63 protein-coding genes and 2 tRNA genes (1 of these 65 cut by a window edge) are annotated in these 53,625 nt (G+C 65.0%); 31 read left to right on the top strand and 34 right to left on the bottom strand.

All coding sequences use genetic code 11. The features are described from left to right. The first annotated feature begins 55 nt into the window (after positions 1–55). Positions 56–1,357: a YihY/virulence factor BrkB family protein gene (locus tag EGY25_RS03985; RefSeq protein WP_209307967.1), complete on the top strand. Its 1,302-nt coding sequence runs from the start codon at positions 56–58 to the stop codon at positions 1,355–1,357. On the opposite strand, the gene hslU is transcribed toward EGY25_RS03985, so the two are convergent. After that, positions 1,347–2,648, bottom strand: a complete 1,302-nt coding sequence (hslU, locus tag EGY25_RS03980) for an ATP-dependent protease ATPase subunit HslU (protein WP_135193750.1) — start codon at positions 2,646–2,648, stop codon at positions 1,347–1,349. The genes EGY25_RS03985 and hslU overlap by 11 nt on opposite strands. 277 nt (positions 2,649–2,925) lie before the next feature. Between hslU and EGY25_RS03975 the strand changes: the two genes are divergently transcribed. After that, on the top strand, positions 2,926–3,840 hold the full coding sequence (locus tag EGY25_RS03975) for an Abi family protein (protein WP_209307966.1): 915 nt from the start codon (positions 2,926–2,928) through the stop codon (positions 3,838–3,840). A 157-nt stretch (positions 3,841–3,997) separates the two neighbouring features. On the opposite strand, the gene ppa is transcribed toward EGY25_RS03975, so the two are convergent. Continuing rightward, positions 3,998–4,558, bottom strand: a complete 561-nt coding sequence (ppa, locus tag EGY25_RS03970) for an inorganic diphosphatase (protein WP_135193748.1) — start codon at positions 4,556–4,558, stop codon at positions 3,998–4,000. 128 nt (positions 4,559–4,686) lie between these two features. Between ppa and EGY25_RS03965 the strand changes: the two genes are divergently transcribed. Continuing rightward, on the top strand, positions 4,687–5,370 hold the full coding sequence (locus EGY25_RS03965) for a DUF599 domain-containing protein (protein ID WP_135193747.1): 684 nt from the start codon (positions 4,687–4,689) through the stop codon (positions 5,368–5,370). A 260-nt stretch (positions 5,371–5,630) separates the two neighbouring features. Here the strand turns inward: EGY25_RS03965 and EGY25_RS03960 are convergent, their stop codons facing one another. Further along, a complete protein-coding gene (locus tag EGY25_RS03960) occupies positions 5,631–6,455 on the bottom strand; it encodes an N-formylglutamate amidohydrolase (protein ID WP_135193746.1) in 825 nt (274 codons plus the stop codon). A gap of 112 nt (positions 6,456–6,567) precedes the next feature. Here EGY25_RS03960 and cpdR point away from each other — a divergent pair, with 112 nt between their 5' ends. The 4 genes from cpdR to EGY25_RS03940 all read left to right on the top strand — a co-directional run bounded on the left by cpdR (position 6,568) and on the right by EGY25_RS03940 (position 7,670). Continuing rightward, positions 6,568–6,924, top strand: coding sequence for a cell cycle two-component system response regulator CpdR (gene cpdR / locus EGY25_RS03955; RefSeq protein WP_017506825.1), 357 nt, complete (start codon positions 6,568–6,570; stop codon positions 6,922–6,924). A 126-nt stretch (positions 6,925–7,050) separates the two neighbouring features. Next, positions 7,051–7,125 (top strand) — tRNA-Val (locus tag EGY25_RS03950). Positions 7,126–7,281: 156 nt separating this feature from the next. After that, a complete protein-coding gene (locus EGY25_RS03945; protein WP_135193745.1) occupies positions 7,282–7,461 on the top strand; it encodes a DUF3606 domain-containing protein in 180 nt (59 codons plus the stop codon). Further along, positions 7,458–7,670 (top strand): hypothetical protein, encoded by a 213-nt coding sequence (locus EGY25_RS03940; protein ID WP_135193744.1) that lies wholly within the window; start codon positions 7,458–7,460, stop codon positions 7,668–7,670. Before EGY25_RS03945 ends, EGY25_RS03940 begins: the two co-directional genes overlap by 4 nt. Before the next feature lie 42 nt (positions 7,671–7,712). On the opposite strand, the gene EGY25_RS03935 is transcribed toward EGY25_RS03940, so the two are convergent. Then, positions 7,713–7,961: a DUF6894 family protein gene (locus tag EGY25_RS03935; protein ID WP_135193743.1), complete on the bottom strand. Its 249-nt coding sequence runs from the start codon at positions 7,959–7,961 to the stop codon at positions 7,713–7,715. A 167-nt stretch (positions 7,962–8,128) separates the two neighbouring features. Here EGY25_RS03935 and EGY25_RS03930 point away from each other — a divergent pair, with 167 nt between their 5' ends. After that, entirely contained in the window at positions 8,129–8,368 is a 240-nt protein-coding gene (locus EGY25_RS03930) for a hypothetical protein (protein WP_135193742.1), read from the top strand. 11 nt (positions 8,369–8,379) lie between these two features. Here EGY25_RS03930 and EGY25_RS03925 read toward each other — a convergent pair whose 3' ends face one another. Genes EGY25_RS03925 through EGY25_RS16455 form a run of 3 tightly spaced genes read right to left on the bottom strand, consistent with a single transcriptional unit; the run spans position 8,380 to position 11,601 of the window. After that, the gene (locus tag EGY25_RS03925) at positions 8,380–9,717 is read right to left on the bottom strand and encodes an HlyD family type I secretion periplasmic adaptor subunit (RefSeq protein ID WP_135193741.1); all 1,338 of its coding nucleotides are present in this window, start codon (positions 9,715–9,717) and stop codon (positions 8,380–8,382) included. Continuing rightward, positions 9,714–11,456 (bottom strand): type I secretion system permease/ATPase, encoded by a 1,743-nt coding sequence (locus tag EGY25_RS03920; RefSeq protein ID WP_135193740.1) that lies wholly within the window; start codon positions 11,454–11,456, stop codon positions 9,714–9,716. The genes EGY25_RS03925 and EGY25_RS03920 overlap by 4 nt, the downstream gene beginning before the upstream one ends. Then, positions 11,434–11,601, bottom strand: a complete 168-nt coding sequence (locus EGY25_RS16455; protein ID WP_167762472.1) for a hypothetical protein — start codon at positions 11,599–11,601, stop codon at positions 11,434–11,436. Before EGY25_RS16455 ends, EGY25_RS03920 begins: the two co-directional genes overlap by 23 nt. Before the next feature lie 360 nt (positions 11,602–11,961). Between EGY25_RS16455 and EGY25_RS16840 the strand changes: the two genes are divergently transcribed. Next, positions 11,962–13,752, top strand: coding sequence for a calcium-binding protein (locus EGY25_RS16840; RefSeq protein ID WP_135193739.1), 1,791 nt, complete (start codon positions 11,962–11,964; stop codon positions 13,750–13,752). Between the two features lie 557 nt (positions 13,753–14,309). Here EGY25_RS16840 and EGY25_RS16450 read toward each other — a convergent pair. The 5 genes from EGY25_RS16450 to EGY25_RS03900 form a co-directional block, all read right to left on the bottom strand. Beyond that, positions 14,310–14,486, bottom strand: a complete 177-nt coding sequence (locus EGY25_RS16450) for a hypothetical protein (protein WP_167762471.1) — start codon at positions 14,484–14,486, stop codon at positions 14,310–14,312. 83 nt (positions 14,487–14,569) lie between these two features. Then, positions 14,570–14,731: a hypothetical protein gene (locus EGY25_RS16445; protein ID WP_167762470.1), complete on the bottom strand. Its 162-nt coding sequence runs from the start codon at positions 14,729–14,731 to the stop codon at positions 14,570–14,572. Positions 14,732–14,789: 58 nt separating this feature from the next. Then, a complete protein-coding gene (locus EGY25_RS03910) occupies positions 14,790–15,020 on the bottom strand; it encodes a hypothetical protein (RefSeq protein ID WP_135193738.1) in 231 nt (76 codons plus the stop codon). Then, positions 14,980–15,351, bottom strand: a complete 372-nt coding sequence (locus EGY25_RS03905; RefSeq protein ID WP_135193737.1) for a hypothetical protein — start codon at positions 15,349–15,351, stop codon at positions 14,980–14,982. The genes EGY25_RS03910 and EGY25_RS03905 overlap by 41 nt, the downstream gene beginning before the upstream one ends. Continuing rightward, complete coding sequence (locus EGY25_RS03900) at positions 15,348–15,857, bottom strand: glycoside hydrolase family 19 protein (RefSeq protein ID WP_135193736.1); 510 nt, start codon at positions 15,855–15,857, stop codon at positions 15,348–15,350. The genes EGY25_RS03905 and EGY25_RS03900 overlap by 4 nt, the downstream gene beginning before the upstream one ends. Before the next feature lie 269 nt (positions 15,858–16,126). Here EGY25_RS03900 and EGY25_RS03895 point away from each other — a divergent pair, with 269 nt between their 5' ends. From EGY25_RS03895 to EGY25_RS16435, 4 genes are all read left to right on the top strand, one after another. Continuing rightward, a complete protein-coding gene (locus EGY25_RS03895) occupies positions 16,127–16,309 on the top strand; it encodes a hypothetical protein (RefSeq protein ID WP_135193735.1) in 183 nt (60 codons plus the stop codon). Beyond that, a complete protein-coding gene (locus EGY25_RS16440; RefSeq protein ID WP_167762469.1) occupies positions 16,309–16,467 on the top strand; it encodes a hypothetical protein in 159 nt (52 codons plus the stop codon). Before EGY25_RS03895 ends, EGY25_RS16440 begins: the two co-directional genes overlap by 1 nt. 28 nt (positions 16,468–16,495) lie before the next feature. Continuing rightward, complete coding sequence (locus EGY25_RS03890) at positions 16,496–16,747, top strand: hypothetical protein (RefSeq protein WP_245159333.1); 252 nt, start codon at positions 16,496–16,498, stop codon at positions 16,745–16,747. A 222-nt stretch (positions 16,748–16,969) separates the two neighbouring features. After that, on the top strand, positions 16,970–17,107 hold the full coding sequence (locus EGY25_RS16435; RefSeq protein WP_167762450.1) for a hypothetical protein: 138 nt from the start codon (positions 16,970–16,972) through the stop codon (positions 17,105–17,107). An 18-nt stretch (positions 17,108–17,125) separates the two neighbouring features. Here EGY25_RS16435 and EGY25_RS03885 read toward each other — a convergent pair whose 3' ends face one another. The 3 genes from EGY25_RS03885 to EGY25_RS03875 all read right to left on the bottom strand — a co-directional run bounded on the left by EGY25_RS03885 (position 17,126) and on the right by EGY25_RS03875 (position 18,358). Next, complete coding sequence (locus EGY25_RS03885) at positions 17,126–17,389, bottom strand: hypothetical protein (protein ID WP_135193734.1); 264 nt, start codon at positions 17,387–17,389, stop codon at positions 17,126–17,128. A 118-nt stretch (positions 17,390–17,507) separates the two neighbouring features. Next, positions 17,508–18,032 carry a hypothetical protein gene (locus tag EGY25_RS03880; protein ID WP_135193733.1) on the bottom strand — a complete coding sequence of 175 codons (525 nt, stop codon included), beginning with the start codon at positions 18,030–18,032 and terminating at the stop codon, positions 17,508–17,510. After that, complete coding sequence (locus tag EGY25_RS03875; protein WP_135193732.1) at positions 18,029–18,358, bottom strand: hypothetical protein; 330 nt, start codon at positions 18,356–18,358, stop codon at positions 18,029–18,031. Before EGY25_RS03875 ends, EGY25_RS03880 begins: the two co-directional genes overlap by 4 nt. 217 nt (positions 18,359–18,575) lie before the next feature. Between EGY25_RS03875 and EGY25_RS03870 the strand changes: the two genes are divergently transcribed. The 4 genes from EGY25_RS03870 to EGY25_RS03855 all read left to right on the top strand — a co-directional run bounded on the left by EGY25_RS03870 (position 18,576) and on the right by EGY25_RS03855 (position 21,033). Continuing rightward, positions 18,576–18,911 (top strand): hypothetical protein, encoded by a 336-nt coding sequence (locus EGY25_RS03870; RefSeq protein ID WP_135193731.1) that lies wholly within the window; start codon positions 18,576–18,578, stop codon positions 18,909–18,911. Between the two features lie 122 nt (positions 18,912–19,033). After that, a complete protein-coding gene (locus EGY25_RS03865) occupies positions 19,034–19,264 on the top strand; it encodes a hypothetical protein (RefSeq protein ID WP_135193730.1) in 231 nt (76 codons plus the stop codon). Positions 19,265–19,786: 522 nt separating this feature from the next. After that, positions 19,787–20,422: a hypothetical protein gene (locus EGY25_RS03860; protein ID WP_135193729.1), complete on the top strand. Its 636-nt coding sequence runs from the start codon at positions 19,787–19,789 to the stop codon at positions 20,420–20,422. Positions 20,423–20,478: 56 nt separating this feature from the next. Continuing rightward, on the top strand, positions 20,479–21,033 hold the full coding sequence (locus tag EGY25_RS03855; protein WP_135193728.1) for a hypothetical protein: 555 nt from the start codon (positions 20,479–20,481) through the stop codon (positions 21,031–21,033). A gap of 111 nt (positions 21,034–21,144) precedes the next feature. On the opposite strand, the gene EGY25_RS03850 is transcribed toward EGY25_RS03855, so the two are convergent. The 5 genes from EGY25_RS03850 to EGY25_RS16430 form a co-directional block, all read right to left on the bottom strand. Further along, positions 21,145–21,861, bottom strand: coding sequence for a hypothetical protein (locus EGY25_RS03850; RefSeq protein ID WP_135193727.1), 717 nt, complete (start codon positions 21,859–21,861; stop codon positions 21,145–21,147). A gap of 14 nt (positions 21,862–21,875) precedes the next feature. Next, on the bottom strand, positions 21,876–22,736 hold the full coding sequence (locus tag EGY25_RS03845; protein ID WP_348521837.1) for an SGNH/GDSL hydrolase family protein: 861 nt from the start codon (positions 22,734–22,736) through the stop codon (positions 21,876–21,878). 88 nt (positions 22,737–22,824) lie between these two features. Next, positions 22,825–23,679 (bottom strand): hypothetical protein, encoded by an 855-nt coding sequence (locus EGY25_RS16890; protein ID WP_348521827.1) that lies wholly within the window; start codon positions 23,677–23,679, stop codon positions 22,825–22,827. Further along, positions 23,664–24,104 (bottom strand): DUF6950 family protein, encoded by a 441-nt coding sequence (locus EGY25_RS03840; protein ID WP_135193725.1) that lies wholly within the window; start codon positions 24,102–24,104, stop codon positions 23,664–23,666. Before EGY25_RS03840 ends, EGY25_RS16890 begins: the two co-directional genes overlap by 16 nt. Further along, complete coding sequence (locus EGY25_RS16430; RefSeq protein ID WP_167762468.1) at positions 24,101–24,535, bottom strand: hypothetical protein; 435 nt, start codon at positions 24,533–24,535, stop codon at positions 24,101–24,103. The genes EGY25_RS03840 and EGY25_RS16430 overlap by 4 nt, the downstream gene beginning before the upstream one ends. A 200-nt stretch (positions 24,536–24,735) precedes the next feature. Here EGY25_RS16430 and EGY25_RS03830 point away from each other — a divergent pair, with 200 nt between their 5' ends. Together EGY25_RS03830 and EGY25_RS03825 are read left to right on the top strand one after the other, a co-directional pair. Beyond that, on the top strand, positions 24,736–25,431 hold the full coding sequence (locus EGY25_RS03830; protein WP_135193723.1) for a tyrosine-type recombinase/integrase: 696 nt from the start codon (positions 24,736–24,738) through the stop codon (positions 25,429–25,431). Further along, on the top strand, positions 25,431–25,718 hold the full coding sequence (locus EGY25_RS03825; protein WP_135193722.1) for a hypothetical protein: 288 nt from the start codon (positions 25,431–25,433) through the stop codon (positions 25,716–25,718). The genes EGY25_RS03830 and EGY25_RS03825 overlap by 1 nt, the downstream gene beginning before the upstream one ends. Positions 25,719–26,077: 359 nt before the next feature. Here the strand turns inward: EGY25_RS03825 and EGY25_RS03820 are convergent, their stop codons facing one another. The 4 genes from EGY25_RS03820 to EGY25_RS03805 form a co-directional block, all read right to left on the bottom strand. Then, the gene (locus EGY25_RS03820) at positions 26,078–29,242 is read right to left on the bottom strand and encodes an efflux RND transporter permease subunit (protein ID WP_135193721.1); all 3,165 of its coding nucleotides are present in this window, start codon (positions 29,240–29,242) and stop codon (positions 26,078–26,080) included. 2 nt (positions 29,243–29,244) lie between these two features. Further along, positions 29,245–30,408 carry an efflux RND transporter periplasmic adaptor subunit gene (locus tag EGY25_RS03815; protein WP_135193720.1) on the bottom strand — a complete coding sequence of 388 codons (1,164 nt, stop codon included), beginning with the start codon at positions 30,406–30,408 and terminating at the stop codon, positions 29,245–29,247. Positions 30,409–30,513: 105 nt separating this feature from the next. Next, a complete protein-coding gene (locus EGY25_RS03810; protein ID WP_135193719.1) occupies positions 30,514–30,855 on the bottom strand; it encodes a hypothetical protein in 342 nt (113 codons plus the stop codon). Positions 30,856–31,237: 382 nt separating this feature from the next. After that, the gene (locus tag EGY25_RS03805; protein ID WP_245159332.1) at positions 31,238–31,927 is read right to left on the bottom strand and encodes a DNA polymerase III subunit epsilon; all 690 of its coding nucleotides are present in this window, start codon (positions 31,925–31,927) and stop codon (positions 31,238–31,240) included. A 255-nt stretch (positions 31,928–32,182) separates the two neighbouring features. Here EGY25_RS03805 and EGY25_RS03800 point away from each other — a divergent pair, with 255 nt between their 5' ends. Then, complete coding sequence (locus tag EGY25_RS03800; RefSeq protein WP_245159331.1) at positions 32,183–32,854, top strand: DUF1345 domain-containing protein; 672 nt, start codon at positions 32,183–32,185, stop codon at positions 32,852–32,854. Between the two features lie 19 nt (positions 32,855–32,873). On the opposite strand, the gene EGY25_RS03795 is transcribed toward EGY25_RS03800, so the two are convergent. After that, the gene (locus EGY25_RS03795) at positions 32,874–33,125 is read right to left on the bottom strand and encodes a DUF2171 domain-containing protein (RefSeq protein WP_167762467.1); all 252 of its coding nucleotides are present in this window, start codon (positions 33,123–33,125) and stop codon (positions 32,874–32,876) included. 190 nt (positions 33,126–33,315) lie between these two features. On the opposite strand from EGY25_RS03795, the gene rsgA reads away from it, so the two are divergent. Both rsgA and EGY25_RS03785 read left to right on the top strand, forming a co-directional pair. Then, positions 33,316–34,389, top strand: a complete 1,074-nt coding sequence (gene rsgA / locus EGY25_RS03790) for a ribosome small subunit-dependent GTPase A (RefSeq protein ID WP_135193717.1) — start codon at positions 33,316–33,318, stop codon at positions 34,387–34,389. 107 nt (positions 34,390–34,496) lie between these two features. Next, positions 34,497–34,820 (top strand): hypothetical protein, encoded by a 324-nt coding sequence (locus EGY25_RS03785; RefSeq protein WP_135193716.1) that lies wholly within the window; start codon positions 34,497–34,499, stop codon positions 34,818–34,820. A gap of 166 nt (positions 34,821–34,986) precedes the next feature. On the opposite strand, the gene EGY25_RS03780 is transcribed toward EGY25_RS03785, so the two are convergent. Then, a tRNA-Ala gene (locus tag EGY25_RS03780) sits at positions 34,987–35,062 on the bottom strand. A 332-nt stretch (positions 35,063–35,394) separates the two neighbouring features. Then, positions 35,395–35,850 (bottom strand): TIGR02300 family protein, encoded by a 456-nt coding sequence (locus EGY25_RS03775; protein ID WP_135193715.1) that lies wholly within the window; start codon positions 35,848–35,850, stop codon positions 35,395–35,397. Between the two features lie 125 nt (positions 35,851–35,975). Here EGY25_RS03775 and aroA point away from each other — a divergent pair, with 125 nt between their 5' ends. From aroA to mscL, 6 genes are all read left to right on the top strand, one after another. After that, on the top strand, positions 35,976–37,283 hold the full coding sequence (gene aroA / locus EGY25_RS03770) for a 3-phosphoshikimate 1-carboxyvinyltransferase (RefSeq protein ID WP_135193714.1): 1,308 nt from the start codon (positions 35,976–35,978) through the stop codon (positions 37,281–37,283). Beyond that, complete coding sequence (locus EGY25_RS03765; RefSeq protein WP_135193713.1) at positions 37,283–37,549, top strand: hypothetical protein; 267 nt, start codon at positions 37,283–37,285, stop codon at positions 37,547–37,549. The genes aroA and EGY25_RS03765 overlap by 1 nt, the downstream gene beginning before the upstream one ends. A gap of 124 nt (positions 37,550–37,673) precedes the next feature. Next, positions 37,674–38,318 carry a (d)CMP kinase gene (gene cmk, locus EGY25_RS03760; protein ID WP_135193712.1) on the top strand — a complete coding sequence of 215 codons (645 nt, stop codon included), beginning with the start codon at positions 37,674–37,676 and terminating at the stop codon, positions 38,316–38,318. Between the two features lie 195 nt (positions 38,319–38,513). Further along, positions 38,514–40,217 (top strand): 30S ribosomal protein S1, encoded by a 1,704-nt coding sequence (gene rpsA, locus EGY25_RS03755; protein WP_135193711.1) that lies wholly within the window; start codon positions 38,514–38,516, stop codon positions 40,215–40,217. A gap of 297 nt (positions 40,218–40,514) precedes the next feature. Beyond that, on the top strand, positions 40,515–40,805 hold the full coding sequence (locus EGY25_RS03750) for an integration host factor subunit beta (protein ID WP_135193710.1): 291 nt from the start codon (positions 40,515–40,517) through the stop codon (positions 40,803–40,805). 41 nt (positions 40,806–40,846) lie between these two features. After that, entirely contained in the window at positions 40,847–41,269 is a 423-nt protein-coding gene (gene mscL / locus EGY25_RS03745) for a large-conductance mechanosensitive channel protein MscL (RefSeq protein ID WP_135193709.1), read from the top strand. Here mscL and EGY25_RS03740 read toward each other — a convergent pair whose 3' ends face one another. After that, a complete protein-coding gene (locus tag EGY25_RS03740; RefSeq protein ID WP_135193708.1) occupies positions 41,270–42,421 on the bottom strand; it encodes an N-acetyltransferase in 1,152 nt (383 codons plus the stop codon). 280 nt (positions 42,422–42,701) lie between these two features. On the opposite strand from EGY25_RS03740, the gene EGY25_RS03735 reads away from it, so the two are divergent. Continuing rightward, on the top strand, positions 42,702–44,465 hold the full coding sequence (locus tag EGY25_RS03735; protein WP_135193707.1) for a peptide MFS transporter: 1,764 nt from the start codon (positions 42,702–42,704) through the stop codon (positions 44,463–44,465). Positions 44,466–44,537: 72 nt separating this feature from the next. Here the strand turns inward: EGY25_RS03735 and EGY25_RS03730 are convergent, their stop codons facing one another. Further along, positions 44,538–46,610, bottom strand: a complete 2,073-nt coding sequence (locus EGY25_RS03730; protein ID WP_135193706.1) for a TonB-dependent receptor plug domain-containing protein — start codon at positions 46,608–46,610, stop codon at positions 44,538–44,540. A gap of 145 nt (positions 46,611–46,755) precedes the next feature. On the opposite strand from EGY25_RS03730, the gene EGY25_RS03725 reads away from it, so the two are divergent. Then, a complete protein-coding gene (locus EGY25_RS03725) occupies positions 46,756–47,694 on the top strand; it encodes a TraB/GumN family protein (RefSeq protein ID WP_135193705.1) in 939 nt (312 codons plus the stop codon). A gap of 21 nt (positions 47,695–47,715) precedes the next feature. Here the strand turns inward: EGY25_RS03725 and EGY25_RS03720 are convergent, their stop codons facing one another. Genes EGY25_RS03720 through EGY25_RS03700 form a run of 5 tightly spaced genes read right to left on the bottom strand, consistent with a single transcriptional unit; the run spans position 47,716 to position 52,402 of the window. After that, a complete protein-coding gene (locus tag EGY25_RS03720; RefSeq protein ID WP_135193704.1) occupies positions 47,716–48,018 on the bottom strand; it encodes a hypothetical protein in 303 nt (100 codons plus the stop codon). Between the two features lie 60 nt (positions 48,019–48,078). Next, positions 48,079–49,509 (bottom strand): metalloprotease TldD, encoded by a 1,431-nt coding sequence (gene tldD / locus EGY25_RS03715; RefSeq protein ID WP_135193703.1) that lies wholly within the window; start codon positions 49,507–49,509, stop codon positions 48,079–48,081. A gap of 60 nt (positions 49,510–49,569) precedes the next feature. Continuing rightward, positions 49,570–50,664 carry a hypothetical protein gene (locus EGY25_RS03710; RefSeq protein ID WP_135193702.1) on the bottom strand — a complete coding sequence of 365 codons (1,095 nt, stop codon included), beginning with the start codon at positions 50,662–50,664 and terminating at the stop codon, positions 49,570–49,572. Positions 50,665–50,705: 41 nt separating this feature from the next. Beyond that, on the bottom strand, positions 50,706–51,473 hold the full coding sequence (locus EGY25_RS03705) for an ABC transporter permease (RefSeq protein WP_135193701.1): 768 nt from the start codon (positions 51,471–51,473) through the stop codon (positions 50,706–50,708). After that, positions 51,470–52,402, bottom strand: coding sequence for an ABC transporter ATP-binding protein (locus EGY25_RS03700; RefSeq protein WP_135193700.1), 933 nt, complete (start codon positions 52,400–52,402; stop codon positions 51,470–51,472). The genes EGY25_RS03705 and EGY25_RS03700 overlap by 4 nt, the downstream gene beginning before the upstream one ends. A 166-nt stretch (positions 52,403–52,568) precedes the next feature. Here EGY25_RS03700 and EGY25_RS03695 point away from each other — a divergent pair, with 166 nt between their 5' ends. Further along, positions 52,569–53,625 carry the 5' portion of a hypothetical protein gene (locus tag EGY25_RS03695; protein ID WP_135193699.1) on the top strand. 296 nt of this gene lie beyond the right edge of the window, so the window shows 1,057 of its 1,353 coding nt (coding positions 1–1,057); the start codon lies at positions 52,569–52,571; its stop codon lies off the right edge, out of view.

Below are 53,625 nucleotides of genomic sequence, written 5' to 3'. Positions count from 1 at the left end.
GCGCCGATTTCAAGCATTTGCGGAACGGCCGGACAGCTATACCGTTCGCCAGACCATGTCCGACCGCAAGTCCTCCCGCCGCCCGCCCGTCCTGTCACGCCTGTTGTCCTCCCCCCGTCCTGCGCGAGGCGGCGGCAAGGGCGGCGGCGGGATCTGGCGCTATGTGGCGGCGGCCGTCGGGGGGCTGACGGCCGGAGCGGGCGCCGCCCACCTACTGTACAGCCAGGGCCACAAGGTCGGGGTCGAGCTGCGTCCCGAACGCCCCGAGCCCCTGCCGCCCAAGCCGCCCACGCCCGAGGACTATGAGGCCAAGGAGCCGGGCCGGGGCCGCATGGCCAGGCGACCCGAGCACATCCCGCACAGGGGGTGGTCCGACATCGTCTGGCGCACCGGCGGCTCCTATTTCGGGGACCGGGTCGGGTTCCTGGCGGGGGGCGTGACCTTCTTCACCCTTCTGTCGCTGTTCCCCCTGCTGGGTACGTTCGTGACCCTGTACGGCCTGTTCGCCGATCCGTCCGACGCCTGGGGACGGCTGAACGTCCTCTACGCCCTCTTGCCGTCCAGCATCGCCGAGTTTCTGGGCGGCGAGATGCAGCGCCTGGCCCAGAACTCCAACAGCCAGCTGACCTTCACCCTGATCTGGACCCTGGCCCTGTCGCTGTGGACCGCCAACGGGGCGGTCAAGGTGCTGTTCTACGGCCTGAACGTCGCCTACCACGAGATCGAGATGCGCAACCTCGTGCGCTACAACCTGATCTGCATGGGGTTTACCATCGGGGCCATCTTCGCCGTGCTGCTGACCTCGGTGCTGGTCGTCGGCGTGCCGGTGGTGGTGCGCCTGTTCGGGCTGGAGGAGGAGTGGGGCTATCTGGCGCTGTTGCGCTGGCCGCTGCTGCTGGCGGGCTATATCGCCGCCCTGACCGTCATCTACCGCTTCGGTCCCTGTCGTCAGAGGGCGCGCTGGCGGTGGGTCACGCCGGGAGCGATCTTCGCGGCGCTGCTCAGCCTGACGGTGTCCTTCCTGTTCAGCTGGTATCTGAACAACTTCGTACGGACCGACAGCTATGGCCCGCTGGCGGCCATGATGGGCTTTCTGCTGTGGACCTGGCTGTCGGTGCAGGTGATCCTGATGGGCGCCGAGCTGAACGCCGAGATCGAGCACCAGACCGCCGTGGACACCACAACCGGCAAGCCGCTGCCGATCGGCGAGCGGGGCGCCAAGGTCGCCGACAGCATCGGCGCCCGACGCGGCAACCCCGCCGCCCTGGCCTTCACCCAGCGTCAGGCCGAGCGGGTGGCGGACCGGTTTCGAAACCGCCAGAACCGCAAGGCCGTGGAGGCCGCCTCTAAAGAATGAAGCGGCTCAGATCGACGTCCTTGGTCAGGGCGTCCATCTTCTCGCGCACCGCATCGCCGTCGAAGGCCACCGTCTGGCCCGACAGGTCCGAGGCCTTGAAGCTGGTCTCCTCCAGCACCCGTTCCATCACGGTCTGAAGCCGGCGCGCGCCGATGTTCTCGATGGCGCTGTTGGCCGCCACCGCCGCATCGGCCATGGCCTCGACCGCGTCGTCGGTGAAGGTCAGGGTCACGTCCTCGGTCGCCAGCAGGGCCTGGTTTTGACGGATCAGATTGGCCTCGGGCTCGGTCAGGATGCGTTTGAAATCGTCGCGCGTCAGGGCCTTCAGCTCGACCCGGATCGGCAGCCGGCCCTGAAGCTCGGGCAACAGGTCTGACGGCTTGGCGACGTGGAAGGCGCCCGAGGCGATGAACAGCACATGGTCGGTCTTCACCGGCCCGTATTTGGTCGAGACGGTGGTGCCCTCGATCAGGGGCAGCAGGTCGCGCTGGACCCCTTCGCGCGACACGTCGGCGCCGGAGGCACCCTGGCGCGCGGCGACCTTGTCGATCTCGTCCAGGAAGACGATGCCCTCGTTCTCGGCCAGCATCAGCGCTTCCTGGGTCAGGCTGTCCTGATCCAGCAGCTTGTCGCCCTCCTCGGCGATCAGGGGCGTGACCGCGTCGCGGACCATCAGCTTGACGGTCTTGGTGCGCCCGCCGCCCATCTTGCCCAGCATCTCCGACAGGTTCAGCAGGCCGACATTGCCGCCGCCCGGAATGTCCAGGCCCTGGATCGGCGAGGCGGTGTCGGCCAGCGAGATCTCGATCTCCTTGTCGTCCAGCTCTCCGGCCCGGAGCTTCTTCCTGAAACTGTCGCGCGTCGCCGGCCCCGCGCCCGGTCCGACCAGGGCGTCCAGGATCCGGTCCTCGGCGGCGGCTTCCGCCTTGGCCCGCACGTCGCCGCGCCTGCGTTCGCGCACCATGATCAGGGCGCTCTCGACCAGGTCGCGCACGATCTGGTCCACGTCACGGCCGACATAGCCGACCTCGGTGAACTTGGTCGCCTCGACCTTGAGGAAGGGCGACCCGGCCAGCTTGGCCAGGCGCCGCGCGATCTCGGTCTTGCCGACGCCGGTGGGGCCGATCATCAGGATGTTCTTGGGCGTCACCTCGTCACGCAGATCCGCCGGCACGCGCTTCCTGCGCCAGCGGTTCCTCAACGCCACGGCCACGGCGCGCTTGGCGTCGTTCTGGCCGACGATATAGCGATCCAGTTCGGAGACGATCTCGCGGGGGGTCAGTTCAGTCATGCGGTGCAGATAGGAGGTCGCGAAGCGGAGCGGGAGAGGGGCAGGGCCTCACTGATATGGAAACTATTCCGCTCTTTAGAGCGCGACCCTTTCGTGGCGTAAAATTTCTGGATAGGGTTGAATAAATTTCAATCGAAAGCTTCGTGGGTTTCACTTTCCAGGTGACAAAAATCGAATCAGCCTTATATTGTCTTGCAATACGACCGGCCCGCTCGCGAAAGCACGGGTCGGTTTTCTTTTGGGCGCTGCCCTAATGGTGCATTACACCAAGCCCCATTTGACCGTAATCGATCAGGTCGCATTGCTTCAACGCCGCGGTCTTGGCGTGACGGATGCAGCAGCAGCGGAGCGAGCCCTATCTCGCATCGGCTACTACAGGCTTAGCGGCTACTGGTATCCTATGCGGCGGCCTAATCCGCGTGGCGGCCGACAAGATGATTTTCTGGCGCAAGCTGCATTTGTAGATGCAGTCGATCTTTATGTCTTCGACAAGAAACTGCGCCTCCTCTTTCTAGATGCCATTGAAAGACTGGAGGTCGCCCTCCGCGTCGCTGTAGCGCTCCAACTTGGAGCTTACGATCCTTGGTTTCACCGCGATCCGTCAAAGCTGGACGCCAAGTTCACGACTGCAGATGGTCGTACAGGACGATCAAAGCATGATGAATGGTTGAGCCGACTCGATGCGTCTGTCGGACGGAGCAAAGAGGAATTTGTCAGGCATTTTCAAAGTAGATATACGTCAGAACTGCCTATCTGGATTGCGATCGAGCTTTGGGATTTCGGGCTGCTGTCTCACTTTGTATCAGGAATGGCTTTGAGAGATCGCGACAGGATCGCTGGACAGATGGGCCTTCCTAGATCGTCGTTGCTCACATCATGGGTTCGAGCGATCAATGACCTGAGAAATATCTGCGCGCATCATGGGAGACTTTGGAATCGGGTCTTCATCAGCACACCTTCGCTGCCACGGGTTGGCGAAATACCCAGTCTCGACCATCTGCGAAACATTCAAGTGACAAAGCTTTACGCCGTCGCCGCAGTGCTTAGGCAAATGCTGCTTGCCATCAATCCAGGCTCGCAGTGGCACGACAGGCTAAAAATTCACCTACAGACTTTTCCACAATCCCCGCTGCTCCACATGAGTTCGACCGGCTTTCCACTAGATTGGGAGCGGTTGGATCTTTGGAATTAAGAATTTGCGTTGCGCATATTTTACGGCTTCACTTTGCTAGAACAATGAGGCAGCCCCTATAGGCTTTAGAATATTCAAACGTAGGCGCGCGATCGCCCAACAAAAAGGCGCCCTCCAGTCGGAGGGCGCCTTTGATGTCTCTGCCGATGTCGCCTGATCAGGCGGCGTTGGCGGCCTTGGTCTTGGCCAGCTTGTCCTGGTGGGCCTTCATGCCTGCGGCGATCAGGTCGGCGGCTTCGCCGGCGTCGCCCCAGCCCTGGACCGTGACCGACTTGCCCTTTTCCAGGTCCTTGTAGCGGGTGAAGAAGTGCTCGATCTGCTCGATCAGGATGGCGGGCAGCTGACGATAGCTGGCGATCTCGGTGTAGTAGGGGTTCAGCTTGTCGACCGGCACGGCCAGGATTTTCTCGTCGCCGCCGGCCTCGTCGGTCATCTTCAGCACGCCGATGGGGCGCGAGCGGATGACGCAGCCCGGAACGACCGGCGTCGGGTTCAGCACGATCACGTCGCAGGGGTCGCCGTCGTCCGACAGGGTGTGCGGGATGAAGCCGTAGTTGCCCGGATAGTACATGGCGGTGTGCAGGAAGCGGTCGACGAACAGGGCGCCCGAGGCCTTATCCATCTCGTATTTCACCGGCAGGCCGCCCTGCGGGATCTCGATGATGACGTTGATGTCCCAGGGAGCGTTGGGGCCGACCGGAATGGCGTCAAGGTTCATGGCGGATCTTTGCTGCGACTGCGAAATTCGAAAAGGCGAGGCGTGATAAGCCTACCAGCCCGCAACGGCAAGCGCGACATGTGGCGGACAGGCTTGCGTCGCGGCGCATCATCGCGGACATCTGGGTCATGACCTTGACCGACTGGGCCGCCCTGGCGCTCTTTTTCATCTGCTGGCTGGGATACAGCCCCATCCTGGCCTTCATCAGCAGGAAGGGCGGCTCGTTGAACAAGGACATGGAGCATGTCCGCGCGGTATGGATGCAGTCCATGACCCACCGCGAGATGAAGCTGATCGACAGCCAGCTGATGGGCCATTCGATCAACTCGGCCTCCTTCTTCGCCTCGACCAATCTGCTGCTGATCGCGGCGGTGGGCGGCATATTGTTCGGCGGCGAGAGCGCGCTTCAAGGGTTCGCCGCGGTCGGCGCCGAGAACGTGCCGCTCAAGATTTTGGAGGCCAAACTGGCCCTGGTGCTGATCTGCCTGGCGCGGGGCTTCCTGGATTTCATCTGGGCGCTGCGCCAGATGAACTACACCCTGGCCCTGATCGGCTCGGCCCCCGAGTTGCATTCCAACACCGACCGCAAGGCGTTCAGCGAGGCGGCGGGGCAACTGCTGAACCCCGCCCTGAGCGCGTTCAGCCAAGGCGTGCGAGGCTATTATTTCGCCCTGGCGGCGGCGGCCTGGCTGTTCGGACCGCTGTGGCTGGCGCTGGGGGTGGCTTCGTCGTTCGGCCTGTTGATCTATCGCCAGGAAGCCTCGCCGGCCGCGCGAGCCATTCGCAATGCGCGGCGGTTGCTGGAGCACTGAGGTCGGCTATTTCGCAAGTGCGAGATTAGGGACGGCGCCCGACTTTGGTCCAATACGCGCCATGTTACCGGTTACATGGCCGTATTTGCGTAACACGGCGTGACCACGAAGGCGCATATCGACCTTGACCCATTGTGCATCGCAACCTAAGTTGACCTCTGACGCCTCCGGGCGTCTTGCCCTTCCTGGGCGTTTCCTCCCTATAGACTTTAATGCCGCACCTTCGGGTGCGGCTTTTTTTTGATCTGATCAGCGATCAGTCAGGTGGTCCAAGGGTCTGCACAAAGGGCGGCGATCACGCGCGACAGGGCCTTTTGCGTCGTGGCGTAGGTCGCGGCGGGTTGAAGCGTCGCCTCGTCCAGATACAGCCGCCGACTCAACTCGATCTGGATCGCCTCATAGCCGTCGTCCGGTCGACCCCAGCGCTGGGTGGACCAGCCGCCGGCGTAAGGGTGGTTCTGCGCCACCCGCCAGCCCAGCCCCTCGAACAGGTCACGCAGCCGCCGGCTGAGCCGTGCGCTGCAGGCCGAGCCGTAACGGTCGCCCAGCACCACTTCGGCCCCCACCGCCCGCGTCGGCATGGAATGCCAGTCGATCAGCACGGCTCGCCCGTGCGTCGCGCGCGTCGTCTCCATCAGTTCGCCCAGGGCCTGGTGATAGGGGCGATGAACCCTGTCGATGCGGCCCTGCGCCTCGGCCAGGCTCAACCGGCGCGCATAGAGAGGCGTCCCGTCGCCCGCCAGGCGCGGCACGACGCCGTAACCGGCCGCCGTCTTGGCCCCCACCGGTCCGTCCAGCCCGTCGATCAGCGCCGGGTCCAGTTCGCCAGGGTCGCGGTTCAGATCGACATAGGCCCGGCCGACGCGGCCTTCGATCAGGGTCGCGCCCTGACGCGGTCCCTCCGCGATCAGCCGCCCGACCAGGGCGTCCTCGGCGCTTTTCAGGCTGGAGAGCGACAGGTCGGGAGCGGCGCCCATGTCGTCGGGATAGCGGTCGCCCGAATGGGGCGAGGCGAACACCAGCGCGGTCGCCTTGACGCCCGCGACCGGCGCGGTGATCGAAAAGCTGTCGCCGCCGTCGGTCATGCCCCCGCATAGCGGGTTTCGCTGTGGAAGGAAGTCGGCTGATCGGTGAATTTCATCGGCGGTTTACCGTTGCGCCTCTAGTCTGGTCGTCTGTTTCAAGGATGTTTTTCGAATGGCGCGTATTCTCCTGGCCGAAGACGACGGTTCGTTGCGCGGGTTTCTGACGCGCGCGCTGGAGCGGGCGGGCCATCAGGTCATCGACTGCGAGAACGGCGACGACGCCATCGACGCCCTGGAGCACGGCCCCTACGACCTGCTGCTGACCGACATCGTCATGCCGGGCGCGGACGGGATCGAGGTGGCGCGCGTCGCCGCCGCCCGTCAGCCGGGCCTGCGCATCATGTTCATCACCGGCTTCGCCGCCGTGGCCCTGACCGCCGCCCAGGCCACGCCCGACGCCAAGGTCCTGTCCAAGCCCGTCCACCTGCGCGACCTGGTAAACGAGGTCGAGCGTATGGTCGCCGCCTGAGCGGCTGATCTGACGGCGGTTTTCGAGAAATCTCTTTCTGGCCGTGAAATCGGCTTGATGAAGCCCGGCCTCGCCGCTATACGACCGCTCTTCCCGCTCCGAACAGCTTTTTCGGAGCCCTACGGCGGATGCGTAGCTCAGCGGGAGAGCACCTCGTTGACATCGAGGGGGTCACAGGTTCAATCCCTGTCGCGTCCACCATTCCTTTTCCCCGCCATCATTGACTTTCAGCCGCCCGGCCACTTTGCGTCGCCGCGTTGGTTGCCAGAATGGTTTCCGGAATGGTCGCTGCTGTGGCGCTTTCGGCAGCATTATTCCGCTGTCGTGCGTTCTCCGCTCTACCCACGGAGGATGATCATGAGCGACGACAAAACGAAGACCGGCCAAGCCGACCGCGCCCGCATCAACCTGTCAGAGGACTATGAAGTCCGAGACTGGGCAGAGAAGTTCGGCGTCACCCAGGAGGCCCTGCGGCGTGCGGCCGAACGTGTCGGTCCTATGGCCGAAGACGTCCGGCGTGAGCTAGACGGCAAGTGACGCTCACTGAGATCGACGGGCTGATTGATGTTGCGATCGACGCCGGCGCTCTGTTCGTCACCGGGGCCGACTGGCACGTCGTGGCGGCCGGGCCAGGGGTCCTCATCCGCGACAACGGCGGCTTGAACTACCGCGGCCTGGACGTCTGGATCACCGGAGACACCCGAGTGGCTGATCGCAATGAGGCAGCTCGGCTGACGGGGGCCTAAACGCAAAAAGGCCCCACCCTCCCGAAGGAGGGCGGAGCTGATCTAGATGGCCGGGTGTGAAAGCGCTGGTGCCTTCACTGCGCCAAGGTCTAGCCGGAACAGGGTAAGCCCGTTGGTGTCAGAGACGGTCATCGAGACTTCCTCCTCTTTCCAGAACTGCGACCCGTCTTCGCTCAACAGCTCACCGAGCGTTCGGATCGCCTGGATCTGCGCATCTCGGACGGTCGCAAGCTCTGCGGACCAGCTCTGGTGACCGTGGACGCCAGCGTCACTTTCAAAGCGAAAAATCATCTGGCGATTATGATCTGTCGAGCCGTTCGGTTCCGATCAGAATGAAGCTGCTGCCCCCGGGAGGAGACAGCGGCTCCGGTTTGCGCAACCGAACCACCCACCTAGGATGGCTCAGACTCCACAATCGCAGACGGTCGTGTCAGGTTCCCCTCCAGGAGGACCGAACCATGGGAACACGGAAGACCCTCATTAAATCGCAAGCTGGTGTGAAGCTGCAGCGCATCGAACACCTAGCCGGCCAGCAGAAGGTCGTGCAGTCATCGTGGCGGCTATCGACCTTGCGGGCGAACCAGCCGCGCTCCTTCGCCGACGAGATCCAAGCTGCAGACGCCTTCGACATGGAGGTCATCGCAGCGCTCAGCGATCCAATCATCATCGACATGCAGCGGCGCGGGCTGCTCGACTGATGCGCCACTAATTATTGCTCCCGACCAGCACGCCAAAAGGCGTGAGCCAGTGGCTCTACAAGATAGGCGAGGGCCGTTCGCTTGCGGAGGGGCACGATGACCTCAACGGGCAACCCGGGGCCGACCGTCCGGCTTGAGGCGCCGAGACGGGCCAGCTCTTCGGGTGGGACGCGGACCTCGGCGGTGAAATAGCCACGACCGGATTGTTCCTCGATGAAGCTGTCGGCCGAGATGCGAGTTACGCGGCCGTAAATAGTTGGGAGGACACGTCCCTGGATCGCGCTGAATCTGACTTCGGTTTCCTGACCTACGTGGATATTGTCCGCGTCCACAGGCGAGACCCGGGCCGAAATCACCAGCGCGGCGTGTTCGGGAACGATCTCCATTAAGCTCTGAGCTGCAGGAGCTACGCCACCTACGGTGTGCAGCGTCAGTCCGACAACTTTGCCGCTTGCAGGAGCGCGTATCTCGCTGCGGCTAATCTGGTCCGTGACGGCAGCGAGGCGGGGACGCAGATCGTTCAACTGCACTTCGACTTGCCGCAACTGATCGGCGATCTCCTCGTCACGCTCGGTTTGGACAGCCGCCATCTGCAAGCGAGATTCGCCGATGGCTTCATTGGCCTGAGCGATTTGCGCGAGCAGGACGCCGTTATCTCCATCGAGAGCTGCAGCCGACCGTTGCAAGGCCCGGACGCGATTCTCAGGGGCATATCCCCGAGCCGCCAGCGACTTGATGCCCTCCAGCTCCTCCTCAATTAGGCGGCGCTGTTCGACGATGGACTTAGACTGACGATTGAGGCCCTCAATTTGCTGGAGCACCTGATCTATGCGTTGACCAAAAATGCCGATGCGGGAAGACCGGCCGCTACTGCGCGCATCAAGTTGCAATTGTTGCAGCCGCATCGCTTCCTTTGCGACCTCGGCGTCGGCGGAGTTCAGGCTAATGAACTCGGGCGGCATGGGAACTACCCGACGATCATTCCGCTCCGCCGTCATACGCGCGCGCTGAGCGAGAAGGGCGAAAACTTGGCCGGTCAAGCTGCGCTGGACCGCCTGCATTTCGCTGGTGTCTAGGACGATTAGGACCTCCCCCCGCCGGACGTCCGCTCCTTCGGTGACGTGCAAGGCGCGCACTGTGCCGCCCTCGCGGTGTTGCACTGCCTGACGGCTTCCGGAGACGGTGATCTGGCCAGGCGCGTAGGCGGCAGCATCCAGAGGCGCGAGGGCGGCCCAACCCAGAAAGACGATGAAGAACAGCAAGGCGATCACACCGCCGACCAAGACGTCTGCCCACGGGGCATCAGCAGGCGAGTTGCTGGGCATGGCGTGGCGGAAAAGGCGTTTCATTGTGCGCTCGTCACGTCGAGTGCTGACCGATTCTGGCGCAGCTGGCCCAATACCTCTTCGCGCGGACCTATCAGGGCGTTGGCACCGTCACGCATCACCATCAGCCGATCTACCCGCGCCAGTACACCTGCACGGTGAGCGAACACTACGATGGTGGCACCCCAGCCGGCCGCGTTGGTCATCGCCGTCATCAACGCGGACTCGCCGTCCTGATCAAGTGCGGAGTTAGGCTCATCGAGGACGATCAGCTTAGGAGCGCCGTATAGCGCACGCGCAAGTCCGATGCGCTGGGCTTGGCCCGCCGATAAGCCCGCGCCGTTCGGACCCAGCAATGCATCATATCCGCCTGGCAGTTTCTGGATTACGTCGTGCGCTCCCGCCGCCTTGGCAGCGGTTACAGCGGCGAAGTCAACGGCAACCGGATCTTCGCCTCCCGCGACAGCGAAGCGAGAGATGTTGTCCTTGATTGTGCCAGCAAACAGAACCGTCCCTTGGGGCAGGTAGCCGATATAACGCGCTAGTTGGTCGCCATCCCAGGATTCATAGTCAGCGCCGTCCAGCCGCACCTTACCGAGGCCGCACTTTTGCGCGCCGGCTATAACCCTTGCGAGCGTAGTTTTACCCGAACCGCTGGAGCCGACCACGCCTAGCACTTGGCCGGGATCGAGCTTGAAGGAGATGTTTTTGAGTTGGGGAGAGTCACCGTCATTATAGCGCACGCTGACCCCTTCCAGGACGAGGTCCCCGCTTGGGGGCGGTAGCATCGTGCGCTCGACGTCGACGCCGCTGGTGCGTTCGAAGAGGTTGACAAGGTTCGCCCAGCTGGCACGTCCTTGAACCAGACTTGGCCAAGCTCCAACGATCTGTTCGATGGGCGCGACGGCTCGGCTAAGAAGGATCGACGCGGCAATAATCGAGCCGGCCGAGATGTGCCCCTCTATGGTGAGCAAGGCACCGAGGCCAAGCGCGCAAGACTGCAGAGCTAACCTGACGAATTTTATGGCGCCGTTGTATCGACCGCCGGTGAACTGCGCATGCGCATTGGCCGAGGTCGCCGTCTCCCGCTCGTCGAGTTGGCGAGACGTCATCGAACGGCGCATGCCAAGGGCACGTACGACGTCGAAATGGGCGGCGATACTTTCCTGCGCGGCATAAGCTCTATTCTGCGCGGAGATCGCCTCCCTTAGTTGGGGGCGGCTGTCGCGCTCGTTTAAAGCCGCGAGGCCACACAGCAGAAGTGCCCCAACCAACGTCAGGAAGCCTAATGCCGGGTGAAGAAAGAACGCGAATAGCAGGTAGATCAGCGTCCAAGGGGTATCAAACAACGCCATGACCCCGGGGCCCGCCAACGCCCCGCGGGTGTTGTCGAATTCCCTCAGAGCTTGGATCGAACGACCGCTGTTGTCCTGAAGTGAAATCGCGCGGGTAAGTACCGTGCTGGCTAAAACCCTGTCTAACCTCAACCCGGCACGAACCATCAGACGCGTCCTCAGGCCGTCCAGGAGTGCAAGGCAGCCCAAGGCGAAAACCACGACGATGGTGATCATGATCAGGGTCATGAGGCCGCCAGTAGGCACGACGCGATCATAGATCTGCATCATGTAGATGGTTGGCGTGAGGTAGAGTAAGTTCACCATAGCACTGAATGCCGCGGCCATCGCGAAATGCCATCTACACGCGCGCACGGCATCCGCGAGCGGTTTTGTACCCTTCCCCTCAGGCAACAGTTTTTTGAACAACGTCAGCTCCAGGAGGTTCGCTGCCTTCACGCAGACCAAATACGGCAGGCCTCGGGAAATCAGAACGGTTGAATGTTGAATAGCCCTGTCTTCCAAGCGACTGATTGAAAGGCAGATGCTGCAAGCGATCGATTCCGCCGATCACACTGCCGTCCATGCCTACTGGACTAAAGAAGGTGTGAGTTTTGGACGTGGTAGGGCACTGCATCGAACCAACGAGATCAACCTGACGCTTCTTGCAACTTTTAGAAGCCAGCTCTTGCGCTCGTGATGGGGGTCCGCCGGCCGCCGGATAGCATGAGATACTGCGATCGCAAGCTAGCTGTGCGTGCGGGGAACAAAACGACAGAAATCGAACCAGCGCGCTACCACTTCACCCACAGGTAGCGATCCAGGTGACCGGCCAAAATTAGTGTCAGGCAGAACGATGTTGCCTAGACAGCTAGTGCTGCGAAATGCGAGGCTTTTTTGACTCACACCGGTGCCAATTCCAAAGGAACTTCTAATGGCCGCGATTAACGGAACCTCTGGCGACGACAACTTGAACGGCACATCCTCCGGTGACGTCATCAATAGTTTTGAGGGCAATGACGTCATTCATGCGGGCGGCGGCGCTGACATCATTAATGCAGGAAGCGGGACCGATCAGGTATATGGAGAGGCAGGCGACGATACACTTCTAGCATCGAGTGTCGTGATTGGCTTTCCTGAGCCGCCGAAGTCTCTGTTTGATGGCGGATCTGGTTTCGACACGTTCGACTTTGGAGCGTTTTCTATCTTCCCCCATGCGTTTTGGTCTTACGATTCCAATAGTGGCTCCATTTCAGTAGCGAATTATAAGCTGATCAACGTTGAGCGACTATTGGGAAGCGCAGGCCGCGATATTTTCAACTTGTTCTCGTTAAGTGATGCTGTCGAGATCCACGGCAACGCAGGGGACGATTACATTGCTGGCGGCTCGTCGTCCGATCTACTTTATGGCGACGGAGGAAATGACGAAATATCCATGGCGGGCGCCGATAAAGCCTACGGCGGATCCGGCAATGACCTTTTTATATTAGGAAGCTCAGGTGCCGGTGCCCTGATCGAAGGGGGGGCGGGGATCGACACCTTTGAGTTCAGCAACATTTTCGGCGTGGTCGATCTCGCCGCTGGCACCTTTTCGGGCTACAACAGTGGAGGCCTAATCTCCGGCGTCGAGAACGTCACGGTCGGCTCAACCAATAACTTTGAACTCACAGTGACCGGTGACGGCGAATCTAACACGATTCGCTTCAATACAATTTTTGATAACTACAGTGGGTTTGTTCGTTTCAATGGGGGCGGTGGAGCCGATACTCTCTTCGGCAGCAACAACAACGATACGCTGTTTGGCGGGTCAGACAATGACGCCCTTTACGGTCGCGGGGGTGACGATCGCCTTTACGGTGGGTCTGGCGCAGATGAGCTTGACGGCGGCCTCGGCGCGGATCGTATGGAAGGGGGGAGTGGAAACGATCGCTACTTCATCGATAACCTAGGTGATGTGGTAATCGAGGTTGCGGGAGGCGGGACAGATACCGTCGATAGCGTGCTGACTTTCAATGGCTCCCTCGCTGCCAACGCGAATATCGAAAACATCAATCTGACGGGCGACGCAGCAATCAATGCTGCTGGCAACGCATTAAATAATACAATCATCGGCAACTCGGCCAACAACGGACTAAACGGAGGGAAGGGTGCCGATACGCTTATCGGCGGCTTGGGAAATGATACCTACACCATCGACAGTACTCTTGACATGATCGTCGAGAATGCGGGGGAGGGTTCGAAGGATACAGTCAAGTCGGCCATTAGCTTCACGCTATCCGACAATCTCGAAAACCTCACGCTGGTTAGTACCAAGTCCGTGAATGCTATAGGAAATGCGGGTTCCAATGTGATCATTGGCGGGGTGGGTGACAATATCATTGCTGGCAAGGGTGGAGCCGACATTCTGACCGGCGGCGAAGGATCTGACACATTCGATTACAACTCGATCACGGAGAGCACTTATTCGGGTTATGATCGGATCATCGACCTGACTGATGCCGACAAAATCGACATGTCCGGGATCGACGCGAACACCACCATCGGCGGTAATCAGGCATTCAGCCTAGTCGATGCGTTCTCAAAGACCGCGGGCGAGATCACGCTAGTCTACGACGCGGCTAAGGACTTCACTGTTCTGTCGGCAGACGTAAACGGAGACGGAGTGGCTGACATGCGCATTGTGATCAACGGCGATCACGACGGATTTACCAACTTCGTATTCTAGCTTTTTGGAGACACGTCCATCGCAGCCCGAACAGGCCGGAGCGCCTTTCTCGAAGACGCCTTGATGAAGAGAGCGCTCTGGTCGTCCATCTGTTGGTTTTCATACGCGCGCTTTTTTGAGCGGGCTGGGTGCGGCGGTGATGGTATACGTTTCAGACTCGACCTTGCTGCTGAGCGTCGACGGGTTCGGCTAATGCGGCGTTCCCCCCCTAGCTGATTTCGGATCGAAGGCCGACGGCAGATGCCTTCCGACACTGGATGATGGCTAACGCATAATCCCTGGCGCCGAGCTTGCTCATCCCCGACCAGGGATGATCCAAAAGGGGACGGGGAATGCTCACGATCACGCTTAAGAAACTGACCGCGCTGGCGGTGCTGGCGATCATCCCCGCCACAGGGCTGGTCACTGCGGCTCTTACGCGCATGCCAGTGTAGGTATCGAACGGCGATCGTCCCAGCGCATTGCTCTCGACATGACCCGTTTAATCGCCGCGACCCTAATCTTCTTTCACGGAACCTTACGCAGGCTTCTGCGCCGGAGGCGCTTCCTGTGAAAGGCTAGTGGAGCGTCGCGCCTCTATTGCGTAGCACGACAGTCCAGTGGTCTGCCATGATGAGCAGGGCCTTTCGGCGATGGTCGTCCTCTTCAACCACGGCCTCAGCGATGAGCTTCAGCAGTTCGCTGCGGGCTTCGGTGTTGCTGGCCGAGTGATCCATGGCTTTGAAAAGCGCCATCGATGATCCCGTTTCAGCGTGGCCGCAAAAAGCGAAAGGCCGCCACCCCGAAGGATGACGGCCTTGATAGCGGAGCTTGTCGCCTAGATGCCGCCGGATCTGACGACGACGAGGGCAATCAGGGCCAGGCAGATGACGGCAGCAGCCGCGATCGCCAGCCCCGAGATTTTGAACGCGCCTTTGCTCACCTCGTCGGGCGCGTCTTCATAACCGATGGGGGTATCGCGTGGGGGCTTGTCATCCATTCCCCATCAACGCGCCCACAGCCGAAGCGGTTCGCTGTGCGGCTGATATATTGATGCACTAGCCTGGTCTGGGCGGCACTGTAGGCGGCGGACATCGGAACGGCAGGTCCGCCCCGCTGGTCACGGCCCAGCGGCAGATGCGGCCGACCGCCGCCCAGCCTCGATCGCCCCAGGCCTCGACCGCATCGTCGTGCGCCGTCAGGGCCGCGTCGCTTTCTAGATCCGCCGGCGAGAGCTGGGGCTTGGCCTCAACGCGCAGATCGGCATGCAACGGGAAGATCGGCTTCACGTGCTCCCTGCTGGCGCAGGATGACGCAGCCACGGCGAACGCGGCGATCAGAAGGGCGGGTGTTAGGCAGTGTAGCGGTCGCATTGGCGCGTTCCTTTTCGCGGTAGTTGATGGTGGTGGTGTCAGTCAGCCGCTCTTCGGCCGCCGCTTCCTTGGCGGTCCCGTCGTTGACCAGGATGCGGGTGTTCGCCTCGACCCGCCTGACATCCGAGCGTGGGGCGCAGGTGTTCAGCAGCACGACGACGGCGACGATCAGGACGCCCAGGACGAAGGCGGCAGCGAACAGCGGAGAGATGCCCCAGGCCGCGAGGCGACGGATAATTCCGCTCACAGTCCGAAGACCTTCTTGGCGGCCGTCGTCGCAGCGATCCGATCAGTCAGGCCGTTCGTCCCACCGTTGACCTTCAGCGTCACGCCGCGCACGTCGTCTCGCTCCGCAGGCGCGATGCAGCCGTGCTTGACGAAGAAGTCGGCCGACGCTGTGGCGCTGGCGACGGGGTCGGTGCGTAGTTGCTCGGGCGAGAACCCCGAGGCCTCGATGTTCTCGCGCCCGGTGATCTGCTTATCGCCCGATCCCCGGAACTTCCAGCCGTCGCCGGGCTGGGTGTTGCCCAGGTTCTCGCGGCCCCAATCGCCGCCATAAACGATGTTGGCGATGGCATTCTGATGAGCGGCGCGGACAACCGTCTTCCTGCCCTTCACCACCTTGTCGATGCGCCCAAACTTCTCAGCATCAGCCATGCTGATCCGGTGGCGCCCGAAGGTGTCCAGCAAGCCTTGAACCGAATAGTTCAGGCTCTCCTCGCGTGTCGTGAAGCCTTTGCTCTCCACGAACATCTGACCAAGCCAGTGCGCCAGGACAAGGCCAGAGAAGCCGCGCGCTGTGGCCGCCGCCTCCAGCGCCTCGCGTCCCCGGCGTGGCCCGAGGCGCGAACGTGCGAAACCTGTCAGCCGGAATGAGGACCATGGTCAGTCTCCAGGTTGTGAGGAATGAATTTCGAAGCTAAGCCGCAGCCGTCGCGGTTCGTGCTGGATCCGCGTCAGGCGGCCTGGTCGATGGCGACATCGGCCGGGCCGTGTCACCGCAACGAGGGTTGCGATGGAAGATGGGACGCTTGAACGGCGCCATGGGGGCGGAGCAGTTGGTCGCCGCCAAAATCACGGAGTTCGGGGCGCACTTGACGGCCGGCGATCGGGCCGCAGCGGAGCGAGCGCGGACGGAAGCTCTCGCCGCTCTGGAAGTCCATCTGGACCTGACCGACCAGTTGATCAGTCAAACCTTCGCCTGATGCCGATGCATCCTGACGACAGAGGCCCTCTATGGGACGCGCCCAAACCGAAGTCGTCCGGCAAGGTGCGTGTGGTCGCCCTTGTCTTCGCCAGTCTCGCCGCCTGGGGGGTGGTCGCGGGCATCACCTATCTGATCACCCGCTGGGCGGGAGACTGAGACAAACCGGGTTTGTCAGGCGGGCTTAATGTGCGAACGCGTACCGCTGGACGAGATAGCGGCAATCTGCAATTTCTTCAGAATGGAACAGCGACCGCCCAACTACAGCGCGGCTCTGAGCCCGGAAGACCGCGCTCTTGATCATCTTTGGCGGCAACGCTTCGACCAGCCCTTGCCCATTATCGGCGCCAGCGACGTCGTTCAGACGATCCTAACGAAAGACGGCGTCACCGACGACGAGATCAAGCGAGCCGTCGCTCGGTACACGTCGTCCGACTGAGGCAGCGAGCGGCACCCCGTAGAGCGTTCAAGACGACGACAGCGGCGCGTATGGTTGTGAAGAGTTTCTTCAGAAGTTGCGCGCAACTTTCGATCAGCGGCGATCTTAGTGCCGTGCCCCACGACTGACCCGTTCCGAACCGCGCAGGCTCCGGGGCGGGTCGATCTTTGTCAGGTGATGGCGGCCTAGCGCGCCACTGGCGCGGAGACTGGGAGAGCCTATATGGCCGCCATGATCGGTGAAATCCTCTACTTCGCGCATCGCCACGCCCGTGTCCTGATCGTGGCGGTGGCTATCGGCTTTGCCTTCAGCCTTGTATCGGGCGGCGAGGCCGTGGCGCACCACATCCATTGGCGCTGACTTGTAAATCGATCCTGGTCAGCCCGGCATTCGAGGCACATCCATCGGCTGACCACGCGTCATGTTCTGATGCTGTTCACGGCTATCATCTTCAACCTGCCGCCATTGCCGTTCTGTCATGCATATGCGCTTCGGACGGTTCGACCCGACCACATGCTCTCTGCGGCAAATCCTGCGCTCGCTGGGTTGTTCCACCGGGGAGCGCTCGCCGGCCTGAACATCTTGAGGGGGAGCGTCTTGCATCGAGAACAGGGTCAAGGCAGCAGCGAGCGCAGACATCATGGCGTGTGATCTTCCGAATTTTGGTCGGCGATCTTTGATCGTTTTCTAGGCGCCTGCAATAGCCGTCGATGAAGCCAGGGAAGACGGAAGCCTTCAAGGGATGGCGCCAAGCCAGCCGTCAAACCGCGCCAGCGCTGTTGGTCAGGATGAAGCCGGCGACACTGGCGATGACGGCGATGGCGCCGGTCAACACCAGCAAGCGAAGCCCACGTTTCCCGTCGTCCTCGGGCGGCGGCCCATCGTCGACAGCAGCGGGCGGCAGCATGAAGGCGGCGCGACGGGACAGCCCGTCCATGCCCAGCAGCATCAGAAGCTGGATGAACTGATGGCTCCAGGGCGGCGGCTCGCGCTCGCCCATGACATGGTCGAGATAGGCCAGGGCCGAGACGATGATCACTGTCCCGACCAGCGGCAGACCGATGCTCATGTGCTGGACCTGAAGCGCCTTGCCGGGAAACAGGACCATGCAGCCGTAGCCGAACAGGATCACGGCCGCGACGAAGTGCAGGCCCCGCCAGAGCATCGAGGCCGACGCCTTTGTCTCATAGCTCTTGCCGAGCAGTCGGCAGATTTCCAGCAGGCATGCGCCGGCCGAGACGAAGATGATGCCCGTATAGAGCACCATCAGCACGTGAGCGTTCATCGCTGAGGCTCCTGGTTGAAGACGGCCCGCACCACGCGGGTCAGGGTGTCGAAGAGGGCGCGCGGGTCGTTGGCGACCATCCAGCCTAGCGCCAGGGCGACGCCGCGCATGTCGAGGACAGGCACAACGGCGAGGATCACGCCCTGGGTCAGGGCCTCGGCGACGATGGGGCCGGCGACGATGCCCAGGCCCAGATGCAGCCATGCGCGCCGTTGGGCGACCGGGTTGCCCGCCTTGGCGGAATAGGCCGTCACCAGCCCGACAGCCCCCGACAGCACGCCGCCGCACAGGCCCCAGAACGCGGGCACATCACGCGGGTCAATCATATCCGCCCCTCCAAATACTCAGGCCGTGGTGGAACAGCCGTCGGGCGGCTTAATGGGGGTTTCGGTAGGCGCTTGGCTCGACGGTCATCGCAGGAGACGCGCAGCGGCGAAGTTGAGCCCGTCGCGATAAGCGACCCTTGTTCGCCCGGCCCGTCCTGCGTACAGCAGCAACGCCACTTTTGGCTGGTGCCGACGCGGTCGGCCGGGGAACCCTCAAATGATCAATCGCTTCGTCGGGGCTGCATGCCTCGCGGTCAGCCTGCTCGCCTCTGGCGCGTCGGCGCAGACTGAGTCCGTGTCGTTCGAACTGACCAACAACACCGGCTTCACCCTGACCCATATCTACATCTCGCTGCCATCGTCAGACGAGTGGGAGGAAGACATCCTGGGCGACCAAGTCGTGGGCGAAGGCGAAACCGTCGTCATCAGCGTCGATGACGGCCTGGCCGAGTGCGAGTACGACATCCGCTACGACTTCGAAGACGGAGACTCACTGGTCGAAAAGTCCGTCGATATGTGTGAGATCAACGGGTCTGAATACACGGTGGGCTAAACGACCAGGCGGCGGCGCACCGTGGGGAAGCCCCTAGTGTGCGACGCCGCCAAACAACCGTTGGGTGGCTTGTGGGAACCGGACGACGATGTGCGCCTTCCGATCAGGACTGGAGAAATACGATGGCCGAGAAAGACATCACCGATCCCGACTATGGCCGGATGGACCCGACCGCGATCGATCCGAAGCTGGTCCTGCCGCAAGACATCGACGAGGTGGACGAAGTCGTCGAAGGTCCAACGATCCTTGAGAACCCGGTCGCGGGGGATGACGCTATACCGGTTCCTCAGGACGAGGTGGCTGGCGCCGACCCCGACATGGACCCGGACGAGAGCGCGACGAAGGCGCATTGATCATGCGTAGCGGCGATAGGGCAGAGGCGAATCTATGGAGCTGATCTGGCTATTCGTCGGCGCCGTCGTGCTCGTTGGCGCTATGTGGGCTTTGAATGACGCCGTCACGAAACGCACGCGGTCGGCCGACAGGAATGTCGATGGCGAGCCTGATGAGGGCGGTCCCAACGAACTCTAGCGCGCGGCCTTGGACGGGGGCCGGTAACGGCCGCGAGTTGCGTTTGCGCGAGGGTGCCGCCTCGCCTTGCCTCGTCGTCGGCGGCCAACGCCGCCCACGCGATCCAGGCGGAAGGGGTCATAGACGATACTCCACGCCGGGGCTAATGGAGGGCGAGCGGAACGGAGCGGATGCTTGGATTGAGAGCCAGTCGGACTTGGAAGCCCACGAGGCCCGATCCGCCTGAGGACTCAAGTGGAGAGGATCGCGCCATGTCTTAGCCCGCGGTGAATACGGTATAGACAACGGCGAGACGACCCTGGCATCAAACAGGAATTTATCCTCAAGCGATGATTATAGGCGCCATGAGAAAACTGCCGATTTACGACTTCACGAAGGACCATCCTGAATGGCCACGGATACTGGCCATACTTGGCAACGGATCGGCGCTAACTATGGAGCGTCGCCCAATCTATCCGTATGGTGCCTGCTACTGGCTTTCCGACGAATTCGCTCGCCAGATTGAAGGCGAGATGGTGCCCGGGTGGCGCGTACAGTGGATGCCCGGTCTCTACATAGAAGCCGTTCATCATGGCGTAGTTCGCAAGGGCAACCAGTGGCTCGACCCGCATGATCTACACCCAGACTCTGAGGCGAGCGGCAGGGAAGGAATCAGCCTCTTTGTCGAAGATCGATCCATCCCCGTCGATCTCAAATGGCCTGTGCTTATTCCTCATCGTCATTTAGCTTTGCGCAACGACGATGACGTAACGAACTACATTCTCCAGTACAATCGTAATGCCCAAGCTGATCGTCGCCGCCGCGATATTAGGCAGGCCTCCTTGGGCTCCTCTTGGTCAATTCGAACGGGTTGGGTGGGTGTTGGCCCCCTCACTGATAAAGTTATCAATTTTGAACTAGACGACTCGCTAATCCGAATGTTCGAAGCAAAAGAAAAGCTGGCAACGAAGTGTAGGGCATTAAAAGACGAGAATACTTAGAGAGAATAGGTCAGAATTTTGACGAGATCTATTTAAAAGCGACGATTAGGGCGACCATGAGCGAGACCGGAAATGCTACGAGACGCGCACATCGTGCAGTAGAACGCGAGGCCTTGGCCGCTACTCATTTTCTCTCTGGCTTAAAAGGCTCCAGCCTACTTTCAGCGTGGGAGGACTGGGCTATTCGGTGGCGCATCGCGGCCGATCTGACCGAAGGACTGGTGAGGCGATCACCAGCGGTCGCTGCGCCGTTGAATGAGCTAGTCGCCAGAAGAACGAATGATGCTGGGCTTGCTTACGTATGGGCCTGCGGCAATGCTGAGCGACACAATCCCGACGGCAGTGCAGATGCCGGGAAAGCCGTTGCTATAGGCTTGCCGCCAGGGGCGCTAAGTGGATACATCGAACACATCAGCATAAAAGACGGCGAGGTGATTGGTCTGGGCGCGCATAGCGGTGTCTTGATTGACGCGGACAGCGGCGAGTTGATCCTCAAATCAGTCAGTCACCAGCGACAGTCCATCTCGCCGCCAAATAACATGACCCCTGAGAAGCTTTGTGCCGTTGGCCATCGGTACATTAGCGATCTTTGGGCGCTCGTGGTGGGCTAATGCAGGCGAAAGGACGGCTCCGAAGAACCGCCCACAAACGCACTGACCGGACTTGCCCGGCCAAGCCGAGACGAACCACGGTTCCGCCAAACGGTCGCGTCGGCGCGGGCGTCAGGCATCGGCCAAGTCGTTCATCACGAAGGCCAGGGTCTCGGTCAGCTCTTCATCCGACAGAGCGTGGTCATAGACGATGGCGGCGGCGATCTTGCACGTTCCGCCGAATGCCGCGCTGTAATAGCCGCCGATCTCGACCAGGCGGGCCGAGGGTGTGCGCGACCCGCTCAGGCTGGCTTCAAACTCGGAGCCCTCCGCAATCTCACGGATCGAGGCGGTCGCGCCGGAAACCCGCAGCGCGACGGCGCGCAAGGGGGTGACGTTGGCAATAGGGGTCGGCAGCGCGTCGCCTGACGTGGAATAGACGATGGCCCGCGCACGCGCCGCCGGCAGTCCGCCGGCGGCCGGGTTAGACAGCCACATCACCGCCCCGGACGAACCATTGGAGGTGCTGGCCAGAACGGGCTGCGTCGAAGTGGATGAAGTCAGGGCGTCGTCGTTCACGAACACGACGATCCACGTGAACGCCGCCGTTTCCGGCGCCGCCAGCCGCATGAAATCCACGCCCGTATCGATCCTCATGAACCCCGCTGACGAAAAGTCCGGCGCGCCGACGATCTGCGCCGGCAGGCCGTCCGGGGCGAAGTTGATGACGGCCTCCGCGACGGAGCCGCGCGTGTAATGCCAGGCCAGCAGACCCTCGGAGACCGGCGCGGCGACTTCGCGCGCGTCCTTCAGAAGACCGTTGATTTTAAAGTCGATGCCATCGGCCATGTCAGCCTCCTGTTTCAAACGATGTGAGTGGTCGCGTAAGCGACGGCGGCGGCGAAGGTCCGCCAGGTTTCGACACGCGCGGCGCCGGTCGGATGCACGCCGTCCGCGATCGTGCGCAGCACGCCGCTCGTGATCGGGTCGGGCGTCGCGGCCGAGGGCGTCAGGTCATATCCGCCGTCCGCCGCTACCTGCGCCCATCCCGAGACCAGATGGATGTTCGGATCATCGGCCTCGTTGACGGCCGTCCAGACCGCGCGGATCGCCTCTATATAGTTGGGCCACAGCGCCTCGCGCGCCGGGATGCGCGCCGTGCCGGGCAAGGCGACGATGATGGGGTGCGTAGCGTGATAGGCGCGCCAGCGACGGAAGAGCAGCGCATAGCCGTCGTGGATGCGGTCATAGATCGTCTCCAGCGTGAGCGCGTTGATGTCGTTCGTCCAGAGCGACAGTTGCAACAGTGTGGCGGGCGTCAGGCCGTGCCGCGTGATGTAGAAGCTGAAGTCCATCACCTGACCGTTGACGATGTCTTCGGCCGCATCGCCGGCGGTCGGCGCGCGAAGCAGGGTGTTCTTCAATCGCTTGTTCTCTACCGTCATGGCGACATAGGCCGCTTCATCGCCGGAGGGCAAAGGCGAGACCGTCGCCGCGGTCTGATAGGTGAAGTCGCCCAGCTGATGGCCCGGCTTCACCTCGCCGTTCTTGCCGCCCGTGGCGGTGTCGTCTGTCGCGCCCCGGCTGACCAGTGTACCGATCCATGACGGAGTATAGCCCCACTCGGTCAGCGCCTGGTGCTGCCAGTAGAGGCCGCTCCGATAGGCGATGCTGTCCCCCAGCGTCAGGATGGCCGGCGATCCGGCCCCCGGATTGCTGGCCACCCGCACCGCAATGTCCCCGCTCTCGGCGATCAATCCGCCGTCGCCGGCACGGACCAGCAGACGCGCCGATCCGCCGAGGCCGGCGGGATCAAACCGGACCTGATTGCGAAAGCTGATCGGAGCGCCGGACGCCGGCAACAGCAGCCCCTGCACGCGCGATCCGTCGTTGCGGTTGCGCAGCACATTGTCCAGCACCAGAGACGTCGGCTCGCCCTCGACGCCGTAGAGGGCCGGCCCGACATAGGGTGAGGTATCCTGCACGCTCTGGACGGCGTCGCTGGCGGCGGGCTGGATCGACACGGCGCGACCGCGACGGTCGATAGACGTCCATGACGTAACGATCGTCGATCGCCTTGCACAACAGGGCCATCCGCGCGACCCCCTCGCCGACATGGCTTTCGTCATAGAGATCCGACAGGCCCGCCGACGCAAACAGGGCGATCAGTTCGTCGAAAGCGCCGTCGTCGCCGGGTTGACCCGTCTTGGCCAGGATGCGGATCTCGTGATCGCCATAGGCGCCGTTCAACCGCTGCACCCACCCCTCGGTATCGACCGTCACCGCGTCATCATTGAGCCAGAACTGTTCGAACGCATCGACGGGCTGATCCAGCACATTGATGATCTCGACGTTCCAGCCCGGCAGGGATTCCCACAGGGCGCGCGGCCCGGACAGACGGGCGCGGCCCGTGCCGATGCGCCGCTTTGGCGTCGTCTGATTGACCGGAACCTTGCCCTGTTCCGCATTCGGAACCTTGGGCGACATCAAGGACGACAGGCCGACGGCCGCGCCGACATAGACTAGGGCGTATGTGGCGGCGTAGGCGACATTGGCGATCGTCGCCGCCGTCGTAATCGAGACGCCGGTTGCGGTCGCGGCCTGGAAAGCCGTCATGGCGACCCATTCCGCCGCCTTGGCGGCGATCCAGCTTATCGGGTCCTCCATGCCGTCCTCCACGCCTGGACTGGCGACGCGCGCCCCAGCCACAATCCGTCCTGTGTGACGACGGCCCATTCGCCGCCCCCGATGCAGATCGCCCCGACCAGACCCGACAGCCGAGGCCCGACCCAGCGCGTCGCCATCGGCAAAAGTCCGACGTCGCCAACCCGTGGCCGCGCCACCGTCGACAGACCCGCCGCCTCGGCGCCGCCCTGCCAAAGGGCCTGCAATCCACCCGCCCGCCCCGCCAGCCGCGCCGCGCCTAGGGCGGTGCGATACCGCCCGCGCCAGTCGACCGCCGGATCATCATGGCCACAGGCGACGACCCAGTCGGCAGGCCACAGCGTGCAGTCATGTCGGCCCCAGGCGCGCGGGGTATCGACCGCCCGATCCAGCCAGGCGGCGAGGGCGGGGCCCTTGGAAAGAGTCACGCGATCGGCGGCCACGGTCGTGTGGCGTCCGCACCCAGACGCCCGACCAGGGACATGCTGTTGTCGTTGGGATGAAGCCGGTTCTGTTCGGCATGGGTCCAAAGGGCGGGCTGGCCGACACGGCGGCTGGTCCGGCTGGATCCGAGCGTCAGGGACACCGACATGGATAGCGCCTCCGTGTCCAGGCCGTCAGGGGACAGGCCGATCTCATGACTTCCGACCATGTCCACGCGCCAGCGACGGAACCATTGCACCGGCGTACGCTTCCAGCGCGGGCCATAGAACATCACCCCCAGGTTGGCGCGAACACCGCGCACACCGCCCGCCTGATCGACCAAGGCGACCGTGCGGTCATCGACGCCCGTCAGGGTGAAGGTCGTACTTTCGGCTGCGCCGTTCAGCAGCACCTCCACGGCGGGAAGGTTCTGCATCCAGCCGCAGCCCAGATAGCGACCACCCTCAGGATCGACAGCGTCCGGGGGAAGGGCGAACCCCCCTACACCGGACCAGGCACGCGCAATGGGGTCTGAGCCGATATGCAGGAAGACAGCGGCCGAAACAGGCCGCCCGCCGAGACCTCGAAGACCTGTCGGCGGCCATCGGCTACTGGTGTGCGGAATACCCCCTGCTGATGCGGCCGAAGGTCTGGCTGCCGGAAAAGCCTGACAGCCCGCGTGACGCCCTCAGCCGCGACCAGATCGCGCGATTGTTGAAGGCGGCGATGGGCTACCGGCTGAAGGATGGGAAGTGGACCCGGCTATCGCTGTCGGCCCAGCTCAACCGGGCGCACCTGCGACGCTTCATCCTGATCGGGGTCTACACCGGCACTCGGCCGGGCGTGATCCCGAAGCTGCTGTGGCACGAGAGCGCGACGCAGGCCTATGTCGCCCTGGACGACGGGACGATCTACCGACGCGGCAAGGGCGAGAAGGACCACCGGACGAAGCGCCGGCCGCTTGTCCGCATCCCCGGCCGTCTGATCGCGCACATGACCCGCTGGAGTGAGGCTGACGCCCTGGTTCGCCGCACCGATCCGAACACCGGCCAGTCTTTGCCGATCACCACCGTGCTGCACCATGGCGGCCGCCCGCTTGCCGGAAAGATCCGCCGAGGGTTCGAGGCCTGCGTTCGAGACGCCGGCCTCGACGCCGAGATCACGCCGCACTGGCTTCGTCACACCTGCGCGACCCTGCTGTTGGAGGGTGGCGCCTCGCTCTGGGACGCGGCAGCCTACACCGGCATGACCACGAAGACCCTTGAGAACTGCTACGGCCACCACCGGCCCAACCACCAGAGCGGCGCCAGACGGGCGCTGGGAGGCAGATGATGAGCAACGAGGTCTATAGCAAAGACGTCGTCGATAAGATGCTTCAGGGCATTATGCTGGTTCAAAGCCACACGATGCGACTGATCGTCGAAGAGCGGATCGCGGACGAGCGCAACAGCCGCGCTGAGATGGCTGACCTGATGGACCAGTTGAAGGCGACAAGCGAAAATCCAGTGGTCGACGGCTTCTATGCCGCAATGAGCCGGGCGGTGCGTGCAGGCGACACTGACGAAGTGATCGTGCCCGTCGTAAACTTCAGAGTGATCGAAGGGGGCAAGAGCGACTGAAGGATCTGGTTTCCAGATTGTTTCCAGAATGGGTCGTTTTTACCGTGAACGAAAACGGAAACCACTGAACGCCAAAGCCCGGAAATGCTGGGCTTTGGCGGGATGCCCCGTTGTTGACATCGAGGGGGTCACAGGTCCAATCCCTGTCGCGTCCACCATTCTTCTCAACAACTTAGCCTTACGCAGTGTTGGCACGCTGGCCAGAAACTGGCCAGAAAAGCCGCATGCTGAAATGCCGACCGCGTATCGTTCCGCTGGGACCTGCTCCGGACAGTCGTCCCGACAGCCGCTTCTGGCGCAGACCTGCTGTCCCGCCTGTGCGACGGCTCCGAGTTCGGCAGGTTCGCACAGGCGTTTTATCAGTCGTGATCCGGAGCGGATCGCCACCGGGCCGCAAGCACGGGCAAGACGATCAGGGTCAGCAGCGTGGCCGTGGTCAGCCCACCGATGACGACGGTGGCCAGCGGCTTCTGCACCTCGGCACCCGCGCCCGCAGCAAACGCCATGGGCACGAAGCCCAGCACCGCGACCAGGGCCGTGGTCAGCACGGCCCGCAGGCGGCTGACGGCGCCGTGAAGCGCGGCCTCGTCCGGCGGGTCACCCTCGGTCAGTCGCTGGCGGATGGCCTGCATCAGCACCAGTCCGTTCAGCGTCGCCACGCCGGACACGGCGATGAAGCCGACCGCCGCACTGATCGACAGCGGCATCCCGCGCATGGCCAGCGCCAGGGCGCCGCCGACCAGGGCCAGAGGCACGCCTGCAAACACCAGGGCGGCGTCCTTCCACGACCGCAGCGCCAGCACGAGCAGCAGGCCGATGGTCAGGAAGACGATGGGCACAATCAGGGCCAAGCGGGCGGAGGCCCGCTGAAGGTTCTCGAACTGTCCGCCCCAGTCGATCCAGCCGGACGACGGCGGCTGGACCTGATAGGCGACCTTGGCTTGGGCCTCGGCGACGAAGCCGCCCAGGTCACGGCCGCGCACATTGGCCTGCACGATCATGCGACGCTTGCCGTCGGCGCGGCTGATCTGGTTGGGCCCTTCGGCCACGTCGAAGCGGGCGACCGAGGACAGGGGCACGGTCGGGGCGCCGGTCTGGGCGTTCTCGGGCATGACCGGCAGCTGCTCCATCACGGTCGGATCGGCGCGCAGGGCGTCGTCCAGCCGCACCACCACGTCGAACCGCCGGTCGCCCTCGTTGATCTGCCCGGCGGCGCGGCCGGCGAAGGCGATGGCCAGGGCGTCGGCGGCGTCGGAGGCATGGACGCCCTGCGCGGCCGCCACGGTGCGATCGACGCTGGCGGTGATCGTCGGCTGGCCCGACACCTGCTCGACCCGCACGTCCGCTGCGCCCTCGATGCCGTTCAGGACGACCGCGACCTGCTGGGCCGTTCGGTCCATGGCGGCGAAGTCGTCGCCATAGATCATGACCGCCACGTCCGACCGGACCCCGGCGATCAGTTCGTTGAACCGCATCTCGATGGGCTGGGTGAACTCGTAGTTGTTGCCCAGCAGGGTCGACAGCTGCGTCTCCATGTCGGCCACCAGATCGGCCTTGGCCAAGCCCGGCTCGGGCCAGTCGCTGCGGTCCTTCAGGATGACGAAGGTGTCCGAGATCGACGGCGGCATCGGGTCCGATGCGACTTCGGCGGTGCCGGTGCGGGTGAAGACCCGCTCGACCTGCGGCATGGCCTTCAGCGTCCGCTCGACCTGGAACTGCATCGCCTGGCTCTGTTCCAATGAGGTCGAGGGCACGCGCAGGGCCTGGACCAGCACGTCGCCCTCATCCAGTTGCGGCACGAACTCGCGGCCCAGGGTCAGGAAGACGATCAGGCCCGCCAGCAGGGCGACCCCGGCGCCGGTCAGCACCAGCTTGGGCCGCGCGATGGCGCGCTCCAGCAGCGGTTGATAGCGGGCCTTGGCGGCGCGGGTCAGCCGGGTCTCCTCATGATCCGCCTTGGGCTCCTTGACCAGCAGGGCGGCCATGGCGGGCACGAAGGTGAAACTGAGGACGAAGGCGGCGGCCAGGGCCAGCATGACGGTGGCGGCCATCGGCCCGAACATCTTGCCCTCCACCCCTTCGAACATCAGCAGGGGGGCGTAGACCAGAAGGATGATCGCCTGGCCGAAGGCAGCCGGCCGCGCCATCTCGCGCGCCGATGCAGCGGCGACCGACAGCCGTTCGGCGACGGTCAGGGGCCGGCCTGTCTCGGTTCGTTTCAGACCCAGACGACGCAGGGTGTTCTCGATCACCACCACGGCGCCATCGACGATCAGACCGAAGTCCAGCGCCCCCAGGCTCAGCAGATTGGCGCTGATGCCTAACCGGTTCATGGCCGAGGCGGCGAACAGGAAGCTGAGCGGAATGACCAAGGCGGTGATGATCGCCGCCCTCACATTGCCCAGGGCGAAGAACAGCACGGCGACGACAAGCAGGGCGCCCAGCAGCAGATTGTGTTCCACCGTGCGAATGGTCGCCTCGACCAGTTCCGTTCGGTCCAGTTCGGGCCGCAGGTTCACGCCCGGCGGCAGGCTGGGGGCGATGGCCTTCAGCCGTTCGCCGACGCGGTGCGCCACCTCGCGCGAGTTCTCGCCCTGAAGCATCAGGGCCGTGCCGACCACGGTCTCGCGGCCGTCGGCGCTGGCGGACCCCAGGCGGGGGGCGCGGCCGATCTCGACCGTCGCCACGTCCGACACGCGGATCACCTGACCGCCCCGGTTCAGGATGGGGGTCTGGGCCAGGTCGTTCAGGCTTTTCAGACGGGCGTCGGCGCGGACGATATAGGCCTCGCCCGCGCGGTTGACGTAGCCGGCGCCGGCGATGCGATTGGCATGCTCCAGCGCCTCGACCAGTTGCACCAGGCCGACGCCGTATGCGGCCAGCCGGCTTGGGTCGGGGTGAACCGCGTATTCCTTCACATAGCCGCCGAGAACGTCCACGCCGGCGACGCCCTGCACGGTCTTCAGCTGGGGCGCGACGATCCAGTCCTGGACGGTACGCAGATAGGTGGCCTTCTCCTGGTCGGTGACCAGTCGCTCGCCCTCGGGCGTGACATAGACGGCGCCGGGCTGAGCCGCAGGACCCGTCAGCTCCAGCGTCCAGATATAGACCTCGCCCAGGCCGGTCACGACCGGTCCCATCGAGGGTGAGAGACCCTCGGGCAGGTCTGCACGCGCGCCCTGCAGCCGTTCGTTGACCAGGTTGCGGGCGAAATAGATGTCGGTCGCGTCGGTGAAGACGGCCGTGATCTGCGAGAAGCCATGACGCGACAGGGACCGCGTCTCGGTCAGACCCGGCAGGCCCGCCAGCGCGGTCTCCAGCGGGAAGGTGACCTGGCTTTCGACCTCCTCCGGTCCTAGCGCCGGCGCGACGGTGGTGATCTGCACCTGGCGATTGGTGATGTCGGGCACGGCGTCGATGGGCAGGTGCAGCAGTTCGCGCCCGCCCAGGATGGCCAGCACCACGGCCAGTCCGACGACCAGCCAGCGGAAACGCACGGAGGCGTCGATGATCCGGTTCAGCATGATCAGTGTCCGTGCTCGGCTTCGCCCTTGGCCAGTTCGGCCTTGAGCAGGAAGGCGCCGGCGCCGGCGATGCGTTCGGATCCGGTCAGACCCGACACGATCTCGATCCGACCGTCGGAGGTTCGCCCGGTCACGACCGGCCGCGCGCGGAACCCGCCGCCCTCCTGCACGAAGACGGACGGCGCCCCCTCTATGGTCTGCACCGCGTCCAGCGGCACGACGGGTGTTCCTGTCCCGACGCCAGCCGAGACGCGGGCCGAGACGACGGACCCCGCCGGGGGCGTCTCACCGGACGGCCGCGCGCGAACGGTGACGACGCCGTTTGCATTGGCCGGGGCGATGGCGATGACGACGCCCGACACGACCCGCGATCCGGCGACCGTGCTTTCCAGCGTGTCGCCGACTTTCAGGACCGAGGCGGCTGAGGGTGGGGCCTCGAACATCAGTTCGACGCGACCGGGATCGGCGACGGCGGCGACCTGTAGCGCCTCCTCATGCAACACCTGACCCGGTGCGGCGCTCAGGCGGGTGACGACGCCGGCGATGGGGCTGCGCACCACCGTCAGCCCGTCCGAGCCGGGCGCGCCGAAGGCGCCGACGCGGGCGCGGGCGGCGCGATGCTGGGCCTCGGCGCGGCGCGTCTCGGCGGCGGTGACGTCCAGCCGCGCTTGCGAAACCCAGCCCTGTTCGAACAGGGTGCGGTCGCGACGTTCGGCGGCCCGGGCCGCCTCGACCGTCGCCCCGGCCGCGTCCGCGTCGGCGCGGGAAGCGGCGCCGTCCGGGCTGCGTACAGTGATCAGCGGCGAGCCGGCCGCCACGCGATCGCCCAGGCCGACATGAACCCGCACCACTGAACCGCCCAGCGGGGCGTCGACGGCGGCTTCCGCGCCGGGCGCAAAGGCGACGCGACCCGGCAGCTTCAGTTCGGCCCCGCCGCCACGCTGGACGGCGATGACGGACACCCCGGCCCGCGCCGCCGCCTGGGGCGTCAGTGCGACGAAGGCCTCTTCGCCAGCCTCTTCGGCGTGACCCGCCTCGGCATGTTCGGCCTCGGCCTGCCCAGCCTCGGTGGGGGGACGGTCCAGAATGCGGGCGGCGCCGAAGCCCACGCCCAGGGCGATGACGACGGCGGCGCCGGTCATCAGCCAGTGTTTCTTCAAGGTCATGATCGATCCTCGCCCGGCGCACGGCCGGGCCCAGAGTTCAGGACGCGCGGCGTCTCCGCCACGCGCAGGGCTCAGGAAGGGCCAGACGCCAGGTCCGACCGAGGATCAGGTCCTGGGAGGCCGCTCGGGACCTTCAGGCCGCCCGAGCGGCGAGGCGATGCTGTCGCTCCACGCCCTGGGCTGGCCGAAAACCGCGACGAAACGCGGCGTCGCCATGTCGTTGGACACGGCCGAATGCGGCGCATGGCAACAGCCGTTGACGCAGGCCGGGCCGCAGTCAGGGCACTGGGTATCCTCGCCGACCCCCGCATCCACGATCTCGACGCTGGTGGGCGCCTCCGTCTCGCAGGCATGGGTTTCGAAGGCGGGCATGGCGAAGACCAGCGTCAGCAACAGGGTGCTGACGAAACCAAATCGACGGACCATTTCCCGCAGATGCTTGGGCATTAGGGGGCTCTTAGCACCCATCGTCAGCGAAGTCTTCGCGTCAAACGCTGCCGGTTGACCCTACCGCGGTATGATGAGGGCGGCACGTTAGGGGTATGGGCGTGCTCCGCCGGGCAGTCCGTAAATCCGTTTCGAGGGGCGACTGTCTGGCTTCGCTTGTATCCAACGAGCGCTCGCGACATGGCGTTCGACGGATCGTTTTCTTACCCATGGGCAGATGGGCTTTCGATCATACGTTGGTATGAGGCTCATTGGCCCGAAGCGTCTGCAAGCGCACCTGCCAAGACGAGTGGAACAGATCGCCCGCGTACCGCTGCGGATGAGCCGTCGCAGGCCTGCGGTCAGCCGTAGCCAGCGCCCAGCGCAGACTTGCGCCTTGTCGCTAGAGCAGTTGGCCCTGGTCAGGCTTCCTCGTGATCTTGTCCGCCAGCACGCCGCGCCGACGCAATTCGGTCGCGGCGGTGAAGGCGATGTCGAGGTCGCGGCCTGACATCAGCGTCTGAAGCCGGTCCACGTCCAGCGCGCTCCATGCCTTGCCGCGTTCAGGGCCGGCGGGAACGCGGGGCAGAAGCCCCGGCTCTCGGCTCCACGCCAACAACTGATCGACCGTCGTCAGGTTCAGCATGTCGCGCAGGTGATGCGCGGTGACATAGGCGTCGGGCAGAGCACGGTGCGCAGGCAGGCCCAGCTCGTGGACCAAGCCCTCGGGACGGCGCAGATAGCGCAGCATCTGGTTGGAGAACCGAGGCAGGGCAGGCCAAAGCCGCAGCGCGCATTTCCAGGTGCAGATCCAGTCTGCGCCCCCAGACAGGGTCTGAGTGCAGTATCGCTGCTCAAAGCTTGCGCGATGGGCGGCTAAGGCGATCACCCCTGCGTCAGGACGAAGGATCGGCGGAGCGACCGTCTTCCAATAGCCCGCGCCCTGGACCCAGGCCTCCTGGATGTGATGGATGGCCATGGTGTCCGGCGAAATCGGGCGGCCCGGATCGACGAACCGGGCGCCGCGCGCCTGATCCAGTCGCCAGACGCCGGACGCGTCCCTCACCACATCCTGCCAGCCGATCTCGCACACGTCCTGAGGGCCATTGCCGGCGGTTTCCAGGTCGATGACGCGAATGCGCGGTGGCAGGCCGGCATCGGGATGGGAGGCGGCGTCGATGTCGGTCAGGGCGTCCTCTGTGTATGGGCTCGCCGCGAATGGCGGCTGAAGCCGGATAACGCGTCCCGTCTGGGATTTGGTCCCTTTGCGCGACCTCTGAACAAATCATCGCTGAGCAGAAGGGTTTGTAGCGCGTCTGATGCGCGTTCGCTGGACCTGGGTCGTGGAATGGGCGATCTCGAAGCCATGGGATCTGTCGCGCGCCTTTTCCGTCTGCATTTCTCCCTGTGGCTGGGGCTGCTGGTGCTGGTGACGGTGGCCGCGCTGACGCCGTCTGGCTTCGGCTGGCCGCTCAGGCTGGCGGCGGGCTGGGACGCGGGCGTCGCGGCCTTTCTGATCGTCACCTTCTACCACATCTTTCGGGCACGCTCTCAGGACGCGATCCGACGCCGCGCGGCCGAGCTGGATCAGGCGGGGGCTCTGGTCTTGCCGCTCAGCATGGCGGCGGCCGTCGCCAGTGTAGTGGTGCTGATTCTGGCCATGGTGGCGAGCGGTGGAAAGCCGACGGTGGGGCAGGCGGTGTTCTCGGTCTGCACGGTGGGCCTGTCGTGGCTGTATGTGCACATCATCTTCGCCCTGCACTACGCCCACGGCTTCTACGCCCCGCGCGATCACGGCAAGGGCGATCAGGGCGGCCTGATTTTCCCCGGCGAGGACGACCCCGACTACTGGGATTTCCTGCATTTCAGCCTGATCATCGGCGTGGCGAACCAGACGGCCGACATCCAGATTTCCAGTCGCAAGCTGCGCGGCCTGGCGACCCTGCATAGCCTGGTGGCCTGGTTCTTCAACGCCGTCATCTTGGCGCTGACGGTCAATCTGGCGGCGACGTTGTTGTAAGGCGTCGCCGCCGTCTGGATCAGAGATCGACGGGCCGGCCGCACTCTTCTTCCTCTAGGGTGACTGCGACGTCGGCGTTGGCCGACAGGCGCACCTTGTCGCCCTCGACGCCGGCGACGAAGCCGTTCTCGATATAGTGGTGGTGGTCTGCGTGGGCGCCGGTGTTCTCGCGGCGGGTCAGCTTGATCCGGTCGCTCTCGACCCGGTCCACGACGCCGACGTGAACGCCGTCGGCCCCGATGACCTCCATGCCTTCCTTGATCTCACTCATCGCCGTCTCTCCTCGTTGAAAATAACAACAGGACAGGAGCCCGTCGGACAGGATTCCGTTCCCGTTGCGGTTGGACGGTCCGTCGTTTGCATTTTACAGGCGGCAGGGACGGGCATTGGGTGCATTATCGCGCCGCAAGACCGGCTCAGCGCACCGGCTGAGGATTGCAGGCGACAGGGATGCCGTTGACTTGATCGAACAGTATGGATGGTCCGACGCCTGGGCCACGGCGTTTGAGGCTCAGGCCCAGGCCGGTCAAGCGCCTGGCCGTGTCGTTCTCCAGCACCGCAACGGCTATGTGGTCGCCACGGACGAGGGCGAACTGCAGGCCAAGGCGTCCGGCCGCCTGCGTCACGAGGCCCAGGAGGTCGGCCATCCCGCTGTCGGCGACTGGGTCGCGCTGTCGCTGAACCTGCAGGACCGCACCGCCACCATCCATGCCGTCCTGCCCCGCCGCACGGCCTTCGTGCGCAGGGCGGCCGACAGCGTGCGGCGAGTGCAGATCCTGGCCGCCAATATCGACGTAGCCTTCGTCGTCACCTCGATGAATGCGGATCTGAACCCGCGCCGGATACAGCGGTTTCTGGCCGCCGCGTGGGAGAGCGGGGCGCGGCCTGTGCTCGTTCTGACGAAGTCGGATCTCAGCGCCGATCCGCAAGCCGAGGCCGCTCAGGTCGCCGCGCTGGAGACGGGGTGTCCGGTCCTGATGGTCTCGGCCCGCGAAGGCGTCGGTCTGGAGGCGTTGCGCCTTCAGGTGAAGCCGGGCGAGACCTGCGTGCTGATTGGCTCGTCCGGCGTCGGCAAATCCACCCTGGTCAACGCCTTCCTGAACGAAGACCGGATGGCGACCCGGGCGATCCGCGCGTCCGACGACCAGGGGCGTCACACCACCAGCCACCGTCAACTGATCCCCCTGCCGGGCGGGGGGCTGATCATCGACACGCCAGGGATTCGCGAAGTGGGCCTGATCGACGCCGAAGAGGGCGTGGGGGCGGTGTTCGACGACATCGAGCGCCTGATGCAGGCGTGCCGCTTCACCAACTGCAGCCATACGAACGAGCCGGGCTGCGCCGTGCAGGCGGGCCTGGCGGACGGGACGCTGGAGGCCTCGCGGTGGACGCACTTCCAGAAGCTGACGCTGGAACTGTCGGAGGCGGGGGACAAGGCGGAGCGGGTCGCCAAGGCCGCCGAACGACGCCGGCTGGGCGGGCTTCAGAAGGTCTATCGCGCCACGAAGCGCAACGACCGGGGCGGCGCGGATTGATCAGGGCTTTCCCGTTCGCTTTTTCGACCTGTTCGACCTCTAAGAATTTAGGCCTGTCGCGCCGTCAAACAGGCTAGGTGAGCGACTTAGACTCAAGAAAGAACATCATGTCCGCATTCACCATCGTCACCACCAGCGCCGTCCAGGGCAGCGAGGCCGCAGAGGTCAACACGCTGACGGACGACTTTTCCGACGCCAGCGAGGCCGTCGGCTATGCGCGCCGCATGGCCGACGAGATGATCGACATGGCCGCTCAGCTGCTGCTGGATTTCGATTACAGCAATGTCGGCGTCTATGAAGGCGACCTGCTGGACGAGGACGTCACCCCGGACCACCCCGCCCTGATCGGCGTGTGGGTGCTGGACGAAGAAGGCTCGGCTTTCGTGCCCGCCGAAGAGTTCCGGCAAGGGTCGACCGAAGTCGAGAACTGATCGGCGATGATCGCGGCGGGAGGCTCGGATCGAGCCGCCTGCCGCGTCTGCCATCGGACGAATCGCGAGCGCATTCGTCGCGCGCTGAATAGCGTCTGCGCTGCATCAATAATGTGTGGGAAGGTGGCCGTCCCTCCAAACACCTTGCGGTGTTTGGAGGTGACGATGGTGGAGCTTAGCGGAGTCGAACCGCTGACCTCTTGCATGCCATGCAAGCGCTCTACCAACTGAGCTAAAGCCCCGGACCTGTCGGTCTGGATCGCCCGGTTCATCTTGCGATGGCCCCCGGCGAGGCGGCGGAAACTATGTCAGGGCTTTTCTACGATCAAGCCCGTTTCGAGATTTATTTTCACCGCGTTCCCGGAGGTGAAAATGCGCAGATTTTTCAAACCGAAGTAGCTGGAAAAGGCTGCTGTCCCGCCGCGCTTCCCTAACGGGAAATGCGGCGGGTGCAACAAGAATCTGAGCCTGATCGCAAGAAGCCCAGGGGAAGCCGGGCCTCAAGTAGCGCGACGCGCGATAGGCCCACCAAACAAGCCCTCAAGTCGCGCGACGCGCGATAGGCCCAAGAAGTTTAGTCGTCGTCGCGCGAGGGCTTGGCGATCTCGTCGTCGATCGAGTCATCGTCGTCGTCTTCGATGAACGGCACGGAATCGTCATCGTCGTCGGCCAGATCGTCGTCGCCGTCGGTCGCGCCCATGCCGGCTTCTTCCGAAGCATCGGCGGGAACGTCCTCGTCCTCGTCGTCCGGCGTCAGGATGGGCTCGTGGCCTTCCTCGTCGATCTCGGGCGTCTTGACGTCTTCTTCCTCGTCCTCGTCGCCGTCGACCTTCTTGTCCTTGACCTGGTCTTCAGCCTCGTCGTCGGCTGGATAGCCGGGGCGAGCGCGGCGGCTGCGCAGCTTCAGCGCTTCTTCCGGATCGAATTCCGTCGCGCATTTGGGGCAGTGGGCGGGTCTACGGTTCAGGTCGTAGAATTTCGCCTGGCAGTTGGGGCAGACCTGCTTGGCGCCCAGTTCTGGATTGGCCACGTGAGGACACTTTCAACGGGTTGAATTCGGGGCGGTCCCTTGCCACCCCTTGGACCCGCTGTCAAAAGCCATCTTTCGCGCCGCCCGCGCGGCCGTTTCGACAATACAGCCTGAAGCGGGTGAATATGCCTTCCCAACTGACCGCACATCGTTCGTCCGTCCTGACCGGAAAGGTCCGCGCGCCCGGCGATAAATCCATGTCGCACCGGTCGATGATCCTGGGCGGAATGGCGTCGGGCGTGACCGAGGTCGAGGGCCTGCTGGAAGGCGACGACGTTCTGGCCACCGCGCGCGCTGTCGAAGCCTTCGGCGCCAAGGTCGAGCGGACGGGCGACGGCAAGTGGCGGATCGAGGGCGCGGGCGGCTTCACGACGCCAGTGTCGGTGATCGACTGCGGCAACGCCGGGACCGGGGTTCGCCTACTGATGGGGGCGGCGGCCGGCTATCCGCTGACGGCGACCTTCGACGGCGACGGATCTCTGAGAAAGCGGCCGATGAAGCGTGTGACCGGACCGCTGGCCGACATGGGCGCGGCGTTCGATTGGCAGGCGGCCGAGGATCGTTTGCCGGTGGCCCTGACAGGCGGGACGCTGAAGGCCATCGACTATGTGCAGACGGTGGCCTCGGCCCAGGTGAAGTCGGCCATCCTGCTGGCCGGGCTGAACGCCGAGGGCGTCACCTCGGTGGTCGAGCCGGAAAAGAGCCGGGATCACACCGAGCGGATGCTGCGCGCCTTCGGCGCCGAGGTCGGCGTGGAGGAGATGGGCGAGGGCTGGAAGGTCACGCTGAAAGGCGGTCAGCCGCTAACCGGGACCTTCGTCGCCGTGCCGGGCGATCCGTCCTCGGCGGCCTTCCCCCTGGCTGCGGGGCTGATCGTGCCGGGGTCGGAGGTCACGGTCGAGGGGGTGATGCTGAACAGCCTGCGCACCGGCCTGTTCGACACCTGGATCGAGATGGGCGCCGATCTGACCATCACCAACCGGCGCGAGGCCGGCGGCGAGGATGTCGGCGACATCACCGCCCGGCATTCGACGCTAAAGGGCGTGGTGGTGCCTGAGGCGCGCGCCGCCTCGATGATCGACGAATATCCGATCCTGGCCGCGACGGCGGCCTTTGCCGACGGCGTCACGGTCATGCGCGGCGTGGGCGAAATGCGGGTCAAGGAAAGCGACCGGATCTCGCTGATGGTCGAGGGCCTGCGCGCCTGCGGCGTCCAGGTCGAGGAGGAGCCGGAGGGCTTCATCGTCACGGGTGGAGGGGTTCGCGGCGGCGCAACCGTCCACACCGCCCACGACCACCGCATCGCCATGAGCCACCTGATCCTGGGCCTGGCCGCCGAACAGCCGGTCTCGGTCGACGAACCCGGCATGATCGCCACCAGCTTCCCCGGCTTCGTCGAGATGATGAACGGGCTGGGCGGGCGGATCGACTGATGCCGACGCGCGACGTCTTCTATCGCGGCGTCGCGGTCCTCGGACTTCTGACCTGTCTGGGCGGGGCCGGCTGGACGGCCTGGACCGTGTGGCAGGGGATGATGACCGGCAGCGTCAGGGGCAAGCACGGCGCCGTCCATCTGAGGGCGGAGGGCGATTTCTTCTTTTATTCGACAGTGACGCTGAACGGCGTCGCCTGTCTGGTGTGGTTGGGCCTGGCGGCGTTCGCGGTCGTGGTTCTGGCGCGTTGGAACGACTGGACCTGAGCCGGTTGGCGGGTTTCCACTGAAGGTCTGCGGCTGGATTGGTTCGGCGATCCTCGCTATCAGGTTCGCCCTCCCGTGCGTTCGGGATCAAGATTGAAAAGCGCCACGCGCTGCGGAGACCTGCTTGACCCTGATCATCGCCGTCGACGGACCGGCCGCCTCTGGAAAGGGGACCATCGCCGCGCGCCTGGCCCAGACCTATGGACTGCCGCATCTGGACACGGGGCTGCTGTATCGGGCGGTGGGCGTGAAGGTGCTGGAGGACGGCGACTCGCTGGATGACGAGGCGGCTGCAACAGAAGCGGCACGCGGGCTTGATGCGTCCGGTCTGTCGGACGATTCGCGCCTGACCACGGGCGAGGCGGGCGAGGCGGCCAGCCGGGTCGCCAGCTTTGCCGGCGTGCGCGCGGCCTTGCTAGAATTGCAGCAGGCGTTCGCGGCTCAGGCAGGCGGCGCGGTGCTGGACGGGCGCGACATCGGTACGGTGATCGCGCCGGGCGCCCAGGCCAAGCTGTTCGTCACCGCGACGCCGCAGGTCCGTGCGACCCGCCGCTGGAAGCAGCTGACGGCGCGCGGCATCGAGATCTCGTTCGAGGACATGTTGGCCGATATCCAGCGCCGCGACGAGCGCGACGCCGGGCGCGGTTCAGCCCCCATGGTCCAGGCCGACGACGCGGTCTTGCTGGATACGACCGATATGGGTATAGAGGCGGCCTTCGATGCGGCCCGCCGTATCGTCGAGGCGGCGCGCGCGAAATACGGTCTCTGACTCTTCTTCGCAAATCCAACGCTCCCATCCTCGGCTTCCGCGGGCGTTTTGATCGTTCTGAACGGCCTCGCATCCTGACGACCTGCCTATCTTTTCCTCTCGCCTCGGCGCAGCGCCTTGCTGTGTCAGGGGCGTCCACCTCGCGCGGGGCCGTTCGGTCGCGCGCCACAGCCCTACCGGAAACACCAGAGCTTCATGTCTGATACTCTCAATCCCACACGCGACGACTTCTCGGCGCTGCTCGACGAACAGCTTCAGGGTCGCGACTTCGGCGAAGGCCAGGTCGTTCACGGTCGCGTCGTCGGCATCGAAAAAGATATCGTCATCATCGACGTCGGTCTGAAGACCGAAGGCCGCATCGCCATGCGCGAGTTCGGCCAAGGCGACGACGGCGCCCTGCCCAAGGTCGGCGACAATGTCGAGGTTTACCTGGAGCGCGTCGAGAACGCCCTGGGCGAAGCCGTCATCAGCCGCGACAAGGCGCGCCGCGAAGAAGCCTGGACCCGTCTGGAAGTCGTGTTCGCCGAAGGTCAGCCGGTCAACGGCGCCATCGTCGGTCGCGTCAAGGGCGGCTTCACCGTCGACCTGGGTGGCGCTTCGGCCTTCCTGCCCGGTTCGCAAGTCGACATCCGTCCGGTTCGCGACGTCGGTCCGCTGATGGGCAAGGAACAGCCCTTCGCCATCCTGAAAATGGACCGTCCGCGCGGCAACATCGTCGTGTCGCGTCGCGCCATCCTGGAAGAAGCCCGCGCCGAACAGCGCACGGAACTGGTCGGTCAGCTGGCCGAGGGTGAAGTCCGCGAAGGCGTCGTCAAGAACATCACCGACTACGGTGCGTTCGTCGACCTAGGCGGCATCGACGGCCTGCTGCACGTCACCGACATGTCGTGGAAGCGCGTCTCGCACCCGTCGCAGGTTCTCGCCGTCGGCGACACCGTCAAGGTCCAGATCGTCAAGATCAACCCGGACACCCAGCGTATCTCGCTGGGCATGAAGCAACTGCAGTCGGACCCCTGGGACGGCGTGGAAGCCAAGTACCCGGTCGGCGCCAAGTATACGGGCCGCATCACCAACATCACCGATTACGGCGCCTTCGTGGAGCTGGAAGCCGGTGTCGAGGGCCTGGTCCACGTCTCGGAAATGTCCTGGACCAAGAAGAACGTCCACCCCGGCAAGATCGTCTCGACCTCGCAGGAAGTCGACGTCGTGGTTCTGGATGTCGACGCCTCCAAGCGCCGCATCTCGCTGGGCCTGAAACAGGCTCAGGACAATCCGTGGGACGCCTTCGTCGCCAACAACCCGATCGGCTCGACCGTCGAGGGCGAAGTCAAGAACGCCACCGAGTTCGGCCTGTTCATCGGCCTGGACAACGACATCGACGGCATGGTCCACCTGTCCGACCTCGACTGGTCGGTCTCGGGTGAAGAAGCCATCCAGCGCTATCGCAAGGGCGAGATGGTCAAGGCCAAGGTCTTGGACGTCGACGTCGAGAAGGAACGCGTCTCGCTGGGCATCAAGCAGCTCGGCGGCGATCCGATCGGCGAGGGCGACACCTATCGCCGCGGCCAGCAGATCACCGTCACCGTCTCGTCGATCGAGTCGGGCGGCATCGAGGTCAAGTTCGGTGAAGACGACGCGCCGGTGACGGCCTTCGTCCGCAAGTCGGACCTGTCGCGCGACCGCAACGAGCAACGTCCGGAACGCTTCGCCGTCGGCGATCGCATCGACGCCATGATCACCGCCGTCGACAAGGCCTCGCGCCGCGTCTCGGTGTCGATCAAGGCGCTGGAAATGAAGGACGAACAGGAAGCCATCGAACAGTTCGGCTCGTCCGACTCCGGTGCTTCGCTGGGCGACATCCTGGGCGCCGCGCTGAAGAACGCCGGCACCAAGGACTAAACGCTCAAGCTGCAGAGCGCCGTGCGCTCTGCGGTAGCGTAAAAAAGCCCCGCTCAAGCAGCGGAGCGCCGCGCGCTCTGCGTTAGCGGGAAAAAGAATGAAGGGCGGCGGGAGCGATCCCGCCGCCTTTTTCTCTGTCTGGGACAGCATTGTGTTCGCTGGCGGACACAATTCCTGCGAATGACGCGCATCATTGGCGGATAAGGGCTTTTTCGAGAGCCGGTCGAAGGTTAGGGTGCGGCTTCTGGATCGACGGCGGGCGAGACGGCCTGTCAAAACGCGCTGGCAGGGGCATCGATGATCAAGTCCGAACTGATCGAAAAGCTGGCGATGGAAAACACCCACCTGACCCACGCGGAGGTGGAGCGGTTGGTCAACGTCATCCTGGGCACCATGACCACGGCCCTGTCCGAGGGCGGCCGTGTCGAGTTGCGCGGTTTCGGCGCCCTGTCGGTTCGCTCGCGACCGGCGCGGGCGGGACGCAATCCCCGCACCGGCGAGGCCGTCGAGGTGCCCGCCAAGGCCGTGCCCTTCTTCAAGAGTGGCAAGGAACTGCGCGAGCGGCTGAACGCTTCCGGCGACGCGTGATCCTGCGCCTCGCCTTCTGACGACCATCCAAGGAAAGCCCCATGAGCCTGCTGTCTGAATTTCGTGAGTTCGCGGTCAAGGGCAATGTCGTCGATCTGGCGGTCGGCGTCATCATCGGCGCGGCGTTCAACGGCATCGTCAAGAGCCTGGTCGATCAGGTCGTGATGCCGCCGATCGGCCTGGTGACCGGCGGCATCGACTTTTCAGAGCTGGAATGGGTCCTGCGGGCCGAAAATCCGGCGACCGAGGCGATCGAGAAGGTGGCGATCCAGTACGGCGCCTTCCTGAACACGGTGATCCAGTTCCTGATCGTGGCCTGGGTGGTCTTCATGGTGGTCAAGGGGATCAACGCCCTTCGTCGTCAGCAGGCGGCCCAGCCCGATCCGGCGCCTGCCGCGCCGACGGCGACGGAATCCCTGCTGATCGAAATCCGCGACGAGCTGAAGGCCCGCCCCAAGGTCTGATCAGGCCTTGGAAACGCGGCCACGCGCGGTTGCGTGCGCTGCGGACGGCCGGCTGCGGCGCACCGGCGCTGGCGGAGTGCGCGAACAGATGCCGTAGTCGCCGTCGAACGGGGTCGGCGCCCAGGCTTCCGCCAGCGCCGGATCGTCGATGATGGCGTGGCAATGGCCCCAGCCGCCTTCACGCCGCGCCGTCGTCGCCAGGTCGCCCAGGGCCGTCAGCATCTGCGGCGTCACCATCTGCAACCGCACCTTGGCGGCGCCCATGTCTCGCGCATTGTCGATCAGGGTCTGCGTCAGCAGTGCGATCGCATCCTGCGCCGTCTCCAACGCGACCAGGTCGATGATGTCCAAGCAGGGCGGCTCGATCAGGCTGGTCTTGGTCATCTGCGCCATGGCGGTCGCGACGATCCGGTCCTCGCGCACGCAGGCCAGCAGCAGCGGCTTCAGCGTCAGGTCGGGGTCCGCTATGCGCCAGCGCAGGGTTGCCGGGCCGCGATCCGCCAGCAGCCGATCCTCGGACGACAACGTCCGCCAGAAGTCGGCATAGGGCGATCCATCCGACAGGTCGCGCAACTCGGTCACTTGCGGCGGCAGGGACGGGGCCGTCTGTCGAAACACCCGCCCATTCATCAACTGTTCGCCCAGCCGGGCGGCCGTCTGCGCCGAGGTGCGACCCAGAAGGCTCCGCAGTATCCGACCCTTGGCGCAGGCCAGCCGGTCCGTCACCCACGACAGCTTCAGCCCATGGGTTTCGGTCGGCCAGGGTTTGAGGCCGAACAGACCGTAGAGCGGGGCCGAACGCGCATTGGCGTTGAAGGTATAGCGGGCGAACAGGCCGGGCTGTTTGAGGAAGGTGCGGATCAGCGCGCGGCTGGCGCCCTTGCGGCTGGGCGGCACGATGATCGAAAAGCCGGTCGCCGCATAGAGACGACGCGACCCGTGCCGGAACCGCTGGACGAAGTTGCCCACCATGGCCACGGCCTCGTCCCGGTCGTCGACGACCACCCAGCCCGCCGGGGCCGCGATGTCCTGGCGCGCGGGATTGGCCTCCAACCAGCGCCAGCCGGCCGGCGACCGCTCTGGCCAGCCCACGTCGCGGTGCAGCCGGTTCAGGGCCTCATGGTCGGATCCGACGATCGGTCGCACGGACATCGAGCGCTCCTTCCCATTATGAAACCGACGGTCTCTCCTGGATGCGAGACGTGCATAATATGCGCCAGTATATATCACTCAAGGTTGTGTCTGGCGATGCGTCTTCGCGGCACGCTGTCCCACAACGGCCTTAACACTTGTTCGGATTCGCCCGCTGTGCTGGGTATGCGCCTTTCGCGCGCCCTATAGCGGCGCGGCAGTTGGGAGTGAGCCGTTGACAGCGACGGATGGGGGGGCGCTAGAGCCTCGCAAGACTTTCTTGGGGCACCCGCGGGGGCTGGTGATCCTGTTCTTCACAGAGATGTGGGAACGGTTCTCCTACTACGGCATGCGCGCCCTGCTGGTGCTGTACCTGACGCAGCACTTCCTGTTCGGTCCGGCCGAGGCGCAGGGCATCTACGCCGCCTATGCCGCGCTGGTTTATCTGATGCCGGTCATCGGCGGCATGATCGCCGACAAATATCTGGGATCGCGCAAGGCGGTCATCATCGGCGCCGTCCTGTTGGTGCTGGGCCACTTCACCATGGCCTTCGAAGGCACGGGCGGACGTGAAAGCCTGACCATCGGCGAGAAGACCTATCAGATCCAGGTCGAAGGCCGCGACCAGAACCGCAAGATGTTCGCCGTCAACGGCGACGAGCGGGTTCATATCGCCATCACGCCCGAAGGGGTCTCGACCGTCGGCGCCGAACCCTCGGCCGCCAACGCCGCAGACGCCGCAGCCGCCGCCGTGGGCACGGGCCTGGGCACGCCGCCGACCGGCGCGCTTGATCCCGCGACCCAAGCTGCGCCGCAGGCCGCCGCCGCCGCAGGCTTCCCTGCCTTCACCGCCACCGGCGGCTATACGCTGGAGACTGAGCGCGACCAGAAGCTGGGCGAGCCCGTCCTGTTCCTGGCCCTGGCCCTGATCATCGTGGGCGTCGGCTTCCTGAAGGCCAATATCTCGACCGTCGTCGGCTCGCTGTATGAGCAGAACGATCCGCGTCGCGACGGCGGCTTCACCATCTTCTACGTCGGCATCAACCTGGGCTCGTTCCTGGCCACGGCCGCCTGTTCCTATCTGGGCTTTAACTATGGCTGGGCCTACGGCTTCGGCCTGGCGGGCATCGGCATGCTGGCGGGTCTGCTGACCTTCGTGCTGGGTCAGTCGTGGCTGGAAGGTCGCGGCGGACCGCCGGTTCCGATCGAGGGGCGTTCGATCCTGGGCGTGCCGCTGGTGCCCTTCTTCTGGATCGCCGGCCTCATCGCCGTCATCCCGACCTGGCTTCTGATGCAGCGCCACGAGATCATCGAGACGGGCCTGCCCTGGATCGCCGGCGTGATCTTCGCCTCGGTCGTCGGTTTCACCGTCTTCCGCCTGAAGGGCGCCGAGCGCAGCCGCATGCTGGTCGCCCAGGTGCTGATCTTCTTCTCGGTTCTGTTCTGGGCCCTGTTCGAACAGGCCGGCTCGTCGCTGACCCTGTTCGCGGACCAGTCGACCCAGATGCCCAGCTGGTTCAACGCCGGCTATACGCAGATGTTCAACCCCGGCATCATCGTCATCGGCGGCCCGATCATGGCAGCCCTGTGGGTCTGGTTGGCCAAGCGCAAGCTTGAGCCGTCCACCCCGGTCAAGTTCTCGTTCGGCCTGGTCTTCGTGGGCTTCGGCTTCCTGGTCCTGACCTGGGCGGCGGGAAGCCAGGCCAACGACGCGTTCCGCGTGCCGTTGCTGTTCCTGTTCCTGACCTACTTCTTCCACACGATCGGCGAGCTGTGCCTGTCGCCCGTCGGCCTGTCGATGATCACCAAACTGTCGGTGGCGCGCGTGGTCGGCCTGATGATGGGCGTCTGGTTCCTGTCCAGCTCGGTGGCGCACATCGTCGCCGGTCTGATCGCCAAGGCGACCGCGACGGACACGGTCGCGGGTGTCGTCACCAGCCCGGCCCTGGCGCTGGAAACCTATGGGTCGATCTTCGGCACCATCGGCTGGACGGGCGTCGGCGTCGGCGTCTTCCTGCTGCTGATCTCACCGCTGTTGAAGAAGAGCATGGCCGGGGTTCACTGATCCCGACCGCCTGACGAAGAAAAGCCCCGGCGGATCGCTCCGCCGGGGCTTTTTGCTGGGCTAAAGGTCGCTTCAGAACGTCTTGCGGACGCGCAGGGACACGAAGGTGCGTGGATCGGCGGCGCTGTCCTCGACGAAGGCGATCGCGCGTGTCTCGCGGTCGGCGAAGACCGTGCGGCGCTGGGTGAAGTCGTCCCACAGGTTCAGCTGGGCGCGGATCGACAGGGTCGGGGTGGGTTTGTACTCGGCGAACATCTCGAAATAGTCCGTTCCGCGCCACGCCGAGACCTGGTCCGGCGAATAGTTGGGCTGGTGCAGATAGGGCAGCCAGTTGACGCCCCACTGCAGCTTCCAGCTGGTGATGTCCTGCTCGATGCCGACGTTGGCCTGGGTCGCACGGACGCCCGAGATGGGGCGTTCCTCGCCTGTGGTCGGATCGGTGACGGCGGTCTTGTTCCAGTCGTTCTTGAAGGTGAAGCGCGCCCCGGACAGTCCGAACTTGTCGAGCGGCAGCGTCACGTTCAGCGACAGCTGATCCAGCGTGCCGTCGCCGATGTTGCCCACCGCCGACAGGCCGTCCGCCAGAGGAATGCGATCGATGGCGTCGATGATCTGGTCGTGGCGATAGCCGATGGAGACGATCCCCTCGCCCCAGAAGCGACGTTCGTAGGTCAGTTCCGAAATCCAGCGCTGTTCCGGCTCCAGATCGACGTTGCCGCCATAGACGTTCTCCTCGTCCAGGTCGGCCGAGGCGGCGAAGTCGGAGAAGTCGAGCTGGCCCAGTTCGCGCTCGAACCGGAAACGCAGCTGGTTGTTCGGCATCGGCGTCCAGGTCGCCAGGAAGCGCGGCTTGGCGAAGAAGAAGCTCTTTTCCTGGTTCGCATCGCCCGACTGGCTGATGGTCGAGGCTTCCAGCCGCAGACCGGCTTCCAGCGTCAGGTCGGGATGCAGCCGCCAAGTTCCCTTTGAGAAGGCTTCGCCGCGTGTTTCCTCGACCTTGACCGAGGCGCTGGGCAGCGGAATGGCGACGCCGCCCTCGGTATAGGCCTGGTCGGTCTGACGCATGTTGTAGGCGATCTCGCCGCCGGTCTCGATGGTCAGTTTGGGCGAACGCTCATGACGAACCAGGGCGCGTAGGATGGTTTCCGAGCTTTCGCCCTCATAGGCGAAGATCTGCTCAGGCGCGTCCACGCCGTTGTTCAAAACGTTGTAGGTGGAGACGCCGTCCCAGCTGCCGAACTCGTGCATCAGCCGGGTTTCCAGCTTGAAGCGTGCGTTCAGAGGCCGCTCCCAGGTCACGCCGAACTCGCCGCCGTCGCTGTCCTCGCTGTCGAGGCTTTCGCGGAAGGCGGTGGCGGATCGGCTGGTGTTGTAGCCCTGCCAGTCGTTGATCCCGTAGCGGGCGGTCAGATCGACCTTGCCGCCCGCGAGAGGGCCGGCGTAGGTGCCGCGGATGGAGTTTCCGCCGCCGTAGCCGTCGGTATCGGTCAGTTCGTCGCGCAGGACATTGCCGGCGGCGTCGCGGCGGATCAGGCGGCCCGGTCCATTGGAATCGCTCATGCTGATGCCGTCGGACAGGGTGACGCCCCAGCTGCGGGCGCCGTTGCGGGCGGTGAACTGATAGCTGCCGCCATACAGGTTCTGACCGGCGCCCTCGAACTGGGTGGTGTTCCACGACAGGATCGACTGACGGCTGCTCTCCGTCTTCAGGATCACGTTCACCACGACCGAGAAGCCCTGCATGTCGATACCGGGCGCGCCGCCCCGGATCAGCTCGATCCGCTCGACCTGGCTGGCCAGGGTGCGGCTCAGGACATTGGATCCGGCGTCGTTCTTGGACGCCGGTCGGGCGTTGTTGATCAGGACGTTGCCGACCGCCCCCTCGAACCCGCGGGCGCCCGTGCCGTCGTCGACCGAGAAGCCGGGCACGCGGTTGACCATGTCCAGCGCGGTGTTGGGGCGCTGGGTCGCGAAGAAGTCGGGGGTGAAGACCAGCACGCCACGCTGGCTGGCGTCGGCCAGCGGCGCCTCATTGGTGGGGCCGGTCGGGACCGGAGCCTCGGCGACTTGTGGTGCGTCGCCGGCAAAGGCTGCGCCGGCGGTGAAGAGCAGGGCGGTGCTGGCCAGCAGCAGGGTCTTGGTCATGGGGTTCCCCTCGGTTCGTTGGCGAGAGGTGTGCCGATCCGGCGTCTTTATCTCCAGTTACAAGGCGGCAAGGTGGATTAAATCGACGACATCATTACAGCGATTTCATTACGCACAGGACAGTAATGCGGCTTACAGCGATGTAATGATCAGTCGCTCATCTTCCCTGTTGTTGTCCGTTCTGGCCGTCGCCGCGCTGGCCGGACCGGTCTCGGCCCACGACGCGCCCTCCGATGCGGTCGAGGACATCGTCGTCACAGCGCGCCGGATCGAGGGGCCGATGTGGGAGGTGCGGCGCGGCCACAGCGTGCTGATCCTGGTCGGCTCGATCGACGGTCTGCCCCGCGATATGGAGTGGCGCACCGACGCCCTGATCTCGGCGGTCGAACGCGCAGATCGGGTGCTGTTCCCGGTGCAGGGCCAGGCGTCGCTGGCGGATGTCGGGCGGCTGCTGTGGCGGATGCGGACCCTAACGCGCCTGCCGGGCGAGCGCACCAGCGCGGACTATCTGTCGCCCGAGCTTGAGGCCCGGGTGGAAGAGGCGACGGGCGAGGGCCCCAGCCGCAAGAGCATGCTGATGCTGTCGGCGGATCTGATGGAACACGGCGGCTACGCACGTCGGGCGCGGCCGGTGTCGGAGGTGGTGCGCCGCGCCGCGAGGACCAACCGCACCCCGGCCGAGCCTGTCGGCGTTTTTCGCGGTGACGAGATGGTCGACAAGATCCTGACCACGCCGCCCGAAGCCTATGTGGACTGTATCACGGCGGCGGTGACGGCGGCTGAGGCGGATCCCGAAGAGGCCGCGCAACGCGCCGAGGCCTGGCGTCTGCGCCGTGTGCCCGCCGTATTGGCCTCTTCGTTGGACCAGGCGACCAACGCCTGTTCCTACTGGGCGGTGATGGGGCAGGGCGAGACGCTGCGGGGAATCTGGAGTACGGCGGTGGACGAGGCTCTGGCCGAGACCGGCGTGACGGTCGCCATCGCGCCCTTGCGGCTGTTGGCCGAGCCGGGCGGCGTGCTGGATCGTCTGAAGGCGGACGGGCTGGAACCGCTGGGTCCCGAGTGGCGTCCGTCCGCCCCCTGACGAGGTATTAGTTAGCCAATATTAGTTAGCAGGCGCCGGCGCGCGTTCCGGCACCGCGTCGCGGGCGGCCTCGCCGATGTTGTCGGCGGCGTTGCCGACGCTTTCGGCTGCGCCGGCGATGGCGTTGGATTCGACCGCTTCGTTATTGTTCATGTTCATCAGGAAATAGCCGATCACCAGAACGGCCAAGAGGCCGATGATCAGGGCGACGATGGCGCCCATGCCGCTGCCGCGACGCTCGACGACGGTCGTGGGGGCGGCGGTGGTTTCGGTGATGCGTTCAACCCGGCCATCGGGATGTTGGACTTCGCGTTCGGTAGGCATGGATGTTCCCTCTCCAGTGTGGCGAGGAAACACCCTGCGTGGCGATACGGTTCCGCTGGCTCAGACCGCCGTGCCGCCGACCGTCAGTCCGCCGATCTTGAGCGAAGGTTGCCCGATGCCGACAGGCACCCCTTGACCGGCCTTGCCGCAGACGCCGACGCCGGGGTCGAAGGCGAAATCGTCGCCGACCATCTGGATCTTGGTCAGGGCCGTGGCGCCGTCGCCGATCAGGGTGGCGCCGCGGACGGGTGCGGTGATGACCCCGTCCTCGATCAGATAGGCCTCGTTGCACTGGAAGACGAACTTGCCGTTGGTGATGTCCACCTGGCCGCCCGAGAAGTTGGCGGCGTAGAGGCCGCGCTTGGTATTGGCGATCATGTCGGCTTTGGAGTCCCGGCCGCCCTCCATGAAGGTGTTGGTCATGCGCGGCATCGGCATATGGGCGAAGGATTGCCGACGGCCGTTGCCGGTGGCGGCCACGCCCATCTCACGCGCCGACAGCCGGTCGTGCATCAGCCCGACCATGATCCCGTCCTCGATCAGGACGGTGCGCGAGGTCGGCGTGCCCTCGTCATCGACCGACAGGGAGCCGCGACGCCCCGCGATGGAGCCGTCGTCGACGACGGTGACGCCGGGGGCGGCGACCCGCTGGCCCATCATGCCGTTGAAGACGGACGATCCCTTCCTGTGGAAGTCGCCCTCGAAGCCGTGGCCGATGGCCTCGTGCAGCAGGACACCGGGCCAGCCGGCGCCCAGGACCACATCCATCTCGCCCGCCGGACAGTCGATGGCGTCGAGGTTGACCAGGGCCTGGCGCAGGGCCTCGTCCACCTGGGCCTGCCAGCGTTCGGGGGCCACCCAGGTCTCGAACCCGGCCCGACCGCCCGCGCCGGACGAGGCGCTCTCGCGCTTGCCGTTCTGTTCGACGGTGACGGAGACGTTCAGGCGGACCAGGGGGCGGACGTCGCGCACCACCCGTTCGTCGGCGCGCAGGATCTCGATGGCGCGGCGCTCGCCGACCAGGGAGGCCGAGACCTGGACCACGCGAGGGTCGCGGGCGCGGGCCCAGGCGTCGATCTCGGCCAGAAGCGCGATCTTGTCGGAGAAGGCCGGCGAGGCCAGGGGATCGACGGCGTCATAGAGCTGCTGATTGGTGGCGCGCGGCCCCTCGGCGACGCGGGCGGCGTGGCCTTGCTTGGCCAGGGCGCCGCTGTCGGCGGCGCGGCGCAGGGCGGCGGCGGAAATCTCGTTGGCGTGGGCGTAGCCGGCGGTCTCGCCCGCCACGACCCGCAGGCCGAAGCCCTCGGTGGCGTCATAGGCGGCGGACTTCAGCCGGCCGTCGTCGAACACCAGGCTCTCGCTCTCGGACCTTTCCAGGAACAGCTCGCCATCGTCGGCGCCGGCCAGGGCCGTCTTCAGAATCGATAGGGCTTCGTCGGTATCGACGCCGGCGGCGTCGAGGATGGGCGGCGGGGAGGCGTGAACGGTCATGGCCTGTAGGTAGGGGCTGCAGGCCGTTTCGTCACCTGCCGAGGCGCGCGATCTTTCGGATCAGTCCAGCGGCTGGGGCCGGGTCACGACCGGGGCGTCTGGATCGCTGGCTGCGGGACGCGCGGCGGTCGGGGGCGGCGTGGACGGCACGACCACCAGCGGCTCGGTCTGGACCGTCGGGGCGGGCGTCGCTGCAGGCTGGGCCGCCGTCGGCGCGGGTTGGCGCGGCGCGGCGGTCGCAGGGCGAGGCTGAGCCGTCGGTGCGCTCGGCGTCGTCGTCGGTGTGGTGCGGGCGGCTTGGGTTGGAGCGGTCTGAGTTGGCGCAGGTGCGGCTGTCGCTGGCGTCGGCGTTTCAGCCTGAACGACGGGGGCTGCGCCCGTCGGGACCGTCTCGGCCGGCGGCGTTGTCAGCGGCGCCTCGGGAACCACGGCGGCGGTCGTCGCCGGGGCGGGCGTGGACGCCGGACGCGTGGCGAACCAGACGCCGCCGCCGATCACCAGCAGGGCGGCGACGCCCGCGCCGACATAGAGCGGCAGGCGCGAGGGCTTTGTCGGCGCGCGGGCGAAGCTGGGCGTGGCAGGCGGCGCCGGCGTTGCGGCGACCGGGGCCGGCGTCTGGACGGCAGGTTTGGAGGCGACAGGCGGCGTGGCGACAGCTTTGGCCGCGACCGGCGCGGCTTGCGCCGGTTTCGGCGTGGGGGCAGGCGCGGCCTGCGGCGTCGGCAGCGGACGCACGGTCAGATCCGCTGCGGCCGATTGCTGGGGCTGGGACTGGGGAAGGGGCTGAGGCGCGGGCTGGGGCGTCGTCGCGGTCTGAGCCGGGCGGGTTGTGGGGATCAGCGACCCGCCCAGGATGCTGCCGGTTTGCGGACGCGGCGGCCGGGGCTGCGCGGGCGTCCGGCTGGTGGCCGCCGCCTGACCCTTGGCGGGCGCCACGCCGGAGGCCAAACTCCGGGTCTGGATCGAGGCTTGCTGCTGTTGCGGCGAGGGCTTGCGCGGGGGCGGATTGGGGATGCGGTCCAGCGGATTGGGCGCGACCGGCACCGGCCCGACGTGGAAGGTCGTCGCGGGCATGCGTCCCCACGTCACCGGCTTTCGAGCGAAAGGTTCGGGGCGGGCGAAGGGTTCTGGCGGGGTCTTCTGGTCGTCGGACATTCTATTCCATTCGCTGGCGATCTGGCCCGTTTCGTGACGGATCAGTTCTTGAGCCGATAGCCGGTCTTGAACATCCACATGACGATGGCAAGGCAGACGGCGAAGAAGCCCAGGGTGGCCGCCACGCTGATCCCGATCGCGACATCGCCCTGACCGTAGAAGGCCCAGCGGAAGCCCGAGATCAGATAGACCACCGGATTGAACAGGGTCACCGTACGCCAGCCGTCAGGCAGCATGTCGATGGAATAGAAGGCGCCGCCCAGGAAGGTCAGGGGGGTGACGACCAGCATCGGGATCATCTGAAGCTGCTCGAACCCGTTGGCCCAGACCCCGATGATGAAGCCGAACAGGCTGAACGTCACCGAGATCAGGATCAGGAAGGCCATCATCCAGAACGGGTGCAGGATCTGCAGCGGCACGAAGAAGGCCGCCGTCGCCAGGATGATCAAGCCCAGCACCGCCGACTTGGTCGCCGCCGCCCCCACATAGGCCAGCACGATCTCAAGCGACGACACCGGCGCCGACAGGATTTCGTAGATGGTGCCCGTGAACTTGGGGAAGTAGATGCCGAAGCTGGCGTTGAAGATCGACTGGGTGAACAGGCTGAGCATGATCAGGCCGGGCACGATGAAGGCGCCATAGGGCACGCCGTCCACCTCCTGCATTCGACTGCCGATGGCGCCGCCGAAGACGACGAAATAGAGGGCCGTGGTGATGACGGGCGTGACCACGCTCTGCCACAGGGTGCGCAGGGCGCGCGCCATCTCGAAACGATAGATGGCCCAGACGCCATATGCGTTGAAGGTCATGCCGCGGCTCCATTTTGGTGGACCAGGCTGACGAAGATGTCTTCCAGCGAGCTCTGGCGGGTGTTCAAATCCTTGAAGCCGATATTCAGCGCCTCAAGCCGACGGATCAGCGACGGCACGCCCGTGTCGTCGGCGTTGGCGTCGAAACTGTATTCCAGCTCGCCCCCGTCGTTCTTCAGCGTCAGGTCCCAGTCGGACAGGTCGGCGGGCAGGGCGGTCAGCGGATCGATCAGGTTCAGGGTCAGGGTCTTCTTGCCCAGCTTCTTCATCAGGGCCGACTTCTCCTCGACCAGGATCAGTTCGCCCTTCAGGATCACGCCCACCCGGTCGGCCATCTCCTCGGCCTCCTCGATATAGTGGGTGGTCAGGATGATGGTGACGCCGCGCTCGCGCAGCTTGCGCACCATCGCCCACATGTCGCGCCGCAGCTCGACATCGACCCCGGCCGTGGGTTCATCGAGGAACAGGATGTCCGGTTCGTGGCTCAGGGCCTTGGCGATCATCACCCGGCGCTTCATGCCGCCCGACAGGGTCATGATCTTGGCGTCGCGCTTGTCCCACAGCGACAGGTCCTTCAGCACGCTTTCGATGAAGGCGGGGTTCGACGCCTTGCCGAACAGGCCCCGGCTGAAGGTGACGGTGGCCAGCACGGTCTCGAAGGCGTCGGTGGTCAGCTCCTGCGGCACGAGGCCGATCTTGGTGCGGGCGGCGCGGAAGTCCTTCTGGATGTCATGACCGTCGGCGACCACCGTCCCCGTCGTGGGCGTCACGATGCCGCAGACGATGGAGATCAGGGTGGTCTTGCCCGCGCCGTTCGGACCCAGAAGGGCGAAAATCTCGCCCTTCTCGATGGTCAGGTCGATGCGCTTCAGCGCCTGAAGACCCGACTTGTAGGTCTTGGTCAGGCCGTCGATCTCGATTACGGGCATGGGCGTTCCTTTCCGGCGGCGCGGCGGCGCCGGCCGGGGCGTGGCGACAATATGGCGGGCCCTGCGCGGGACTCAAGGGGAAGCGCGCCGGCCCAGAGGCGCCAAGTCGTTGTTAACCGGATTGCCCGCACAGTGAGCGGCCTTCCCTTCGTTGGCGGGAGCTTTCGTGTCGTCCCTGTCCGCCGCCCACCGCGCCGCCCTGACGGCGGTCGTCCAGGCTTGTCCCGACAAGTCGCTGGCGACGCTGGGGGCGGCCGTCTCGGCCTTGAGCGGCGATAAGGCGGACGAACTGGCGATCATCGTCAGGGACGAGGCTCGCGATCGCGCCCGTCGCGCCACGGCTTTCGGTCCCCTGCTGCCCCTGTTCCATCCGCGCGAGGACGGCGCGCCGGCCCTGACCTTTCCAGGGATGATCGTGGCCCGTGTCTGGCGTCATGCGGTCCAGGGCGAAGAGGCCTTTTTGCCGCTGCTGGACGGCGCCGTCACCACCGACGGCGAATGGACCCTGGCCGCCGACCGGCTGTGCGCCAAGGCGGCGGCGGTGCTGCGCGACCGGCCGCGCGAGGTCTGGCCCGAGTTTCAGCGTCCGGCGGAGGGCGAGCCGCCATCGACGCCGGCTGAGCTGGCCGGCTGTTTCGATCTGACGCCGCTGGCGCGGTCCGCCTTGCCGCGCTTGCCGGTGTGGCTGGAGCGGCCCGACGACAATCAGCTGGCGGGGCTGAGGCTGTTGATCCAGGACTGTCTGGAGATGTCGCCCGACGGCGGACGGCGGATGATCGACATCCTGTTCGCCCATGTGGCGGACGCCGAGCGGATGTTGCGGGTGGTGACGCGCACCAGCCGTTTAGCCGACCGCGAAATCACGCTGAGCCATTCGGAGATGGGCGTCTTCGTCGAACGGATGCTGATCTCGGTCCAGGCTCGGGTGCAGAAGATCGCCGCCGTAAGGCCGTCGATGGGCGAGGCGGCCATGCTGGGCGTCGTGGACGACGTGACCTGGTGCGCGGGCGTGCTGGCCGAGATGGACATGAGCCTGCAGGTCCGGCCCGATTCCAGCTGGGGCAAGACGGCGCGGATGGCGCGCGTCCAGGTCTCGGGCCAGTTGTCGGGGCTGATGAAGTCCACCTCGGCCGCCGTCCACGCGGCTCTGCCGATGAAGCGACGAACGATCACCGGCCGCATGACCCGGCTGTGCCCCTGGCTGGAAGCGCCCAGCGACGGCG

Source organism: Brevundimonas intermedia, assembly GCF_004614235.1.
Taxonomy (GTDB): domain Bacteria; phylum Pseudomonadota; class Alphaproteobacteria; order Caulobacterales; family Caulobacteraceae; genus Brevundimonas; species Brevundimonas intermedia_A.
This window is presented reverse-complemented; position numbering and strand designations above follow the sequence as displayed.

Excerpts from the sequence above, each read along its gene's own strand:
- EGY25_RS03700 (WP_135193700.1), bottom strand. The coding sequence starts at position 52,402 with ATGCCCGTAATCGAGATCGACGGCCTGACCAAGACCTACAAGTCGGGT.
- EGY25_RS03855 (WP_135193728.1), top strand. The coding sequence starts at position 20,479 with ATGAGCGAGACCGGAAATGCTACGAGACGCGCACATCGTGCAGTAGAA.
- EGY25_RS03860 (WP_135193729.1), top strand. The coding sequence starts at position 19,787 with ATGAGAAAACTGCCGATTTACGACTTCACGAAGGACCATCCTGAATGG.
- EGY25_RS03750 (WP_135193710.1), top strand. The coding sequence starts at position 40,515 with ATGATCAAGTCCGAACTGATCGAAAAGCTGGCGATGGAAAACACCCAC.
- rpsA (WP_135193711.1), top strand. The coding sequence starts at position 38,514 with ATGTCTGATACTCTCAATCCCACACGCGACGACTTCTCGGCGCTGCTC.
- EGY25_RS16890 (WP_348521827.1), bottom strand. The coding sequence starts at position 23,679 with ATGGAGGACCCGATAAGCTGGATCGCCGCCAAGGCGGCGGAATGGGTC.
- EGY25_RS03705 (WP_135193701.1), bottom strand. The coding sequence starts at position 51,473 with ATGACCTTCAACGCATATGGCGTCTGGGCCATCTATCGTTTCGAGATG.
- cpdR (WP_017506825.1), top strand. The coding sequence starts at position 6,568 with ATGGCGCGTATTCTCCTGGCCGAAGACGACGGTTCGTTGCGCGGGTTT.
- EGY25_RS03875 (WP_135193732.1), bottom strand. The coding sequence starts at position 18,358 with ATGATTGACCCGCGTGATGTGCCCGCGTTCTGGGGCCTGTGCGGCGGC.
- EGY25_RS03850 (WP_135193727.1), bottom strand. The coding sequence starts at position 21,861 with ATGGCCGATGGCATCGACTTTAAAATCAACGGTCTTCTGAAGGACGCG.
- EGY25_RS03930 (WP_135193742.1), top strand. The coding sequence starts at position 8,129 with ATGGGAACACGGAAGACCCTCATTAAATCGCAAGCTGGTGTGAAGCTG.
- EGY25_RS03960 (WP_135193746.1), bottom strand. The coding sequence starts at position 6,455 with ATGACCGACGGCGGCGACAGCTTTTCGATCACCGCGCCGGTCGCGGGC.
- EGY25_RS03925 (WP_135193741.1), bottom strand. The coding sequence starts at position 9,717 with ATGAAACGCCTTTTCCGCCACGCCATGCCCAGCAACTCGCCTGCTGAT.
- EGY25_RS03900 (WP_135193736.1), bottom strand. The coding sequence starts at position 15,857 with ATGTTCGTGGAGAGCAAAGGCTTCACGACACGCGAGGAGAGCCTGAAC.
- EGY25_RS16435 (WP_167762450.1), top strand. The coding sequence starts at position 16,970 with ATGGCCGCCATGATCGGTGAAATCCTCTACTTCGCGCATCGCCACGCC.
- EGY25_RS03720 (WP_135193704.1), bottom strand. The coding sequence starts at position 48,018 with ATGCCTACCGAACGCGAAGTCCAACATCCCGATGGCCGGGTTGAACGC.
- EGY25_RS03870 (WP_135193731.1), top strand. The coding sequence starts at position 18,576 with ATGATCAATCGCTTCGTCGGGGCTGCATGCCTCGCGGTCAGCCTGCTC.
- EGY25_RS03895 (WP_135193735.1), top strand. The coding sequence starts at position 16,127 with ATGGGACGCTTGAACGGCGCCATGGGGGCGGAGCAGTTGGTCGCCGCC.
- EGY25_RS03880 (WP_135193733.1), bottom strand. The coding sequence starts at position 18,032 with ATGAACGCTCACGTGCTGATGGTGCTCTATACGGGCATCATCTTCGTC.
- ppa (WP_135193748.1), bottom strand. The coding sequence starts at position 4,558 with ATGAACCTTGACGCCATTCCGGTCGGCCCCAACGCTCCCTGGGACATC.
- EGY25_RS03800 (WP_245159331.1), top strand. The coding sequence starts at position 32,183 with ATGGGCGATCTCGAAGCCATGGGATCTGTCGCGCGCCTTTTCCGTCTG.
- EGY25_RS03965 (WP_135193747.1), top strand. The coding sequence starts at position 4,687 with ATGACCTTGACCGACTGGGCCGCCCTGGCGCTCTTTTTCATCTGCTGG.
- EGY25_RS03820 (WP_135193721.1), bottom strand. The coding sequence starts at position 29,242 with ATGCTGAACCGGATCATCGACGCCTCCGTGCGTTTCCGCTGGCTGGTC.
- EGY25_RS16445 (WP_167762470.1), bottom strand. The coding sequence starts at position 14,731 with ATGGATGACAAGCCCCCACGCGATACCCCCATCGGTTATGAAGACGCG.
- EGY25_RS03740 (WP_135193708.1), bottom strand. The coding sequence starts at position 42,421 with ATGTCCGTGCGACCGATCGTCGGATCCGACCATGAGGCCCTGAACCGG.
- EGY25_RS03725 (WP_135193705.1), top strand. The coding sequence starts at position 46,756 with ATGATCAGTCGCTCATCTTCCCTGTTGTTGTCCGTTCTGGCCGTCGCC.
- EGY25_RS03890 (WP_245159333.1), top strand. The coding sequence starts at position 16,496 with ATGTGCGAACGCGTACCGCTGGACGAGATAGCGGCAATCTGCAATTTC.
- EGY25_RS03765 (WP_135193713.1), top strand. The coding sequence starts at position 37,283 with ATGCCGACGCGCGACGTCTTCTATCGCGGCGTCGCGGTCCTCGGACTT.
- EGY25_RS03815 (WP_135193720.1), bottom strand. The coding sequence starts at position 30,408 with ATGACCTTGAAGAAACACTGGCTGATGACCGGCGCCGCCGTCGTCATC.
- EGY25_RS03730 (WP_135193706.1), bottom strand. The coding sequence starts at position 46,610 with ATGACCAAGACCCTGCTGCTGGCCAGCACCGCCCTGCTCTTCACCGCC.
- EGY25_RS03825 (WP_135193722.1), top strand. The coding sequence starts at position 25,431 with ATGAGCAACGAGGTCTATAGCAAAGACGTCGTCGATAAGATGCTTCAG.
- EGY25_RS16450 (WP_167762471.1), bottom strand. The coding sequence starts at position 14,486 with ATGGCGCTTTTCAAAGCCATGGATCACTCGGCCAGCAACACCGAAGCC.
- EGY25_RS16430 (WP_167762468.1), bottom strand. The coding sequence starts at position 24,535 with ATGCAGAACCTTCCCGCCGTGGAGGTGCTGCTGAACGGCGCAGCCGAA.
- EGY25_RS03830 (WP_135193723.1), top strand. The coding sequence starts at position 24,736 with ATGCGGCCGAAGGTCTGGCTGCCGGAAAAGCCTGACAGCCCGCGTGAC.
- EGY25_RS03810 (WP_135193719.1), bottom strand. The coding sequence starts at position 30,855 with ATGCCCAAGCATCTGCGGGAAATGGTCCGTCGATTTGGTTTCGTCAGC.
- EGY25_RS03885 (WP_135193734.1), bottom strand. The coding sequence starts at position 17,389 with ATGATGTCTGCGCTCGCTGCTGCCTTGACCCTGTTCTCGATGCAAGAC.
- EGY25_RS03935 (WP_135193743.1), bottom strand. The coding sequence starts at position 7,961 with ATGATTTTTCGCTTTGAAAGTGACGCTGGCGTCCACGGTCACCAGAGC.
- EGY25_RS03710 (WP_135193702.1), bottom strand. The coding sequence starts at position 50,664 with ATGTCCGACGACCAGAAGACCCCGCCAGAACCCTTCGCCCGCCCCGAA.
- aroA (WP_135193714.1), top strand. The coding sequence starts at position 35,976 with ATGCCTTCCCAACTGACCGCACATCGTTCGTCCGTCCTGACCGGAAAG.
- EGY25_RS03985 (WP_209307967.1), top strand. The coding sequence starts at position 56 with ATGTCCGACCGCAAGTCCTCCCGCCGCCCGCCCGTCCTGTCACGCCTG.
- hslU (WP_135193750.1), bottom strand. The coding sequence starts at position 2,648 with ATGACTGAACTGACCCCCCGCGAGATCGTCTCCGAACTGGATCGCTAT.
- tldD (WP_135193703.1), bottom strand. The coding sequence starts at position 49,509 with ATGACCGTTCACGCCTCCCCGCCGCCCATCCTCGACGCCGCCGGCGTC.
- EGY25_RS03865 (WP_135193730.1), top strand. The coding sequence starts at position 19,034 with ATGGCCGAGAAAGACATCACCGATCCCGACTATGGCCGGATGGACCCG.
- EGY25_RS03785 (WP_135193716.1), top strand. The coding sequence starts at position 34,497 with ATGTCCGCATTCACCATCGTCACCACCAGCGCCGTCCAGGGCAGCGAG.
- EGY25_RS16440 (WP_167762469.1), top strand. The coding sequence starts at position 16,309 with ATGCCGATGCATCCTGACGACAGAGGCCCTCTATGGGACGCGCCCAAA.
- EGY25_RS03945 (WP_135193745.1), top strand. The coding sequence starts at position 7,282 with ATGAGCGACGACAAAACGAAGACCGGCCAAGCCGACCGCGCCCGCATC.
- mscL (WP_135193709.1), top strand. The coding sequence starts at position 40,847 with ATGAGCCTGCTGTCTGAATTTCGTGAGTTCGCGGTCAAGGGCAATGTC.
- EGY25_RS03795 (WP_167762467.1), bottom strand. The coding sequence starts at position 33,125 with ATGAGTGAGATCAAGGAAGGCATGGAGGTCATCGGGGCCGACGGCGTT.
- EGY25_RS16840 (WP_135193739.1), top strand. The coding sequence starts at position 11,962 with ATGGCCGCGATTAACGGAACCTCTGGCGACGACAACTTGAACGGCACA.